The 57,671-nt window shown below is 36.1% G+C and carries 54 protein-coding genes, 1 tRNA gene, 1 rRNA gene and 2 pseudogenes (1 of these 58 only partly in view); 33 read left to right on the top strand and 25 right to left on the bottom strand.

Going from position 1 to position 57,671, the window contains the following annotated elements; translation table 11 throughout:
- Nucleotides 1–446 carry the 5' portion of a DMT family transporter gene (locus AACK98_RS00545; RefSeq protein ID WP_339042464.1) on the bottom strand. 430 nt of this gene lie to the left of the window's left edge, so the window shows 446 of its 876 coding nt (coding positions 1–446); the start codon lies at nt 444–446; the stop codon falls past the left edge of the window.
- Nucleotides 447–516: 70 nt separating this feature from the next.
- Nucleotides 517–792 carry an exodeoxyribonuclease VII small subunit gene (xseB, locus tag AACK98_RS00540; protein ID WP_339041474.1) on the bottom strand — a complete coding sequence of 92 codons (276 nt, stop codon included), beginning with the start codon at nt 790–792 and terminating at the stop codon, nt 517–519.
- A 127-nt stretch (nt 793–919) separates the two neighbouring features.
- Between xseB and AACK98_RS00535 the strand changes: the two genes are divergently transcribed.
- Together AACK98_RS00535 and AACK98_RS00530 are read left to right on the top strand one after the other, a co-directional pair.
- Nucleotides 920–1,207 (top strand): NADH dehydrogenase ubiquinone Fe-S protein 4, encoded by a 288-nt coding sequence (locus tag AACK98_RS00535; protein ID WP_339041471.1) that lies wholly within the window; start codon nt 920–922, stop codon nt 1,205–1,207.
- 370 nt (nt 1,208–1,577) lie between these two features.
- Entirely contained in the window at nt 1,578–2,393 is an 816-nt protein-coding gene (locus AACK98_RS00530; RefSeq protein ID WP_339041469.1) for a methyltransferase domain-containing protein, read from the top strand.
- Nucleotides 2,394–2,791: 398 nt separating this feature from the next.
- On the opposite strand, the gene AACK98_RS00525 is transcribed toward AACK98_RS00530, so the two are convergent.
- Entirely contained in the window at nt 2,792–3,409 is a 618-nt protein-coding gene (locus tag AACK98_RS00525; protein ID WP_339041467.1) for a hypothetical protein, read from the bottom strand.
- 449 nt (nt 3,410–3,858) lie between these two features.
- Between AACK98_RS00525 and ubiG the strand changes: the two genes are divergently transcribed.
- Complete coding sequence (gene ubiG, locus AACK98_RS00520; protein ID WP_339041464.1) at nt 3,859–4,764, top strand: bifunctional 2-polyprenyl-6-hydroxyphenol methylase/3-demethylubiquinol 3-O-methyltransferase UbiG; 906 nt, start codon at nt 3,859–3,861, stop codon at nt 4,762–4,764.
- 883 nt (nt 4,765–5,647) lie between these two features.
- Nucleotides 5,648–6,979 (top strand): hypothetical protein, encoded by a 1,332-nt coding sequence (locus AACK98_RS00515; RefSeq protein ID WP_339041462.1) that lies wholly within the window; start codon nt 5,648–5,650, stop codon nt 6,977–6,979.
- Between the two features lie 400 nt (nt 6,980–7,379).
- Here the strand turns inward: AACK98_RS00515 and AACK98_RS00510 are convergent, their stop codons facing one another.
- A complete protein-coding gene (locus tag AACK98_RS00510) occupies nt 7,380–8,330 on the bottom strand; it encodes a polyprenyl synthetase family protein (RefSeq protein ID WP_339041460.1) in 951 nt (316 codons plus the stop codon).
- A gap of 35 nt (nt 8,331–8,365) precedes the next feature.
- Entirely contained in the window at nt 8,366–9,259 is an 894-nt protein-coding gene (gene motA, locus AACK98_RS00505) for a flagellar motor stator protein MotA (protein ID WP_339041459.1), read from the bottom strand.
- Between the two features lie 871 nt (nt 9,260–10,130).
- Here motA and AACK98_RS00500 point away from each other — a divergent pair.
- The 3 genes from AACK98_RS00500 to AACK98_RS00490 are packed head-to-tail and all read left to right on the top strand — an operon-like array spanning nt 10,131 to nt 10,787.
- Entirely contained in the window at nt 10,131–10,424 is a 294-nt protein-coding gene (locus AACK98_RS00500) for a hypothetical protein (protein ID WP_339041092.1), read from the top strand.
- The gene (locus AACK98_RS00495; RefSeq protein ID WP_339040402.1) at nt 10,382–10,546 is read left to right on the top strand and encodes a hypothetical protein; all 165 of its coding nucleotides are present in this window, start codon (nt 10,382–10,384) and stop codon (nt 10,544–10,546) included. Before AACK98_RS00500 ends, AACK98_RS00495 begins: the two co-directional genes overlap by 43 nt.
- Nucleotides 10,509–10,787 carry an IS1 family transposase gene (locus AACK98_RS00490; protein ID WP_339041457.1) on the top strand — a complete coding sequence of 93 codons (279 nt, stop codon included), beginning with the start codon at nt 10,509–10,511 and terminating at the stop codon, nt 10,785–10,787. The genes AACK98_RS00495 and AACK98_RS00490 overlap by 38 nt, the downstream gene beginning before the upstream one ends.
- A gap of 429 nt (nt 10,788–11,216) precedes the next feature.
- On the opposite strand, the gene AACK98_RS00485 is transcribed toward AACK98_RS00490, so the two are convergent.
- A complete protein-coding gene (locus AACK98_RS00485; protein ID WP_339041455.1) occupies nt 11,217–12,068 on the bottom strand; it encodes a glycine--tRNA ligase subunit alpha in 852 nt (283 codons plus the stop codon).
- A 777-nt stretch (nt 12,069–12,845) separates the two neighbouring features.
- On the opposite strand from AACK98_RS00485, the gene AACK98_RS00480 reads away from it, so the two are divergent.
- The 5 genes from AACK98_RS00480 to AACK98_RS00460 all read left to right on the top strand — a co-directional run bounded on the left by AACK98_RS00480 (nt 12,846) and on the right by AACK98_RS00460 (nt 14,951).
- Nucleotides 12,846–13,139, top strand: a complete 294-nt coding sequence (locus AACK98_RS00480; protein WP_339041453.1) for a hypothetical protein — start codon at nt 12,846–12,848, stop codon at nt 13,137–13,139.
- Nucleotides 13,108–13,377, top strand: a complete 270-nt coding sequence (locus tag AACK98_RS00475; protein ID WP_339041451.1) for an IS1 family transposase — start codon at nt 13,108–13,110, stop codon at nt 13,375–13,377. Before AACK98_RS00480 ends, AACK98_RS00475 begins: the two co-directional genes overlap by 32 nt.
- A 238-nt stretch (nt 13,378–13,615) precedes the next feature.
- On the top strand, nt 13,616–13,756 hold the full coding sequence (locus tag AACK98_RS00470; protein ID WP_339041449.1) for a hypothetical protein: 141 nt from the start codon (nt 13,616–13,618) through the stop codon (nt 13,754–13,756).
- A gap of 71 nt (nt 13,757–13,827) precedes the next feature.
- Nucleotides 13,828–14,698, top strand: a protein-coding gene (locus AACK98_RS00465; protein ID WP_339040258.1) for an IS630 family transposase whose coding sequence is annotated in 2 segments (ribosomal slippage) — nt 13,828–14,151 and nt 14,153–14,698 — 870 coding nt in all. Because the reading frame shifts where the segments join, the coding sequence is not laid out codon by codon here.
- Nucleotides 14,661–14,951 (top strand): IS1 family transposase, encoded by a 291-nt coding sequence (locus AACK98_RS00460; RefSeq protein WP_339041447.1) that lies wholly within the window; start codon nt 14,661–14,663, stop codon nt 14,949–14,951. Before AACK98_RS00465 ends, AACK98_RS00460 begins: the two co-directional genes overlap by 38 nt.
- A 253-nt stretch (nt 14,952–15,204) precedes the next feature.
- Here AACK98_RS00460 and AACK98_RS00455 read toward each other — a convergent pair.
- The 3 genes from AACK98_RS00455 to AACK98_RS00445 form a co-directional block, all read right to left on the bottom strand.
- A 16S ribosomal RNA gene (locus tag AACK98_RS00455) occupies nt 15,205–16,703 on the bottom strand.
- A 940-nt stretch (nt 16,704–17,643) separates the two neighbouring features.
- Nucleotides 17,644–18,159, bottom strand: coding sequence for a CarD family transcriptional regulator (locus tag AACK98_RS00450; RefSeq protein ID WP_339042721.1), 516 nt, complete (start codon nt 18,157–18,159; stop codon nt 17,644–17,646).
- A gap of 257 nt (nt 18,160–18,416) precedes the next feature.
- Nucleotides 18,417–19,712 (bottom strand): penicillin-binding protein activator, encoded by a 1,296-nt coding sequence (locus AACK98_RS00445; protein WP_339041445.1) that lies wholly within the window; start codon nt 19,710–19,712, stop codon nt 18,417–18,419.
- Between the two features lie 99 nt (nt 19,713–19,811).
- On the opposite strand from AACK98_RS00445, the gene rsmI reads away from it, so the two are divergent.
- Nucleotides 19,812–20,735, top strand: a complete 924-nt coding sequence (gene rsmI, locus AACK98_RS00440) for a 16S rRNA (cytidine(1402)-2'-O)-methyltransferase (RefSeq protein ID WP_339041443.1) — start codon at nt 19,812–19,814, stop codon at nt 20,733–20,735.
- Nucleotides 20,736–20,932: 197 nt separating this feature from the next.
- Nucleotides 20,933–22,195 (top strand): lipid-A-disaccharide synthase, encoded by a 1,263-nt coding sequence (gene lpxB / locus AACK98_RS00435; protein ID WP_339041441.1) that lies wholly within the window; start codon nt 20,933–20,935, stop codon nt 22,193–22,195.
- 441 nt (nt 22,196–22,636) lie between these two features.
- Here lpxB and AACK98_RS00430 read toward each other — a convergent pair whose 3' ends face one another.
- The 3 genes from AACK98_RS00430 to AACK98_RS00420 form a co-directional block, all read right to left on the bottom strand.
- Entirely contained in the window at nt 22,637–22,966 is a 330-nt protein-coding gene (locus tag AACK98_RS00430; protein WP_339042720.1) for an iron-sulfur cluster assembly accessory protein, read from the bottom strand.
- A gap of 634 nt (nt 22,967–23,600) precedes the next feature.
- Complete coding sequence (gene rpmB, locus AACK98_RS00425; protein WP_339041439.1) at nt 23,601–23,909, bottom strand: 50S ribosomal protein L28; 309 nt, start codon at nt 23,907–23,909, stop codon at nt 23,601–23,603.
- A 34-nt stretch (nt 23,910–23,943) separates the two neighbouring features.
- A tRNA-Gln gene (locus AACK98_RS00420) sits at nt 23,944–24,018 on the bottom strand.
- Between the two features lie 747 nt (nt 24,019–24,765).
- Here AACK98_RS00420 and ffh point away from each other — a divergent pair.
- From ffh to AACK98_RS00370, 10 genes are all read left to right on the top strand, one after another.
- Nucleotides 24,766–26,139, top strand: coding sequence for a signal recognition particle protein (gene ffh / locus AACK98_RS00415; protein WP_339041437.1), 1,374 nt, complete (start codon nt 24,766–24,768; stop codon nt 26,137–26,139).
- 15 nt (nt 26,140–26,154) lie between these two features.
- Nucleotides 26,155–26,343 carry a hypothetical protein gene (locus AACK98_RS00410; RefSeq protein WP_339041435.1) on the top strand — a complete coding sequence of 63 codons (189 nt, stop codon included), beginning with the start codon at nt 26,155–26,157 and terminating at the stop codon, nt 26,341–26,343.
- 413 nt (nt 26,344–26,756) lie between these two features.
- A complete protein-coding gene (locus AACK98_RS00405; RefSeq protein WP_339041433.1) occupies nt 26,757–27,200 on the top strand; it encodes an outer membrane protein assembly factor BamE in 444 nt (147 codons plus the stop codon).
- A gap of 234 nt (nt 27,201–27,434) precedes the next feature.
- Nucleotides 27,435–28,625 (top strand): DNA recombination protein RmuC, encoded by a 1,191-nt coding sequence (locus AACK98_RS00400; RefSeq protein WP_339041430.1) that lies wholly within the window; start codon nt 27,435–27,437, stop codon nt 28,623–28,625.
- A 137-nt stretch (nt 28,626–28,762) separates the two neighbouring features.
- Nucleotides 28,763–31,120 carry a PBP1A family penicillin-binding protein gene (locus AACK98_RS00395; protein ID WP_339041428.1) on the top strand — a complete coding sequence of 786 codons (2,358 nt, stop codon included), beginning with the start codon at nt 28,763–28,765 and terminating at the stop codon, nt 31,118–31,120.
- A 5-nt stretch (nt 31,121–31,125) separates the two neighbouring features.
- The gene (trmB, locus tag AACK98_RS00390; protein ID WP_339041426.1) at nt 31,126–31,833 is read left to right on the top strand and encodes a tRNA (guanosine(46)-N7)-methyltransferase TrmB; all 708 of its coding nucleotides are present in this window, start codon (nt 31,126–31,128) and stop codon (nt 31,831–31,833) included.
- A gap of 413 nt (nt 31,834–32,246) precedes the next feature.
- Nucleotides 32,247–33,332, top strand: coding sequence for a phospho-N-acetylmuramoyl-pentapeptide-transferase (gene mraY, locus AACK98_RS00385; RefSeq protein WP_339041424.1), 1,086 nt, complete (start codon nt 32,247–32,249; stop codon nt 33,330–33,332).
- Nucleotides 33,333–34,730 carry a UDP-N-acetylmuramoyl-L-alanine--D-glutamate ligase gene (murD, locus tag AACK98_RS00380; protein WP_339041422.1) on the top strand — a complete coding sequence of 466 codons (1,398 nt, stop codon included), beginning with the start codon at nt 33,333–33,335 and terminating at the stop codon, nt 34,728–34,730.
- Between the two features lie 38 nt (nt 34,731–34,768).
- On the top strand, nt 34,769–35,155 hold the full coding sequence (locus AACK98_RS00375; protein ID WP_339041420.1) for a dihydroneopterin aldolase: 387 nt from the start codon (nt 34,769–34,771) through the stop codon (nt 35,153–35,155).
- Between the two features lie 415 nt (nt 35,156–35,570).
- Nucleotides 35,571–36,896, top strand: a complete 1,326-nt coding sequence (locus AACK98_RS00370) for a hypothetical protein (protein ID WP_339041418.1) — start codon at nt 35,571–35,573, stop codon at nt 36,894–36,896.
- A 229-nt stretch (nt 36,897–37,125) separates the two neighbouring features.
- Here the strand turns inward: AACK98_RS00370 and AACK98_RS00365 are convergent.
- From AACK98_RS00365 to AACK98_RS00355, 3 genes and pseudogenes are all read right to left on the bottom strand, one after another.
- A pseudogene (locus AACK98_RS00365) lies at nt 37,126–38,121 on the bottom strand (IS481 family transposase).
- Between the two features lie 179 nt (nt 38,122–38,300).
- Entirely contained in the window at nt 38,301–39,533 is a 1,233-nt protein-coding gene (ftsA, locus tag AACK98_RS00360; RefSeq protein ID WP_339041416.1) for a cell division protein FtsA, read from the bottom strand.
- A gap of 638 nt (nt 39,534–40,171) precedes the next feature.
- Entirely contained in the window at nt 40,172–41,257 is a 1,086-nt protein-coding gene (locus tag AACK98_RS00355; RefSeq protein WP_339041414.1) for a D-alanyl-D-alanine carboxypeptidase family protein, read from the bottom strand.
- A 539-nt stretch (nt 41,258–41,796) separates the two neighbouring features.
- Here AACK98_RS00355 and AACK98_RS00350 point away from each other — a divergent pair.
- The 4 genes from AACK98_RS00350 to AACK98_RS00335 all read left to right on the top strand — a co-directional run bounded on the left by AACK98_RS00350 (nt 41,797) and on the right by AACK98_RS00335 (nt 45,310).
- Nucleotides 41,797–42,345: a hypothetical protein gene (locus AACK98_RS00350; RefSeq protein WP_339041412.1), complete on the top strand. Its 549-nt coding sequence runs from the start codon at nt 41,797–41,799 to the stop codon at nt 42,343–42,345.
- Between the two features lie 92 nt (nt 42,346–42,437).
- Nucleotides 42,438–43,580, top strand: coding sequence for a methionine adenosyltransferase (gene metK / locus AACK98_RS00345; RefSeq protein WP_339041410.1), 1,143 nt, complete (start codon nt 42,438–42,440; stop codon nt 43,578–43,580).
- A gap of 476 nt (nt 43,581–44,056) precedes the next feature.
- Nucleotides 44,057–44,704: an O-methyltransferase gene (locus AACK98_RS00340; protein ID WP_339041408.1), complete on the top strand. Its 648-nt coding sequence runs from the start codon at nt 44,057–44,059 to the stop codon at nt 44,702–44,704.
- Nucleotides 44,705–44,923: 219 nt separating this feature from the next.
- Entirely contained in the window at nt 44,924–45,310 is a 387-nt protein-coding gene (locus AACK98_RS00335) for a cytochrome c-type biogenesis protein CcmH (RefSeq protein ID WP_339041406.1), read from the top strand.
- Between the two features lie 377 nt (nt 45,311–45,687).
- Here the strand turns inward: AACK98_RS00335 and AACK98_RS00330 are convergent, their stop codons facing one another.
- From AACK98_RS00330 to dksA, 7 genes and pseudogenes are all read right to left on the bottom strand, one after another.
- Complete coding sequence (locus tag AACK98_RS00330; protein WP_339040346.1) at nt 45,688–45,966, bottom strand: IS1 family transposase; 279 nt, start codon at nt 45,964–45,966, stop codon at nt 45,688–45,690.
- A complete protein-coding gene (locus tag AACK98_RS00325) occupies nt 45,929–46,345 on the bottom strand; it encodes a hypothetical protein (protein WP_339040768.1) in 417 nt (138 codons plus the stop codon). Before AACK98_RS00325 ends, AACK98_RS00330 begins: the two co-directional genes overlap by 38 nt.
- 131 nt (nt 46,346–46,476) lie before the next feature.
- Nucleotides 46,477–47,470: pseudogene (locus tag AACK98_RS00320) on the bottom strand (IS481 family transposase).
- Between the two features lie 251 nt (nt 47,471–47,721).
- Nucleotides 47,722–48,450, bottom strand: a complete 729-nt coding sequence (gene lptB, locus AACK98_RS00315; protein ID WP_339041404.1) for an LPS export ABC transporter ATP-binding protein — start codon at nt 48,448–48,450, stop codon at nt 47,722–47,724.
- Nucleotides 48,451–48,482: 32 nt separating this feature from the next.
- Complete coding sequence (locus AACK98_RS00310; RefSeq protein ID WP_339041402.1) at nt 48,483–49,091, bottom strand: SspB family protein; 609 nt, start codon at nt 49,089–49,091, stop codon at nt 48,483–48,485.
- Nucleotides 49,084–50,520 carry an NADP-dependent isocitrate dehydrogenase gene (locus tag AACK98_RS00305; protein WP_339041400.1) on the bottom strand — a complete coding sequence of 479 codons (1,437 nt, stop codon included), beginning with the start codon at nt 50,518–50,520 and terminating at the stop codon, nt 49,084–49,086. The genes AACK98_RS00310 and AACK98_RS00305 overlap by 8 nt, the downstream gene beginning before the upstream one ends.
- Before the next feature lie 238 nt (nt 50,521–50,758).
- Nucleotides 50,759–51,181, bottom strand: coding sequence for an RNA polymerase-binding protein DksA (dksA, locus tag AACK98_RS00300; protein ID WP_339042718.1), 423 nt, complete (start codon nt 51,179–51,181; stop codon nt 50,759–50,761).
- A gap of 446 nt (nt 51,182–51,627) precedes the next feature.
- On the opposite strand from dksA, the gene queF reads away from it, so the two are divergent.
- Nucleotides 51,628–52,443 carry an NADPH-dependent 7-cyano-7-deazaguanine reductase QueF gene (queF, locus tag AACK98_RS00295; protein ID WP_339042716.1) on the top strand — a complete coding sequence of 272 codons (816 nt, stop codon included), beginning with the start codon at nt 51,628–51,630 and terminating at the stop codon, nt 52,441–52,443.
- 230 nt (nt 52,444–52,673) lie between these two features.
- Here the strand turns inward: queF and AACK98_RS00290 are convergent, their stop codons facing one another.
- Complete coding sequence (locus tag AACK98_RS00290; RefSeq protein ID WP_339041398.1) at nt 52,674–53,819, bottom strand: putative peptidoglycan glycosyltransferase FtsW; 1,146 nt, start codon at nt 53,817–53,819, stop codon at nt 52,674–52,676.
- A 474-nt stretch (nt 53,820–54,293) separates the two neighbouring features.
- Nucleotides 54,294–55,520 (bottom strand): MFS transporter, encoded by a 1,227-nt coding sequence (locus AACK98_RS00285; protein WP_339041396.1) that lies wholly within the window; start codon nt 55,518–55,520, stop codon nt 54,294–54,296.
- A 256-nt stretch (nt 55,521–55,776) separates the two neighbouring features.
- Here AACK98_RS00285 and AACK98_RS00280 point away from each other — a divergent pair, with 256 nt between their 5' ends.
- The 3 genes from AACK98_RS00280 to infA all read left to right on the top strand — a co-directional run bounded on the left by AACK98_RS00280 (nt 55,777) and on the right by infA (nt 56,893).
- Nucleotides 55,777–56,190, top strand: a complete 414-nt coding sequence (locus AACK98_RS00280) for a hypothetical protein (protein ID WP_339040857.1) — start codon at nt 55,777–55,779, stop codon at nt 56,188–56,190.
- Nucleotides 56,112–56,486, top strand: a complete 375-nt coding sequence (locus tag AACK98_RS00275; protein ID WP_339040222.1) for an IS1 family transposase — start codon at nt 56,112–56,114, stop codon at nt 56,484–56,486. The genes AACK98_RS00280 and AACK98_RS00275 overlap by 79 nt, the downstream gene beginning before the upstream one ends.
- Before the next feature lie 116 nt (nt 56,487–56,602).
- The gene (gene infA / locus AACK98_RS00270; protein ID WP_339042714.1) at nt 56,603–56,893 is read left to right on the top strand and encodes a translation initiation factor IF-1; all 291 of its coding nucleotides are present in this window, start codon (nt 56,603–56,605) and stop codon (nt 56,891–56,893) included.
- Here the strand turns inward: infA and AACK98_RS00265 are convergent.
- Nucleotides 56,855–56,998: a hypothetical protein gene (locus AACK98_RS00265; RefSeq protein ID WP_339042725.1), complete on the bottom strand. Its 144-nt coding sequence runs from the start codon at nt 56,996–56,998 to the stop codon at nt 56,855–56,857. The genes infA and AACK98_RS00265 overlap by 39 nt on opposite strands.
- 118 nt (nt 56,999–57,116) lie before the next feature.
- Between AACK98_RS00265 and AACK98_RS00260 the strand changes: the two genes are divergently transcribed.
- Complete coding sequence (locus AACK98_RS00260; protein WP_339041394.1) at nt 57,117–57,431, top strand: multidrug efflux SMR transporter; 315 nt, start codon at nt 57,117–57,119, stop codon at nt 57,429–57,431.
- Nucleotides 57,432–57,671 lie beyond the last annotated feature (240 nt).

Below are 57,671 nucleotides of genomic sequence, written 5' to 3'. Positions count from 1 at the left end.
ATACCAAAAGCTGCTCCATATGAGATTATATGACTTAAAGTTGGCTGTACAATTATATACATGCCAAGAAACCCAACTAATATAGCTCCAACTATTTCAAAAGTTGGAATTTCATTACAGAAGATATATGCAAGAATCAATGTGAATATCGGCGTCATATAACCGATTGCAGTGGCATCATTCCCTCCCAAACATCTCAGTGCTTCAAGCCAATAAAGCATTCCTATGACGTTAAATAAAGATCTAATCACACTTAATTTTACATCATGTAACTTGAAAATTTCTTTATTGCCATACAATAAAAACATATATAGCAAGAATAGTAGCATAAAAAAACAAGCTATGCATGCAACTATGAAAAAAGCTTGTATTAGTGAGATACTAGACGATAAATGCAGAGAAAATATAGACATGCAGGTAAACAAGCATAAATTCAATAGTTTCATTACTATGCCTGCTGTATATCCTTTTAACTTTAACATAATAGAAAATAACAATTAATCTGTTTGCAAAATCTTATACACTTTTCTTATCAAAATTTACCTTGGATATTTTTAACTCCGCAGCAGAAAGCTGCTCTTCACAATATTTGTATAGAATAGATGCTCTTTCAAAAATATACAGAGCTTTATCTAGCGGAATATCTCCTGATTCCAACATCTCCACAATAGTCTCAAGCTCCTGCATTGCACTTTCAAATGACATATTTGACACTTCTTGGTCTAAAGAATCTGATAAGACATTACTCTTATTGCCCTTTGATCTTACTTTTTCTTTTATACTAGATTGCACCATGATATTATTTAGGAACTATTGGACAAAAAGTAGTTACATATTCTACGCTTACATACTATATAAGTCAAATTACCATATCGTTCCCTTTATACAACTGATTGATTAATTCTTGTATTACGGCATCATGACAAAAGCAATAATATATAAGCCCACAAAAGTTGCCACACAATCTGGCTTATGCGGGGAACGTTTTTGGATACTAGAGTTTTTACCTAAAAATACTAGATTTAAAGACCCATTGATGGGGTGGGATGCTAATTCTGATATGGAACAATCTCAAGTCAGATTGAAATTTTCAAGTAAAGATGAAGCCGTAACATATGCAAAAGCCATAGAAGGCTTAGAGTATGACGTGCTGAAACATAATGATAGAAAACAAATAATAAAGCCTTATGTGAATAACTTCCGCTAACACTAGACTTTTCACACCATCTTTTAACTTAAACTAGCTATGCCTTAGTTTCTGATCTAACATTATATAATGCTCAAAGCTGCTTATCTAGCACGTGCGCCAAAAGTCTCAGAAGAGACATGAAATGGTGCCCCGAGTGTCAAAATAGCGCTTTAAATCTGTAAGAAAATGTTATAATAAACGCAAAAAACTTACGGATTTTGTGAAAGCAGTGTTTTGCTTAGGCACATGAGTAATAATATATACAGAAATTAGCGCAGTGCTGAATCCTGTGCTAATTTTTGCACATTTAACTTCTCCACAAAAATTTATTTGCATAGCAAATAAATTTTTAGCGGATGAACTATCTATAAATAAAATAGTGTAAAAAGTGAATTCTAGTCTAACAAAGTTGCCTGCCATTTTTGATAGAGCCTTGCATAAAAAGTTTATTTCAAAAAATATAAAGCACTTTCAAAATCATTCCTTCCTTTTCGATCAAATTTCAGCAAATACGCTAGACTTTCTTAACGACATAAGAGCAGATTTTTCTGACTGCCTTATCTATGGTTTTTTCACGAACACTTCACTTATAAATGCGAAAAATATAACATTATACAACCTCATTGAATGTCAAGCAAAATCAACTAAGCGCAATATAGTGGAGTCTATTATATGCGATGAAGAAGATATAAATCTTAATGGCAAAAAATTTGATCTTATAATATCCCACCTCTCACTGCATTTTATTAATGATGTTCCTGGAGTTTTAACATGTTATCTTGACGCTTTAAAACCTGGCGGTCTTTTTATAGCAAATTTGTTTGGTGACTTTACACTACAAGAACTTAGAAATGCACTTGGGCTTGCTGATTTAGAATACTATGGGGGCGTTTTTCCTAGAGTCTCACCTATGATAAGCTCGAAGTCTGCTGCTGAATTAATGCAAAGATCTGGTTTTGCGAATTCCATTATACAAAATAACCGCATCACTGTATATTACAGCAGCATCAAAGAACTTCTGAACGACATTAGATTTAGCGGACAAAGTAACTGTATGTACAACCGCACAAATGATATTCTACCCAAGACTTTTTTCAAGACCGCTGAAAAATTTTATAAAGAGCAATATCAAACGCATGATGGAAAAATACCAGCAACATTCGACATAATTTCTCTCCATGGCTTCAGAGATAGAGCAATGTAGTCTATCCATGAAAAATTAGCTTAAAGAAGCGGCCATGCGCTAATTTTCGGATATATAGTATGGCGCCAAAAGTCTCGAAACAAGCATGAAATAGCGCCCCTGAGTGTCAGAATAGCGCTTTAAATCCGTAAGAAAATGTTATAATAAACGCAAAAACCTTACGGATTTTGTGCAAGTAGTGTTTTTGCGCGCGGCGCAGGACCAATTAATGTATCCAAAAATTAGCGCAGCGCCGAATCCTAGGCTAATTTTTGCACATCTCACTTCTCCACAAAAATTGATTTGTTTGCGTATATAAATTTTTGGGGGACGGACTATATAATTTACTAGTATCAGACACAAATTCTATAAAATCATTGGCAACTCGCAATAGCAATATCGAGAAATTGCATTAACAATCAATTTTTTATAGATTGAATAGTTTTCTTCCAAGCTTTTCCAGCAACATGTATAGACCCTACCTTTTGTTCAGACCACCTATGCTCTACATCATCAATCGATTTGATATAACACCTCGACGCCCATTCAATTGCAGCATCTACCTTGCTTGATATAAGCTCATATATATTTTCTTCAAGCCATTTTTGTGTATCACATAACGCTTCTAAAACATCTTTGACTCTATATCCAGTCACAGAAGAGAACCCTGATATATCTTTCGACATTGCGATGACTTGAAAATACCTAGCAAATAACTCAGATTGAACATGAGATTTATGATAATGTGACACTTCCTCAAATAAGACTTTTTTTATAGTAGCTTTCAGTGTGATATTACTCACCTTTGCTCTTTTTAAGTTATTCAATAAAACACTTGAAAAATCATGCAGCGGCAGCTCAACTTCTCTTTCCAACATATGTGCAATCTCATGAATAATCACATCATACCCAAGTTTTTTGATGGTAATTACATATCTCTTTTTTTGCTTAAATTTATTTAGCAAATTATTTATTGAGACTGACTCAATAGTCATACAATTACCTTCATCAAGATCAAAAAACTGTCTATCTTGCACTTTGAATCTCAGCAACTCTTGCTGGCATTTAGTCGCACTCAGATCCATCAATGGCTTTAAACAATTATACTGATACAGATGCCGCAGCATCTGCATAAACACCATATTCAAAGACTCTTTTTGAAAATCGGACATTTTTTCTAGAATCATGATTGGATCTGGTTTCGTTAGCATAAAGGTTCCTATTTTAAAATCAGGCTAAGTAGTGAAAATTTCAAATTTAACAAATACAGCTCAATAAGAAATAATTTGCAATAAATAGCACGCCACACATAAAAAACTCAAAATCTCTAACGACAAACTGATATACACTTACATGCTTTTAACCACAGCTCTAACACTAAATATATAGAGTGCACACATCTATTACATAATCCATAAAAATTATCTATACTTTGCTTTATATTTTAGCTAATGTTACAATCCATTTCTATATATAATATGTCTTTTTGATATATAATTCACTAGTAGCAAAAACTGCCACAATATTCAAAACCAACTTCCTGGAAGAAATAATGATGATTAAAACGACTATTGACACGGAAGAGATTGAAAAGTTTAACAAATCCTCAGAAAAATGGTGGGATGAAACCGGAGAATATAGCTTACTACATAAAATGAATCCCGTGAGAATTGAGTATATCAAGGAATGTGCAGCTTTATACCTTCAGTGCATAAACCACACTTTGTATTACAACAAATACAAAACACCTGATAACACTTATATTGGTATAATCAACTCTTACCAAATTATAGAAGCTGAAGCAAGATCTTGCGCTTATCTTCCGCTTAATGGATATAAAATCCTAGATATTGGGTGTGGAGGCGGCATACTCAGCATTCCACTCAAGAGACTTGGCGGAGAAATAGTTGGTATTGATGCTGGAATTGACAATATAAAAGCTGCACGTTTGCATGCACAAAATATGAAAATTGCAATAGATTATATAAATACTACATCGGAAGAGCTTGCAAAATCTCAAAAACATATAGGATCTTACGATATAGTGCTTTGTATGGAAGTCATTGAACACGTTGCTGATTTCAAACTAATTTTAGATTCAGTAGCTAAGCTATTGAAAGATGGGGGCATATTTATATTATCTACTATCAGCAGAACATTGAATTCCTTTGTTAAGGCAATATTTTTTGCTGAATATGCGCTAAACATTGTTCCACGCGGCACGCACTCCTGGAAAAAGTTCCTAAAACCCTCCGAAATTGTACAACATTTAGAAACTATAGGCTTTTCACTCAGAGATATAAAAGGATTGGAATTTAGTATACTTACTCAAAGCTGGCGCAGCACAAACGGTGTTAACACTAATTATATTTTATGTATGCAGAAGACATAAATCTAGCTTTATTTCATTATTTAATGCTTATATACCGCATATAAAATCCCAAAAACGTTAGAAAATTTTGAAACATAATACCTGCCATTTGAACGAATTTTCTAGCAAAATAGAATCTAATTACATTGATAATATATAAAACATTATATCTGTGATTTTAATATATCCTCGCTTTAAATAGTCATTGCATCATAACTCTAAAGAACATAGGATTTATCTTGACCTGCAAGCAATTATGGCGCACATAACTCCAGCAGAAGAAGTAGCAAACTTGCCAAAACCCTTATGGATTTTGTTAAGTAGCGTTTGCTAGGGACAGGACAAATTATATATCCGAAAACTAGCGCAGAGCAGAGGCTTCAGGCTAACCTTTGTACATTTAATTTTCCGCAAAAATTTATTTGCGCAGCAAATCTATTTTTCGGATACCAAATAACATTTAGAAAAACAGTGAAAATTACAGAAATTTTGCGTCAAAACACACTAACAATGACATGACCTAAAAGTTTTAAATTTTATCTATATTATATAGCATTTAATACTCAACTAAATTCTATTTGACTACAGCACTGTTAATAAAATAATTTATTTAAGAAAAGAATGCCATTCTCGTTATATTATATAAAGATATTTATTTGCTCAAAATTACTTCACTTTAACACCAGATAATTTTTTATCAGCTATATACTCACTATACCTCAAAAAGAGTTAGTAAGCATTAGTCTGTGATGCGCTAATTTCAAAAGCATTATGAGCATTGATAAGTTTGACTCTATCTTCCTAAAGCTTTATTATTTTTCTCGCAAATAGCGTTATAGCACGACTTAAACTCCTTGAAATGATTACTATATACACACTTTGCATTAATTAAATTTATTGTTCAATGACACCGGCATATACTAGAAAAATCGCACAAAAGCTGCCAATTAAACAGCTTGCAAAAATTTTTGATGCGATATCTTCTTATGGAGAAGTCCGCCTGGTTGGAGGATGTGTAAGAGATATAATATTTGAAAGCATAAACAAAGCAGCTCAATACGAATCAAGCGATTTGAGAGATGGCAAATCACTGCTCAATCATTCCGATGAAGCAGTAAAAAATCAGCAAAATCCTCCAGCAGATCAGACATCAAACATGGATTATGATATGAGCACCACAATCAAACCATGTGATTTAATTAAGATATTGCACTCTTCTAATATCTCAGCACGCATGATAAGTGCGAAACACGGGACTGTACTAGCAACGCTAGATAATATCAGATGTGAAATCACCACATTACGAAAAGATGTAAAATGTGATGGAAGACATGCGGACGTAGAGTTCATAGATAACTGGGAAGAAGATGCCGCGCGCAGAGATTTCACAATAAATGCGATGTCTATGGATTTGTCGTGGAATATTTATGACTATTTTAATGGACTTGCAGACTTAAAAAATCGCATCGTTAGATTTGTTGGAGATCCTATAAATAGGATCAAAGAAGACCACTTAAGAATTCTTAGATATTTTAGATTCTGCGCATATATTGGAACATCAAATATAGATCAAGCCAGCCTTGCTGCTGCAACCACTCTTTCTTTTGAACTTTCTTCTATATCAGGAAAAAGAATCCGATCTGAATTTTTTAGAATACTTTCTGCGAAATATGCAAAAGATGTAGTGAAGTTAATTTTTAGTCACAAAGTAAATCGTGCTATTGGTATTGCTGATATCAACATAGACCTACTAAGCAGAGTACACTTTAGTGGTGATAGACTGGTCGACATTACAGCCCTTATTATACTTTCTGACTCACACAAAATAGATATACTGAAAATTGCAGATAGATGGAAACTATCTGAAAATGAGAAAAGGACTATGATATCTTTATATGAGCAATATATGACATATGGCAACGCACTTTGCAGCTCTGACATTATGCTACATAAAAAATGCCTATATATCTTCGGGGAACAATTATATAAGAAAATGCTATCTTTAACTTTAGTGCTGAATCATCAACTCAAATTAGATACATTGATAAACCTAATGAAAGATCAAATTATCCCAACCTTTCCAGTTGATGGTTATGACATAAAAAATTTAGGGCTGACAGGAAAAGAGATAGGAGATGCAATGCGACACTTAAAGAAATTATGGATAGACAGCAACTTTAGCATTTCTAAAGAAAAATTGCTCGAAAAAGCTATAAATCATAAAGAGAACCTTTGATCCATCAATTATCTCGTCTACTATACGCTCGTCATACTTTTCAAAATTGATGTCGTCAAAATGCTTCTTATGAAACGCAAGTTACTAGTACGTGCGCCAAAAATCTCAGAAGAGGCATGAAATGCTGTCCCGAGTGTCAAAATAGCGTTTCAAATTGCAAAAACCTTACGGATTTTGTGAAAATAGATTTGCAACATAGGGCTATTAATATATCCAAAAATTAGCATGGGGCTAAGTCCTGGGCTAATTCTTGCGCATTTCACTTTTCCACAAAAATTTATTTGCGCAAGCAAATAAATTGTTAGCGGATGGAACTTGCTAATTACGTTATTATTAATACCAAATCCCATTGTTAACAAGTCATATAATTTACGGTGCAAATATGTACTTCATAACAACATTAAACTCTCCTGCGCAGCGTGTATAAAACTATATCCTGCAGCAAAGAGACATGCTCCAGTTCTCTAATATTGTTCAACGCACTAAGCGCTGACTGCGCATAGAATGCTGCAACCTCTTGAATCTTCTCAAAAATATTTTGACGTACTAAAACTTCTATAATAGCTGCAAAACTCGTCATATCTCTCACGCTTCCACTAAATGACCTGTGCAGCAACTCTTTTTCATCATCACATGCTTCACTAAACGCCAGTATTATAGGCAGAGTCACCTTTCCCTCAAGAAAGTCATTTCCTATTTCTTTACCAAATTCATTTGAGTTTCCAAAATAGTCCAACAAGTCATCTATAATCTGAAACGCAATACCAAAGTTTAGGCCAAATTCATAAAATGCAGATACTATATCCTGCTCTGCATTTGCCGCTATTCCTCCCACTTTACAGGCAGCAGCAAAAAGGGCTGCAGTCTTAGATTTCACAAGATTCATGTAGTCCTGCTGAGTAATACCAACTTGCTCTATTAATTGAAGTTGCCACACTTCGCTTTCTGCTATCGTAGCAGCCGCATTAGAAAGTGTTTCCAAAGCTTCAAGAGAACTTGTCTTTACCATTAATTTGAAAGCTTGACTAAGCAGATAATCACCAACCAATATACTTGCCTTATCACCCCAGATATTATTTGCAGTCTTTCTATTTCTGCGGAGCTTGCTTTGATCTATGACATCATCATGCAATAGAGTTGCAGTATGTATAAACTCAACTGCTGCCGCAAGCAACACATGATCTTCTGTACTGCAACGACAAATCTTTGCACATGCAAGTGTCAGAATGGGCCTGAGCCTCTTTCCACCAGAATTTGCTATGTATGATATAATATCAGGTATCAAGTCAGTGACATGGCTTTTTGCTAAATTTATCATGTACTCATCAACCCCTCTTATGTCTTTAGACACAAAAGCCTTCAGCCTATTTATGGGATTTCCTTCTATCACTCTTTTTCTTTTTCAACGAGGTTTTGCACTGTACTAACCACAGATTCAAGCTCTACAAATGTAGGCTGATAACAGGTAGGAACGTTAGCCCTACCTATCTCTACAGAGATCTGCGGCGGATTGTCACGCAAGTGTGAAAGTATCACATCACGAATCACAAGGTAGAAATGATAATCTTCATCTACGATAGATTCAAGCTTTTTCCCTATGGGCCCAACAACACAGTATGCTAAAAATACTCCAAGGAAAGTACCAACAAGCGCTCCTGCTATCATACCACCTAAAATCTTTGGCGGCTTATCAACACTTGACATAGTTTTAATTACACCAAGCACAGCAGCAACAATACCAAGAGCTGGAAGTCCATCTGCAACTGTGATAAGCGCTTCAGCAACTGCTAACTTTTCATGATGCATTTTTGTCAGTTTTTGCTCTATCGCATCTTCGATTTGGTTTACATCCTCAAGATGCATTCCTATAAGACGCAATGTATCACAAATAAACGTAACTGCAATATTATCTTCTAAGATCCTCGGATATTGCCCAAATAATGGGCTTTCTTCAGGATTTTCTATATGATTTTCAAGCACAAGAATACCTCGAGTTCTTATAGTCTTTGTAATTGCATAAAGAAGGCATAAAAGATCTGTATAATCCTGCTTTTTCCACTTGGACCCTTTAAAGCTGCTACGTACTTGACTCATAGTCTTCTTGATTGTCGTCAACTTATTACTAACCAAAAACGCGCCTAGCGCAGCACCTCCAATCAACATTGTCTCATGCGGCAGTGATCCTAAAACAACTCCTATACTTCCACCACTTATCGTATAAACACCAAAAACACACAGAAAAGTAAAAATCATTCCTAGAAAGCCTAACACAGTAATCACCCATTAATAGTTAAAACTTATCACAGCTATAAGGAGAGTTTAGTAATTATAACGCGTGGAGTAAATAACAAACTAACTATTAGAAATATATATTTATGTATTTTACAGAAATCTTAATGGCTATATATTACAATATATAAATATCGTTGAACTGAATCTATACGCGCGATATATAACATCATGACAATGATGTGCAATATTTTGCCAATGTCGCCCATTTTTTCTTTATATCGCCTTATATATCATAAAAAAATCAAAGAGTGGCAAATTACTGGCTAATTTTAAACAAGCAAAACTGATAGCAATTTATAATATCGAATAGTACTGCGTATTAGACTTTTGCTTTCACACTTGTTCCAGTGAGACAAACACAATGGAGCATACAGTGCACAAAGAAGCGCATAAGCATCCTGAAGGCTAAGGATGCGACAAAGCAATTAGCCGCTGTGGGGAACAAATATTTAAAAGAAGCAGTCTATTGCAAAATGCGATAATATGGTTGTGATTGCGGTTTTCATTGTATTAACCGGCTACTTAAACAAACTCAAGTTGCTGATTAATAACACGAGTGTACAGCAGATTTTCCTGCAATACAAAGAGAAGAATATATTGGCGCTACCTTCATCAGTAGGCGCACGCGGATTTTGATGGCATGATTTTTTAGAGTACTAGTTAATTTCTGAATCAAATATCATATATATTTGCAAAGAAATTAACTAAGTAGCGCGAGTTGCCAATTAAAAATTGGAGAGTTTTCACAATTAGATAGAAGTATGATATGATCACTTTTTTAAAAACTAAAGAGTGGTTTTATGGTTTGTTGTAAGGGATGTTGCTCTGATATCTTTGTAAAGAATGGCATTGTGAGGGGGTGTACAGCGTTATAAGTGCAGATCATGTTCTAAATTTTGTTGAGGGCGATCTGGGCAAGAAGCCTCAAACAGCTGTTAAGAAAGCATTATGCGTTATGCTATATAGTCTTGGTAATGGCTCTTTTTCTATGTTAGGCAAGATATTATGGCATTCGCCGTCCATAATTTATCGCTGGGTAGTAGAGGTGATGGGCAAGACTCAGGAGCCAGTTGTCTCTTCGGATATTATGGAGATGGAATTCGACGAGATGTGGCATTTTATTGGTTCAAAAAAACAAGCTTTGGATCATTAAGGCAGTTGATCGTAGTACAAGGAGAACAGTTGCCTGGGTTACAGGCAATCGTGATACTGCAACATTCCAAAAGCTCTACAAAAAGTGAGTCATCTGAAAGAATGTCATTTTTATACGGATGATTGGGAGGCTTTTTCTAAAATTTTACCCAAAGAGCGTCATACAATTGGAAAGTCTGGCACAGTATGTATCGAGAGAGATAATAGCAACACGCGACATCATTTATGCCGAATGACACGGCGCACTAAAATCGTTTCTAAAAAAGAGTCAATGGTATACGGATCCATCAAGCTTTGGTGCGCTCTTACTATTACACAAATATTCAAACAATATCAAGAACAGCTATTATCTATCTTTATGTGAAAACTCTCAAAAATTAAGCATCTAAGCTATTAATTGCGGGTAATACAGATAAATAGATCTTTCATAAAATCATCAAAAAACAGCACATTGATGCAAAAACCTTTTCCACATGTTATTTTTGTTCATTTGCAAAACACTAAAGCAACATATAGCTCCCTACAAATCTATTATACAGCAATCAATTAATTGGCAACTCACGCTAAGTAATACTTGAAAATCAGGCCAGAAAAACTTACACAATGACTTATCTAATAACGCATACTATTTTATCACTTTAGTGAGCGCTGCAACGTATCTATACTGCAGGCGCAGAGTTGATTTTAACTTTTGCACATATACGAAGTTAGACCGCAAAAAGAGCTAGGAAGAATTGTGGGCGCGTGTATACAAAATACATAAGGAGCATTTTAAAGGCGTAAAATATATATCCTAAGAAGCTGTTGAATTTCGAACCCAATTTTGACAACAAGCTTTAGCTACATTTCTTATCTTTGCCATAAAAGACTCTCTCTCAACTATGCTAAGAGCGCCTCTTGCTTCAAGGATATTAAAAAGATGAGAGGCCTTTAGACAAATATCGTACGCAGGCTGCGCAAGATCCAATCCAGCTAACCTTTCAGCTTCAGATATGTAATCATGAAAATGTGACGAAAGCATTTTTATATTTGCATCTTTAAAGTTATATTGACAGTATTCCTTCTCTGATTGCAAAAAGATATCTGAATACTTCACACCGCGATTATTCCAGGCAAGATCCCAAACGCTATTTATACCTTGGATATACATAGCAATACGTTCAAGTCCATAAGTTAACTCGGCTGGAATTGATTTACACTCTATGGCGCCTATCTGCTGCATATAGGTAAACTGCAGAACCTCCATACCATTACACCAAAGTTCCCAGCCTAGCCCCCAAGCCCCAATTGTAGGATTCTTCCAGTCATCTTCTACAAACCTCATATCATTCTTATGCTTAGAAAGACCTATGCTCTCTAAGCTCTCTATACAGAGCTCTTGTATATTTTCTGGTGATGGCTTCAATATAACCTGAAGTTGATAGTAATGCTGCATTCTATTAGGATTTTCACCATACCTTCCATCAGCTGGTCTGCGACATGGCTGTGCATACACGACATTCCAAGGTTTATCTTCTAAACAACGCAATGTCGTTGCAGGATGCGACGTTCCAGCTCCAACTTCCATATCATATGGCTGCAGGATTACGCAACCATTATTAGCCCAAAAACGCTGCAAAGTGAGTATTATATCTTGAAAGTACATTTTTCTCTATCAAACTTATTCATTCGCAATGATTAGAAGCGCAGCACTGCAACATGTTTAAAGCGACATATTACATAAATTTTCTGAGAAGCTAACTAACTTTAAATACCTATATATGCGTTAGCGAGAAAAATATGCAAAAACTGCAGAGTCAGCATAGAACGCATGATTTTCAGGTGCTAATTATCTGCTTTACTCATATAAAAGTCAATTACTTGTTTTGCTTTGCAAATGATATCATTTAGTTTATCAGCCAAATAAAATTTATGTTTATGATGCTGCGCGCATATTGCCTTGTTAACAGCACAATAACAAATTACAAAAATTTAGCGCTTGTTTTTCTGAAGATTATTCGTATTGTTAATATTTATGTAACAAAATGGTGATTTTATACTGCTTCCTCTGTATTCTTCATATTCTATCATTTGAATATTAATGCATTTAGTATTATAATTCGCTCTACAACTTCGCATTGGGATCGCGATTTTTGCTTATTAAAAAGATTTCTCCACAAACTTAAAGCTAAAGCTCTCAGTATTTATCAGATAAATCGATAAAGAGAGCAGATGACGATGCCCGGCAAAGAAGCCGGTAGCGAATTTTAATTTAATTGGCGATTTTTGCAGCAAAATATAGAATGAGCTTCGTTTAATTGAGAGTTTTCACAATTAGATAGAAGTATGATATGATCACTTTTTTAAAAACTAAAGAGTGGTTTTATGGTTTGTTGTAAGGGATGTTGCTCTGATATCTTTGTAAAGAATGGCATTGTGAGGGATGTACAGCGTTATAAGTGCAGATCATGTTCTAAATTTTGTTGAGGGCGATCTGGGCAAGAAGCCTCAAACAGCTGTTAAGAAAGCATTATGCGTTATGCTATATAGTCTTGGTAATGGCTCTTTTTCTATGTTAGGCAAGATATTAGGGCATTCGCCGTCCATAATTTATCGCTGGGTAGTAGAGGCGATGGGCAAGACTCAGGAGCCAGTTGTCTCTTCGGATATTATGGAGATGGAATTCGACGAGATGTGGCATTTTATTGGTTCAAAAAAACAAGCTTTGGATCATTAAGGCAGTTGATCGTAGTACAAGGAGAACAGTTGCCTGGGTTACAGGCAATCGTGATACTGCAACATTCCAAAAGCTCTACAACAAAGTGAGTCATCTGAAAGAATGTCATTTTTATACGGATGATTGGGAGGCTTTTTCTAAAATTTTACCCAAAGAGCGTCATACAATTGGAAAGTCTGGCACAGTTCTTAACAGCTGTTTGAGGCTTCTTGCCCAGATCGCCCTCAACAAAATTTAGAACATGATCTGCACTTATAACGCTGTACACCCCCTTACAATGCCATTCTTTACAAAGATATCAGAGCAACATCCCTTACAACAAACCATAAAACCACTCTTTAGTTTTTAAAAAAGTGATCATATCATACTTCTATCTAATTGTGAAAACTCTCTCTAAAACAAAGGCTGAATGATGTTACGATACCTGAAGATGCCAAGCAAATCTCAATTATTGAGCTGGATGAGCTTTTTAGTTATTGCCAAAAAAAACTAACAAAGTCTACATTTGGCTTGCTGTTGATAGGGACAGAAATAAAGTTGTTGATTTTGAAGTGAGCATTGTCAGGGATTTTGCATCCTATCTTCCGATTGCCATGCGATTACAAAGTATAGCATAAGTGACTAAGATACTGACAAAAGTTAGGAATTAAGATATAAAAAGTGAGTATGAAATAAAAAGCATAAAATTATGGCAAGAGCATATCCAATAGAACTTAGGGTAAGAGTAATAGAAGCATTAGAAAATGGTGCAAGAATCACTAAAGTGAGTAAACTATTTAGAGTGAGTCGTGATACTATCTATAAGTGGAAAATTCTGCAAGATAAGCACGGTTCTTTGAAAGCAGCAAGTGGTTATCAAAAAGGTCACAGTCATAAGATCAAAAATCTAGAAGATTTTAAAGAATTTTTTGAATTAAATATTGCTATGACATCAAAAGAACTAGCAAAGAAGTGGTGTAATATATCACCTACAACGATCTTACAGGCGATAAAAAAACTTGGTTATAGCTATAAAAAAAACTCATCTTCATCCGAAAAGAGATATTCCGTTAAGACATGAATTTATTGAAAAGATAAAAACCATCACAAGAGATAAAATAGTATATCTTGATGAATCTGGAATAGAAGATAATGCTTGTAAAGGATATGGTTGTAGTATTTTAGGAGAAAGGTGCTATGGGGAAAAGGTGTATCAACATAAAACTAGAATAAGTATGATAGCTGGTCTTTGTAATTGTAATCTTATTGCTCCCGTAATATTTGAGGGTAATTGCAATAAAGAGGTCTTTGAAGCTTATATTAGGGAGATGTTAATTAAAGAATTAAAACCTGGACAAACTGTTGTTATGGATAACATTAACTTCCATAAGAATCCTAAAGTGAAAGAGTTAATTGAATCTGTGGGTTGTTACATATTATTTTTACCAACTTACTCTCCTGATTTAAATCCTATAGAGCATTACTGGTTTAAGATAAAAAATGAAATTAGAAAAACTATAGATTTATTTGATACTCTTTATGATGCTGTTTTTAATACAATTAAATTGTCAGCACCTTAGTCACTTATGCTATAGCTACGAGATAGAGATATCATGCAGTGACCATTACGACGTTTATGAAAAATTTAGGATTGCTAAAAAACACTATTCTACTAAGGCAGAAACGTCTTTAGTGGAATCATTCAACTCATTAATACGGCACTATTTAGCCAGGTTTCATCGTAAAACCAAACGTTACAGTAAGGCCATAGATATGATCTATAACTCTATCCTAATGCTTTTTAATAAAGACTTGCTGACATATATCTTTTAGTTAGCAATGCCTTTTTATTGCTCAGCTGATGGTATCTGTGTCAATTTATCGCGATTTTTTATGGCAGAATGGGAAAAATGCCTGTAAGGCGCGCAAAATGCTGCGTTTCAAACATGCACCCTCTGTTGCCACTTTGTGGCATTAGCCATAAGAAGACTGAGTAGCAAGAAGCAAGTAATAATAGAACAAGAGTAATAATAGAACAATAAAAGCTTAAGACGATGGCGATTTAGATTGTTTAACCAATTGTCTTTAAGGAGGTAATCCAGCCGCAGGTTCCCCTACGGCTACCTTGTTACGACTTCACCCCAGTCATCAATCTTACCGTGATAAGCTGCCTCCTTGCGGTTAGCCCACCTATTTCAGGTAAAATCAACTCCCATGGCGTGACGGGCAGTGTGTACAAGACCCGGGAACGTATTCACCGCAGCGTGCTGATCTGCGATTACTAGCGATTCCAACTTCATGCACCCGAGTTGCAGGGTACAATCCGAACTGGGATGGCTTTTATAGGTTTGCTCCGAGTCACCTCTTTGCATCTCATTGTAGCCACCATTGTAACACGTGTGTAGCCCAGACCATAAGGGCCATGCTGACTTGACATCATCCCCACCTTCCTCCGGTTTCTCACCGGCAGTTCCCTTAAAGTTCCCAGCTTTACCTGATGGCAACTAAGGGTAAGGGTTGCGCTCGTTGCGGGACTTAACCCAACATCTCACGACACGAGCTGACGACAGCCATGCAACACCTGTGATAGTCCGGCCGAACCGACCAGCTAGTTTCCTAGCCGTACGACTATCATGTCAAGATCTGGTAAGGTTTTTCGCGTAGCATCGAATTAAACCACATGTTCCACCGCTTGTGCGGGTCCCCGTCAATTCCTTTGAGTTTTAATCTTGCGACCGTACTCCCCAGGCGGAGTGCTTAACGCGTTAGCTGCGACACTGAGGAAAACCCCCAACATCTAGCACTCATCGTTTACTGCGTGGACTACCAGGGTATCTAATCCTGTTTGCTCCCCACGCTTTCGTACAACAGCGTCAGTAATCAGCCAGATGGCCGCTTTCGCCACCGGTGTTCCTCCTAATATCTACGAATTTCACCTCTACACTAGGAATTCCGCCATCCCCTCTGATACTCTAGCTTAGTAGTTTTGAAAGCAATTCTTGGGTTAAGCCCAAGGATTTCACTCCCAACTTACTAAGCCGCCTACGTACGCTTTACGCCCAATAATTCCGAGTAACGCTAGCTCCCTTCGTATTACCGCGGCTGCTGGCACGAAGTTAGCCGGAGCTTCTTTTGTAGGTACCGTCATTATCTTCCCTACTGAAAGAGCTTTACAACCCGAAGGCCTTCTTCACTCACGCGGCGTCGCTGGATCAGGCTTTCGCCCATTGTCCAATATTCCCCACTGCTGCCTCCCGTAGGAGTCTGGACCGTGTCTCAGTTCCAGTGTGGCTGATCATCCTCTCAGACCAGCTAAAGATCGTAGCCTTGGTAAGCATTTACCTCACCAACTAGCTAATCTTGCATGGGCTCATCTTGTAGCGATAAATCTTTCACCTCTCGGCAATATACGGTATTAGCTCTTGTTTCCAATAGTTATTCCGTACTGCAAGGTAGATTCCCATGTATTACTCACCCGTTTGCCACTAAAATAATCAGTGCAAGCACCAATTATTTCCGTTCAACTTGCATGTGTTAAGCACGCCGCCAGCGTTCACTCTGAGCCAGGATCAAACTCTCATGTTAAGTATTAGCTTAACGCTAAAATACTCTTACCACCGTCTTATTGCTTGTATTGTCTATTTACACTTTCAAAGAAAAAGCGAGTTAGCTTTAAGCTAGTTATCTTTCAAGCTCGCCATAGGGGTGAATATATGCTATTTACCCGGCACTGTCAAACACTTTTCTTAAGAAACTATATTATTTTTTCATTGGAATAGAATGTAATATAATACTCCATACTAAAACAACGATATGTATTAGCTAAAAATAAGTCATCAAAAGAATTATACCAAGCATTATAAAGCCAAGAAACATAGCCTGTTGAAATCAAATTATAATGCTCAACATAGCAGTAATAACCAGCATTATTTGTATACAGAAAATAGATAATTAGATCGATCAATAAAAACTAAAAATCTTCAGCAAAAAATTGCAAGAACAAACCAACGCTATTCAGCCATGCATTATTTCAAAAATAGCAACACTATCCTAATTGTGACTTTAGAAGATTTATACCGCAGGTAAATGAAGAAGTTGGTCTTGCGGATTTTTATACAAAGCTATGACACTACTGGCGAAGCCACTTTCACAGATATTTTTGGCATGATTTTTAAGTATTACTTAGTTAATTTCTTCGCAAATATATATGATATTTGATTCAGAAATTAAACTGGTACTATAAAAAATCATGCCATTAAAATCCGCGCGGGCGCACTGATGAAGGCAGCGCCATATTTCAAAAAGAGCTAGAAAGAATTAAGGAAGTATGTGTATAACCAATATATCGCTAGCGGTCTTTAAGACGCCAATTTTGAAAAGTATGACGAACAAATAAGTTTGAGGGTATAGCGCAGTACAGGCCATAGATGCGCAAGCAACTGCTTGCTACTAAACGTACGCAAACAAAAGTAGTAGCTTAAAATATGAAGTGACAGATAGAATATAAGGAGAATAGCGCATCTACCTATTCCGCTATTCTGTAGTCTTGCAAGATTGAAATTATCTTTTCTTTAGCAACATCTAATTCCATCCCACTTGCAACCGCATATTCACGAGCAAGACGATCTAACGCAGCATCGTATATTAATTTCTCACTATACGATCTCTCTTGGTCACTGATTTGCCTATACAGATCCCTAACCACCTCAGCAATAAGCTTGATATCTCCAGAATTTATTTTCTGCTCATACTCCTGCGCACGCTTACTCCACATATTCTTGTTCATTTTAGCTGCACTTCTCAGAACAGATATCACATTTGCAAAATCCTTCTCCGAACTTAAATGACGCAACCCAGTCTTAAGAGCTCTGGATTTTGGAACTCTAAGCACCATTTTGTCCTTTGCAAATGAAATCACATAAAGTTTGGTCTCTATTCCACCAATCAACTCTACTTCCTCACCTGTAATCTGACCAACACCATGCGTTGGATAAATCACAGGATCACCAATTCGAAATACTTTAGTCTCAGATGTTTTCATTATCACCACACTCTGCTAATTTCTTGCTGTTTATAAAATAACCTGAGTCATTATAACACAAGTACAGCAATAATACAAACTCGACTAAACAATTGAAAACATATGTGCAGAATAATGTAATATTTTAAAGTTTTCACCGCAAACTGACTCAATCCTGCAGATGTGCACCTAGAGCACAACTACAAGACAAACAACAAAAACACAAGCAGTATAGTACCGAACAAAATGATCTACAACTTGCACCATATATGCCACAGTTAATCAGAAAAATTTTCTGGCGCTTTATCTATTTCAACAAAACGACCAGCTCTTACTTCATATATTGAAAATAATCTAGAAGTGAAGCCATCTTCGGTAAATTTAAACACACCAGTTGCACCTTCAAAACCATTGCTATTCATTAAACTTCCAGAATTTAATTGTATATCAGCATCAGATTGTGTACTAACACCAGTTATTAAAGCAACAGCATCGTATGCAATAGACGCATTTCTTGGCGGTACATAACCAAACCTACTTTTAAACCTTTGTTCAAAGGCAATCTTCATATTCTGTGGCGAATCTGTTATCCATGCCCCTTCTAGATCTGGAAGACTTTTTGTAGGATAATTCATCCAAAGAGAAGTACCAAGCTTCTTCAACTGCAGCAGATTCTGCCCACCAACCAATTTGACATTTTCTGCGACATAGTCCAGCCTTGGGCCACCCTCAGGGATTAACAATGCAACATTCATAAATTTATCTTCAGAACGCTTAGCAGCTTGTTGTTTGTAAAGATCCGCCACTACATTTTTCACCTCTAAGACTGCTTGATTAAAACTAGCATCTTTATCATTTCCATCAACATCATATGTACGAACACCAAGCAGATTTACTCTTGTTTTATTGTCATATAAATCCTTATATATACCTTGCCCGTAGTGTGTATTAGGTAAAAGCGCATAAATATCAGTATATCCCTGAGACTTCGCATACTGCATTAGTCTATCTACCTGCTGCTTTGGAACAAAATCTAAAAAGTATAGACCAGGATATTGTGAAATCTCATCTTGCCCTCCAAGCGCCATGATCAAAACGTTACGATCTTTAGCATATTCTTGATAAACAAGCTCAGCTCTTTCTCTATTGAGAGGGCCAATTATCACATCGATTTCCTGACTCTTTAATTTAGCAATCGCTTTCTTCATGCTTTGCTCATCAGAACCTGTGTCGATTGATACCAGATTAACCTTCTTTACATTTAAATCCTCAAGCGCTAAATAAGCAGCATCCTGCATACCACGGCCATCAGACTTATCAACTGAAATTGGCGCCATTATAGCAACATTTAGATTTGTTTTTTTTATAACAAAATCTTTTCTTGGTTTAAATTGATTAGCTGCTGTAGAAAGCGGAGTTGGCGCTGCAGATGATGTACTCTCTTTACCTACCGCATTAGTTTTCCCAGATGAAGTACTACTATTTGTAGTGACGCTCGGCTTACCCTTACTTTTGCTTTTAGAAGGTTGATGCACACTCTCTTTAGTGTTAACATCCTTTTTGCCAAAAGGCATATGATCACAGGCGCTAAGTGCTAGACAAATAAACACAGCACATAGCACGCCTTTGTAAACGTTAAGATTTCGCATGACTGATAAGATTTTAGGTTATTTATGGTTGAGTATAGCCGCATCAAAGTTGTAACACAAGGTGATAAATTGGTGGATAATAGACCATTAGAAAGTGGAATGTATATAGTAGCAACACCGATAGGGAATATGAGAGACATTACGCTGAGAGCTCTTGACACGCTGAATGCCGTAGATCTCATAGCTTGCGAAGATACAAGAGTGACAAATAAATTACTATGTTATCATAATATTAAAAAATCACTTTTGGTATATAATGATCATTCCTCTCAGTATGAAAGAGATAAAATTGTTAATTTAATACAAAGCGGGAAAAGCATTGCGCTTGTCTCAGATGCTGGATCACCACTCATAGCAGATCCTGGCTTCAAGCTTATTCGGCTACTCAAACTATCCAATATAAATATTGAGGTGATACCTGGTCCCTGCTCTTTAATTGCCGCACTTTCAATATCTGGACTTGCAACTGATAGATTTTTATTTTGTGGCTTCGTAAGCAAAAAAAAATCTGAAATCAGAAAAGAATTTGAAACAGCCAAGGAAGCTTGTGCAACATTAATATTTTTTGTTACAGCAAACGATCTAACAAGTATTCTAGCAGAAGCTATAGATATTTTTGGTGACAGAGAGTGCACCGTTGTGCGAGAATTAACTAAAGTGTATGAGGAAAGTAAGCTTGGCACACTCTCTGAAGTTTTCACCTTTTACCAGATCAATGCACCACGCGGGGAACTGATACTTTTAATTTCTGGGAAAAAGAAAGCAACAGAAGATACTCAAGAATTCGCTAAGCAACTTTTAATATGTTTATCAAACGAAATGACTCTTAAGGATGCTGTAACAGAAGTAGCTAAACAGTGTAATATACAAAAGAGAGAAGTTTATAAAATGGCTCTTGCATTAGGGATATTTGAAAGACCACAAACTGACCAGCAAAAAGTTATCTAGCATTATTTCTGGAATGTAGTTAATGATCACTAAACAGAATTTCTTGAAGATGTTTAATTCTCACATATTTATGCAAGAAGAACCTTATAATGTGATCTATATACTAATTAACACTAAATATCTACTTGGCAATAATTGCCCTACAGTCGCCTTAAAAATTATAAAACAATCTTTTAATCATATAAAACGAAATCAAGATGTTAAAAAAAACTAAGAAAGTTTTTATATCTGTTGGAGAGGCATCAGGCGATTTGCTTGGCTCTAAACTGATGATGGCTGTGCGCGGTAAATCCGCTCATATTACAGCAGAAGACCATACTGGCACCAACAAGCCTAGTTATAGCTCTGGCATGTCAGCTTGCCAAGCAACAGAAAACTATGACATACCAATAGAGTTCTCTGGTATAGGCGGATATAAAATGGAAGAATTGGGCATTAAAAGCTCGTTCTCTATGCATGAGCTTTCAGTTATTGGGTTTTTAGAAGTAATCCCAAGAATTTACAATATACTCAAGAGACTGCAACAAACCGTAGACTTCATATTAGAATCAAAGCCAGATATGATCATCACAATAGATTCTCCCGGCTTTCATTTTAGACTTGTGAAGCAATTACGCAAACTTGATGTAAAGATACCGATTATTCACTATATTGCTCCAACAGTTTGGGCCTATGCACCAAAAAGAGCTCAAATAGTAAGCAATCTATACGACCACATTATTTTAATCTTACCATTTGAAAAACAGTATTTTGATGCAGTAGATATTTCATCAACTTTTATAGGACATCCGTCACTTGAAAACGCAAAGCAAGATAAAGAATCTGCAATACATAGAGGAACAAAACAATCTGACGTGCAGATATCCATCATGCTAGGCAGCAGAGATGGAGAAATACAGCGCCACCTACCAGAAATCACAAAAGCAGTCATTGAACTGAGCAAAAAATATGAAAAAAAGTTGACCGTAGTATTTCCAACATTACAGCGCTTTAATTATCTTATACAAAATCACTTCAATGACATTACCGATCAGTTACATGGAGCAACCATTCTGGTCACATCATCAGAAAATACCAAAAATGCACTGATAGCTCATAGCGACGTTGCAATAGTAAAATCTGGAACTTCAGTAATAGAACTACTTAAGTTTGATATACCAATGGTGGTTATATACAAACTATCTTGGCTTACAGCGTTCATTTTAAAGCATAGATTAACAATACCGCACGTAGCACTTTGTAATATAGTAGCAGGAGAAAAAATAGTACCAGAGCTATTGCAGTCGGATATGAATTATAAGAATATAGTAGCAGAAATAGAAATATTATTAAATGACGAGAATGCTAGAGCAAAACAACTAGCAGGATATGACAAAGTGAAGCGTCTTTTACGCGCAGATCACAGCCCTCAAGCAAGTGAAATCGCTGCAGAACTTGTTCTCTCGATGCTACAGATCTAATCTAGCGCTAGCTTCTGATTAATCACACGCACAAATCGTTGCGTCATAATGCTTGTAATGCAAGATTTATGTGAGTCGCAAGTATACTATAAAGTCCATCCGCCAAAAATTTATTTGCGTAACAAATCAACTTTTGTATATATACGCCTAAAAACACCGCTTTCACAAAATCCGTAAGGTTTTTGCGTTTTATTATAACATTTTTTTTGCGGTTTCATGCTTGTTTCGAGGCTTTTTGCGTGCGTGCTAGTTTAACAGTGGCACTATGCTAATTTTTTGATGTATAATTTATCAGGTACTTACCAAAATACTACTTAACAAAATCTACAAGGTTTTTTGCAATTTTGCCATATTTTCTACTGGATTTTATGTGCCTCATAATTTCTTACAACCAACATGAATACTCTATTTCTTAGAGTGATGACGTAGGAGACGAGATCGTTAGATATCCATAGAAAAGGAATTACCACAGCCGCATTTAGCTTTTGCTTTTGGATTTATTACAACAAAGCTTGCGCTTCCCAAATCTTCAACATAGTCAATACTGCAGCCGGAAAGTAGATCAAGTGAAACACTATCTATAACTACTGTAGCTCCACTGTGTTCAAAAATCACATCATCTTCAGATTTAGTAGCGCCCGCATCAAATATATATTGAAATCCGGAACAGCCTCCACCATCAACAGCGACTCTTAGTACTGGTGGTGTGGAATCAGATTTAGCTATTTCTAAAATTCTTGATGCCGCCGCATCTGTTATAGTGAAAACCATCACTTTCTATTAATAAAATAATTAGAAATGTCTTGTTTACTGTTATACGCAAATATTTCAAGCTTGCTTGTTGCGCCGCTGATTAGCGCATTTATAGATAATGCAAGCTTGCTATTATCTAATCATTAGTGTGCAGCAGACTTTTCGGCAATACAAAGAGTGGTATGCCATTTTACTAGGCACTTTGCTAACAGTGCCTACTTTAGTAGTAGCGCTTACAACATATCTAGTTGTTGCGTCATTTTGAAGACACACGGGACTACCTACTTTGCAAATTGTGTGATACTTCTTCTGGCTCGATTTTCGCACATATGTAGATGAATTGCCAATGATATTTTATGATTGGCAACTTACACGATCTAGAGGTTTGATAAAATATATAGACAAAGTACTCCTGCGAAGAAGAGTTTTAAACTGTATGGTTTATATAACAATTTGACCTTTTATCACTGTTAGCTTATATGAGTTGCTTAGACAAAAATATCACTCCCTGCAATCGTATTTGCTACTTTGTTTATGTATTATAGAGTATACTCATAATACTTTTCAAAATTGGCCTTAAGGTAAAAGCTTGAATTTATGAGGGCTATTAATAAGACAACTGATATGAAACAAAAGAAAGAGAAGCTATCAACTACGCAGCAGTAGTAGCTTCCTTTTTCGCTATAGCTTTGATGATCCTTTTTTTTAGAACCCTTGCCTCTGGAGCTAATTTAGAGTTAGGTTTTGATAGAAGATATGCGTCAATTCCATGATTATGTTCAACGCTCCTAACGCTGTTTGTAGTCATGCGTAGTGTAACAAACCCTCCAAGGGCTTCACTTATAAGAGAAAAATTTTGCATGTTAGGCAAAAATCTTCTCCTAGTCTTGCGATTTGAATGAGAAACATTATTTCCGCTCAATACACCCTTTTTGGGGTTAATGCTGTCAATTTTTGCCATAACAAAAGTAATTAATAAAAACTTAAATTGAAACTGGCTGGGGCGGGTGGATTCGAACCACCGCATGCTGGTATCAAAGACCAGTGCCTTGCCGCTTGGCTACGCCCCAAGATTCTATTGGCGATCGCTCACTGCCCAAAACCGACTAGGTGAAACAAAAGTCGGGCACGAAAAGCTCATGCCCGCAGAGCTTAACCAAATGTAACAAAAGATCGCAACTTTAAAAAACAAAAATGCAATGTGATGAGTAACAACTTTAGAGACGGTCACTCAAAAAACACAAGCTAAAAGCGTGGCGCACAAAAAGAGAATAGGCCTAAACGCAACGTATATTGACTACCAATATCTAGCTAAACTGTCAACTCATTTTTCTACTTAACGGAATAAAATGTTAATTGGGGAAACAGTGATTTTGCACTCAGAATCGTTCAGTATTACGCTTGACTAACGCAAATTACTAATTCCCTTTATAATCAGCAATGCATCTAAATATTTTGAAAATAGAGTCATGAGTTGTTTTCTTAAAGTTTTCGAAAGATAAAATTTAATGATTTTTGCAAAGGTCGATATGTTGTCACTTGTTACTAAAGTGGCAAAATTGTATTGCGCTGCCGGCAGTGCAATAATAAAAGCTGTAACTAAAATAGGTGCGGCTTTTGTTGTAACAAGTTTTCGAAAAATATGTTAAGTAGGCCAAATAACCAGCAAATACGATTGCAAAATATTAAAAATGAGCTATTATACTACCCTTGAATTGGTGCAAATCCAAATCTGGTATGGTTCTTGCATACTTGCGAAATTATCAAAAACAGCATAATACTCATATACTAATCAATAGCAAAATCTAAATTAAACCATGTTCTCAAGTCTTGGCGATAGTCTAACAAAAATTTTCGATAGGCTGAAAGGTAATTTAGTACTTTCTGAGAGCAATATTGCTGAAGCTATTAGAGAAATAAGAATAGCATTACTTGAATCTGATGTTGCTTTTTTAGTTGTGAAAGGGGTAATAGAAAAAATTCAACAGAAGGCTATTGGACAGAAAGTTTTAGATAGCGTCTCTCCTGCTCAGATGTTCGTGAAAATAGTACATGATGAACTGATTGCCATAATATCAAGCGAAGATAATAGATTAGACTTCTCTTCAAAAGATGACCCTGTTGGATTTTTGATGGTTGGGCTTCAGGGTGCGGGTAAAACAACTACTACTGCAAAACTAGCGCTTAGGTTGCGTCAGAAGTATAAGAAGAGCGTACTTCTTGTCTCATTAGACACGTCAAGGCCTGCTGCACAAAAACAGCTTGAGTTGCTTGCAAAGCAGCTTAGCATTTCATCGCTGCCAATAATACAGGGCCAAGGTCCTATGGAGATTGCAAAAAGAGCACAAAGCGTTGCAAGAGAGATGAATGCAGATATAATACTGTTTGATACAGCTGGTCGTATGCATACTGATGATGCACTTATGAATGAGTTGATAAGTTTACAAAAATTCATAGAGCCGAAGGAAGTATTACTTGTAGTAGATTCTATGCTTGGTCAAGATGCAGCAAAAATTGCAAAAACCTTTGTCGAGCAAATTGCATTGACTGGCATTATCCTAACAAAAGCAGACGGTGATGCAAAAGGTGGCGCGGCCTTGAGTATGAGAGTGATCACAGGAATGCCAATAAAATTTATGGGTGTTGGCGAAAAACCTGGAGATCTTGAAGAATTTGATCCTGAACGTACAATCAGTAGAATACTTGGCATGGGCGATATAGTAGCTCTTGTTGAGAAAGCTTCGGAAAACATATCTGAGAAAGAAGCAGAAAAGATAACATCTAGATTCCAAAAAGGCCTTTTCGATATGAATGACCTTGCTGCACAATTAAAAACTTTGCGTAAAATGGGAGGACTTGGTTCATTACTCAGGATGATACCAGGCCTTGGGAAAATCAAACAATCTATGCAAAATGCTAAAATTGATGAACGTGTTTTGTTACATCAGCAGGCTATAATACAATCAATGACTCCATGGGAGAGAAAAAATCCAAAGATGATAAATGCTTCACGCAAACGGCGTATATCTAAGGGTTCTGGGACTAGTGTTCAAGAAATAAATAAGCTAATAAAGCAATGCATTGAAATGCAAGGCATGGTCAAAAAGTTTAGCAAAATGGATCAAGGACAAATGCAAAAAATGCAAAAAATGCAAAACATGATGAACATGATGAACATTAAATTTCAATGAAGAGATTATTGTGGTATGAGTAACAAACTAAGTGCTGGTAATAAAAATAATACTACAGTGCAAAAAGAAGAAAATAATGATCATCATGAGACATTAAATGATACGGTTAAGAATGTGAAATTTGAAGTAGGATCTAAATTGTATAAAGCGCTAAGAGCAAATATAAGGCGCAGAAAGCAACTGCGAAACACAGATCAGAAGTAAGATGCGTTGTCTGATTATTTACTAGGTATTTTTAAAAGTTTTGTTTGTAACTTAATGCTGATTTTTGTCTTTTTACGTAACTTATGACTTGTTGAAGATATCTAAAAACATTGCTAATTTCGTTTTTATCTGTTAGTCAAATTCCTAACCTCGTATGTTCTAAGTTGATTATAGTGCTTTTTGTTTGTACTTCTTGTGTTATAAGCAGAATTAGCTGATAATCCCACGGGTGGATTAGACTTCTTCTTAAAACTCGATTACAGATGAGGCAAGTGCAGTGTACACGTAGTGCATGAGTATCCACTTAAAGGCTAAGGATGCGATAAAGCAATTGGCAACTGGAACAAGCGTTTGAAGAAGAAGTCTATTGTAGGATTATTAAAAAATAAAAATATGATTAAATACTGTTAATTATGCATTTTCATAAATTAGCGCTTTGTGCTCTTATAGTTTTGTTCGTAGTCGGATGCTCAGTGCGGAGAATTAATTCGGGATATCAATATGAAAATGCTGATCTTCAGAGCATTGTGAAATCACAATCTACATCAGACGATGTGAACAGGATACTAGGTACTCCTACCGTTACTTCAGATTTCGGTCCTAAGACTTTCTTTTATATGGGGGCGAAATACGATAAGATCGCGTTCTTTGATCCTAGGCTAATAGATCAAAAGATAATCGCAATCTCTTTCAATAACAATGATGTTGTTAATGATATACGCTTTTATGGAACAGAAGATAGTAGAATGGTCGTCTTTAGCAAGGATAGCATCGTAATTAAAGGGAATGAAGTAAGCTTGTTCAGGCAGCTCTTTAGAAATCTAGGAAGGTTTAATAGGTCTCCTAGCAATTTATGAAGAGTGTTAAATTAATTGCTTTGCTAGGCATTTTACCTAACACATTAAAAACACAAAGTTAAACATTCTGTTTGCTTTTTAAGAAGAGCGAGGTTACGAGTATCATCCGCTTTTTACACGTTTTGTGAATTTGTATCTTAATGCGTATAGCGAAAAACTTGATGTTTGTAACTTATGGAAACAATAATTATAGCTTTAGCTTCACTGTTTTTTGTTCTCCTGTCGCAGTTCTTTGTGTATAGGAAAGTATCTATATTTGCAGGGAGAAGTGGCGCTCTTGAGGAGCTAACAAAGCAAATAACAGAACTAACATACCTTAGTGTATCGAATAAAACACAAATTGAGAGCTTGCAATCTCATATATCAGAACAGCTGAAAGTAAGTAGAGATATTCAACAGGAACAGCTAAAATTCATTAGTGATGCTCTTGAAAAACTTAAAACAGCAAATGATCTACATGCAGATAGAATGAGACAGACAGTAGATTCTAAACTTCTTGATATACAGCATAGCAATGATAAAAAACTTGAAGAGATGAGAAAGACTGTGGATGAAAAGTTGCATAGCACTTTGGAGCAACGCCTTAATCAGTCATTCAAACTTGTTAGTGATAAGCTTGAAATGTTGCATAAAGGGCTTGGACAGATGCAGAGTATTTCATCACAGGTTGTAGATCTAAAAAATATTCTTTCAAACGTGAAAACTAGAGGTATTTGGGGCGAGGTACAGCTAAAATCTATTATAGAGCAGATAATGACCCCTGAGCAATACCTGGAAAACATAAATGTAGTCCCAGGGAGTCAAGAGAGAGTCGAATATGCAGTCAGACTCCCTGGTAGAGATAATTCTGGAGATATTTTGCTCCCTATTGATGCCAAATTTCCTCTTGAAGATTATCAGCGTTTAATAGAAGCCCAAAAAACTGGAGATGTTAATCGAATCAAAGAGTATGCTAGTAATTTAAAAAAGGTTGTAAAGAAACAAGCAAAAACTATTAGTGAGAAATATATAAAGGATCCATATACTACGGATTTTGCTATTATGTTCATGGCAACTGAAGGGCTTTATGCAGAAGTGCTGCAAGAGCCTGGAATAGTTGAGGAGCTGCAAAGTAGTTATAGAGTTATTATTGCAGGGCCCGCGACTATCAGTGCTATGCTAAGCAGTTTAAAAATGGGCTTTAAGACTTTAGCAATTGAGAGAAAGTCAAAAGAGCTTTGGGCGCTTCTTGCTCCGCTTAAATCCCAGTTTAATAATTTTGGTACTCTTCTTGGCAAAACAAGACTGAAGCTAGAACAGGCGACCGAAACAATTGTAAAAGTTGAAAATGAAACGAGGAAAATACAGAATAATTTTCAAAATATAGAGAGCTCCTCTGCAGCAAACGTTGTAGAATTGGATGTAGAACATCTTCCAAGTATTTAAATTGAAGTGTCTTAAGAGCAAATTTTCAGATTATTGACATGCTAAATTCTATAGTTAAATGGGCTGCTTTTTTGTTTGGTGCCTGTTTATTGTTTGTCATTTTTTCATTACAGCTAATTATATTTTTCAGTCATGACTTGCCGGATTATCAGCAACTTGCAGATTATGATCCACCAGGTATAACGAGACTTTATTCACACAGCGGTGAAGTTTTGTCTGAATATGCCATGGAAAAACGTACATTTGTACCGATATCAGAAGTGCCAACGATTGTAATTAATGCGTTTTTGGCTGCTGAAGATAAGAATTTCTTTCAACATCCTGGTGTGGATTTATACAGCACTATTAGAGCTGCGATACAAAGCGTGCTTAACTTAGCGGCTAGCAAAAGAGTTGTGGGCGGTTCTACAATTACACAGCAGGTTGTGAAGGATTTTTTGCTTACAAACGAACGCAGTATATCTAGAAAAATCAAAGAAGCTATCCTTGCTTATAGAATTAGTAAGATATATTCAAAGCATAGGATACTTGAACTATACTTAAACCAGATTTTCTTAGGTAATAACTCATATGGTATTGTAACTGCAGCTCAAAATTATTTTGATAAAGATCTAAAAGATCTGAATATCGCAGAAGCTGCAATGCTTGCTGCGTTGCCTAAAGCTCCTTCTACTCTTAATCCATTTACTAATTACTCGAAAGCAAAAATAAGACGTGATTGGGTAATTGAACGAATGGCAGAGGAGGAAATGATTACCGATAGAGAGGCTGCAAAATATATTAAGCAAAAAATATTGCTGCGTACGAAGCGTATGTTGCAAGAACATGGTGAAAGTTTTTATACAGAGTCTGTCAAACAAGAGCTTGTTAAAATGTTTGGAGAGCATGATGTTGTATCTAAGGGATTTGTTGTAAACACAAATTTGGATATTGAGCTGCAAAGATTTGCTGATGAGTCTTTCAAAAAAGGATTGATTGGATACGATAAGAAACATGGGTGGCGTGGTCCTATAGATAAAATCTCAAGTAGTGAAATAGCAAATTGGCAAAATGTTATATCAAGATATTCAGCAGTGGCTATAGAAAATAACCTAGATGTCGCAATAGTGCTGAAGATAGCGAATAATAGAGCTATTATAGGTCTTCCGAATTCATCACAAGGATTTATTGCATTCGATGATGTAAAGTGGGCTAGAAAAAATCTAAAGAATCAAACATTAGGGCCGCAATTAAATAGTATCTCTGAAGTATTAAATGCTGGACATGTGATTTTTGTTAAAAATATTGAAGGCGATAAATACACACTTGAACAAGTTCCAGATGTGGAAGGTGGTATGGTAGTTATGGAGCCATATACAGGTAAAGTTCTAGCAATGGTTGGTGGCTTTAATGGAAATAAAACATATTTTAATCGCGCAATCCAAGCAGAGCGTCAGCCAGGTTCCGCGTTTAAACCATTGGTATATCTTGCGGCGTTGGAGCAAAATATACAGCCAAACACAATAATACTAGATGAGCCAATTTCTGTTAGCCAAGGAAAGGGAATGCCAAATTGGTCGCCAAAGAATTATAATGCAAATTTCTTGGGGCCCATTACTTTGCGAACGGCGCTTGAAAAATCTAGGAATACTCCGACTGTAAGGATTATGTTAACAGTTGGATTGCCATCAATTATAGAACTTGCTAATCGTTTTGGAGTATATAAAAAAAGCAAAGCTGCTTATTCAATTGCACTTGGAGCATTTGAAACAACTCTTATGGAAATAACTAATGCATATAATACAGTTGCAAGTGGTGGTCTTGCAGTCACTCCGAAACTTATAGAGAGCATATATGATAGGCGTGGGAATATGATCTATAGGTCGGAAGATATAATTTGTAAGTCTTGCACATCAGATCTGATAAGTAGCATAGCAGATGGTAGTATATATGAAGATGCAGAATTACCTGATATAGAATACCCTACATATAGATTGGTGGATACTGACACGAACTACCAATTTGTTTCTTTGTTAGAAGGCGCTATGCGAAGGGGAACAGGCGCAAAGGCGAATGTGCTTGGAATTCCAGTTGCAGGAAAGACAGGCACAACAAATGATAGTTTTGACGCATGGTTTGTAGGATTTACGCCATATATAATTGTTGGTGTTTATGTTGGATTTGATAAACCAAGAACTCTTGGGGCGAGAGAGACTGGTTCTACAGTTGCATTACCTATTTTTATAGATTTTATGCAAAAAGCTTGTGCTAAAATGCCAGCATTAGAATTTGCAATTCCAGATGGTATTGCGCTTAAAGCTGTAAATAAAAGAACTGGTAGAGTATTGGAGGAAGAAGACTATGAGGTAGCAAAATCTGATATCATAATTGAGGCATTCAAAAAGAATCATTCTTGGTCTCATGCATTTAGAGATAGATCTGAGGAAAATTTGGAAGAGTCGATTCCTCATTATAACCTAGGAGAAATATTATCCACTTTAGATGAAGAAGAGTAGATTTCATGGAAGATTTTAATAAGCATAAGAAATATCTTCAATCTTTTGCTGTAAGAGGGAGGTCTTTAAGTCCTGATCAAAATTATTTAATGCTAGATGTTCTCAAAAAATTTTCTGCTTCTGTAAATTGTGAAAGGATTTTTGAAAATATAGAGCAATGTGAGAGAAAAATAAATTTTGAGATAGGGTTTGGTGATGGAAAAAATTTGATAGAACGTGCTACTAAATTTCCAGAACAAATATTCATAGGCTGTGAGATATATAAAAAAGGGTTATTTAGAGTTGCTTCATATATCAAAGATAATGATGCTGCAAATATATACTTTTATGAAGGTGATGGGCGTGAGTTTATTGCAAAAATCCCAGATAATTCTTTATTTAGGATCTATATTTTATTTCCAGATCCTTGGCCAAAGGTAAGACATAATAAACGTAGAATAATAAATTCAGGTTCTTTAAAGCTATTTGCAAGCAAAATGCGGTCTGATGGTTTATTGTATACTGCAACAGATGATAGAGGCTATGCAGAGCATATGTTGTGCTGCTTTGAGAATAATGATTTTACAATAAAAAATTTACCTAGATATTGTAAGTCAGTAGAAGATAAGTTAAATGCGCTAGAGAAACCTTCAGACTGGAGAGAGACTAAGTATGAGGCTAAAGCTATAGAATTATCTAAAAAAATCTTCTATATAGTCGCAATGAAGATTTAATGTTACATTTACAAGGTTCACGTTCTATAGCTATTTGCACAATATGTGTGATGTTTAGCTGCTAGAGTTGTGTTATCTATTTGTTTATGAACTTATTATCTTACAATTTTATGTTGTTCCAACATCTGATATAGTTCATCCCTGATTATTAGGTAACTTGAGTTAGATGTAGTGCCTGCATCAAAAATATATTCTGCAAGTAATACTCATATATTTGCAAAGTGTATAGTTGCATGATAAATAACTGTTGTTATCTCGAAATGCATTCTAAGTGTTAGAGCAGGTTGGCTGGTTTAACGAGCGAGTCAATTGCTATGGTAGGTTGAAAAGCGCTGTAGAGTTGATTAAAATAAACGCTTATATAAGTTGCACAAGATTATTGTGCTAGTATACATAAATAAATGATTTAGAGTATGATATATTATTTTATTGCTGATTTAATACATCATTTTAGCATATTTAATGTTTGTAGATATATCACGTTTCGAAGTATTTGTGCGGTATTCACAGCACTTTTAGTGAGCTTTATATTTGGCAAAAAATTCATAAGCTTTTTAAAGTCTGTACAAACTGCAGGGCAGCCAATTAGAGAAGATGGACCTGATTCTCATATTATGACTAAAGCAGGGACTCCTACTATGGGAGGTGCCTTGATACTTTTTAGTACAATAGTATCAACTTTCATTTGGGCAGATCTGCAAAATAAGTACGTATGGATTTGTTTATCTGCTATGTTAGCTTATGGTATGATTGGCTTCATTGATGACTATAGAAAGCTCAAGTATAAAAATTCAAAAGGTCTTTCTGCAAAAGCGAAGTTCTCCATGCAGCTTTTATTTGGATTACTTGTAAGCATATTAATAGGTTCTGTGGCAGAAAGCTCTGCGACAACTTTGTTCTTCCCATTTTTTAAAAATGTTGGTGTTGATTTGGGTTTATTTTATTTTGTTTTTTCAAGCATTGTGATTACAGGTTCTTCGAATGCAGTGAATTTAACAGATGGGCTTGATGGACTTGCAATTATGCCAATCATTATAGCTGCCGCGTGTTTCGCATTGATTAGTTACTTGACTGGAAATATTGTGTTTGCAAATTACCTGCAGCTTAATTATGTGCAAAGTGCAGGAGAAATTGCTGTACTTTGTGCATCATTAATTGGAGCAGGGCTTGGGTTTCTTTGGTATAATGCGCCACCAGCTAAAGTTTTCATGGGAGATATCGGTAGTCTCTCACTTGGAGCACTTCTTGGTTCTATCAGTGTGATCACTAAGCATGAAATTGTGCTTGGCATTATATGTGGTCTTTTTGTGATAGAAGCTATGTCTGTAATATTACAAGTCGCATCTTTCAAATTATATGGGAGAAGAATATTTAAGATGGCACCAATACACCATCATTTTGAAAAACTTGGTTGGAGTGAGTCAACTATTGTGATGAGATTCTGGATAGTTGCAATTATATTTGCTCTAATCGGGCTTTCCACATTAAAACTTAGATAAATGATTAGCTTAAATTATTATAAGAAAAAGCTTGTTGGGGTATATGGGCTTGGCATAACTGGGGTTGCTGCAATAGAAGCACTGGTGTTTGGAGGCGCTTCTGTTATTGCCTGGGATGATAATGATTCTGTAATGGAGTCTATGAAAGATCTGCTGTATGAGAAGGGAGAGCTATCTATTGCGTTTCATAAATCTCACCTTCGATTTCAAAGGCCTTCTGAAGAAGAATTGCAGAAGATGTATTCGATCGTTGTAAGTCCAGGCATTCCAATTTGTTATCCTTATGTTAGCAAATATATTCTCTTTGCAAGAGAGCATAATATTGCTTTGGTATCAGATATAGAGTTGCTGCAGATAGCTCAGCCAGCTGCGTCTTATATAGGGATTAGTGGGACGAATGGTAAGTCGACTACTACAGCACTAGTAGGGCATATTCTGAAGTTTGCTGGTATTAAGACAGAAGTTGGAGGTAATATTGGCAATCCTGCTTTAGCTCTTTCAGAGCTGCAGTTAGGTGATGTCTATACAATGGAGGTTTCTTCATTTCAGTTAGATCTTTTTTCTAATATGCGTTTTGATATAGCAATTGCACTAAGTATAAAGCCAGATCATATAGATAGGCACGGTTCATTTGAGAATTACTTTGAAAGTAAAAAGAAGATATTTGCACATCAAGATATGTTAGATCATGCTGTAGTTAGTGTAAATTCAGGTTATGCGATGCTAGATTGGCTCTCTGAGCAAAAAAGGCAAAATATTATTGCAGTATCAAGTAATAAATTGCTCAATAATGGCGTTTCTTTTATATCAAGTAAGATTATAGACAAATATTTTACTGGGTGTGAATATGATTTTGAAGCACCTGAAAGTCTTTTAGGCGAGCATAATGCAGAAAATATAGCTGCTGCATTTTCGGCAGCTTCATTGATAGGTGTTGCGCCAGAGCTCATAATGGAAGCAATTAGGCATTTTAAGGCTCTACCACATAGGATGGAAGTTTTTCATCGTACTTGCGATTTAAGATTTATAAATGATAGCAAGGCCACAAATTCTGACGCAGCTTATTGGGCTTTAAAGACGTTTGATAATATATACTGGGTTTTAGGTGGTATATGTAAAGATGATGGGATAGCCGCACTTTCTGAGTTTTTCTCGAAGGTGAAACATGCATTCTTAATTGGCAGGGCAGCAGATGATTTTGCTAAAACTCTTGAAGATTATGGTGTGCAATATACCATTTCAGGAGACATTCAGAATGCTATAAAACAGATAAAAAGTGTGAATCTTAAAAGTGGTAATATATTACTATCGCCTGCATGTGCATCACAAGATCAATGGAAAAATTATGAAGAGAGAGGTGCTAAGTTTAAAGAATTAATTTTGGAAATATATAGTTAGAGACTTCGTGTATAACCTGAACTTGGGATATTAACAGAATGCCAAATCTTAAAGATTATATTTCATCTATAGAAATTTCTGATTTTTCGGTTGCCATTAATATAGGAGTCTCTGATAGTGAGAGACTCGTGCCACAAGAAGTGCTGGTGGATTATACGGTTCATTTTCAAGGTGTGCCGCATGATTGTATTTCAGATAATATGTCTGATTCTATTTGCTATGCAGAGATATTAAATTGCATTAAAAATTTTTCGGAAAACCGTAGTTTTATGTTGATAGAGCATTATAGCTTTGCTTTATTTGAGTGCTTAAGACAGGACTGTTCTATAAAAGAGGCAACTTTAGTAGTAAAAAAGAAGCCGCAAGTCCCAGGACTTAAGGGATATGCGTCTTTTAGGATTTCGAATTTCAGTATGTCAATATGAAATTTTATTCTTTTTTAATATAAATAGTTGTACATGTCCAGATACATTTGTTACAATTGTGTTACGCGATGGTAACTCAAGATACACAATTTGTGGTTTATAGATATATTTAGCGTTAAAAGCGCTTTCTTATGTATTTTTGCCTAATCTCCTTAGGTTTCTGGGCTTTTTACAAGTCTGTTTTTGTTTTCTCTTTTACATTCAAATGATATTTTTCCTACAGATTTTGTAGGAGTTGTTTTTATAATGGTGAGCTGCGCTGACACTTATGTAATTTTGTAGTGTATGGCTTGTTTTTTTTAAAAGCAATAAAAGTGTGTACTTTATATCACAAGTTGAGCTTTATACTCAGTTATCTGTGAACTTGCGTTTAAGTTGCTTTTCACACATTTTAGATTGATCGGAGGTAATTATTATGGGTTGGCGTATTGATACATCTTGGAAATTCGATGTGCTAGTAAAAGAATTTGGTTATGAAGAAGGGGCAGGTGGGAATGCGTCTTTTGAATTAACTATGAGCGAAAACATCTTTAATAGGGCTATACGTAGTATTCACCTGATGAATGCTACAAGAGAACAGGGCGCTTCTGTAATACAGACACTACTTATGGAATCGATATTCCGCAGATATGTAGAAAGGTTTGGTGGTGCAAATCAAGAAGAGACATTTAATAGTTGGGAAATCCAAGGAGTGAGCTTCGCAGAAATTATGAGTGCGCCTAATATTGGGCGCATAGGTGATGATAATAGTGATGTGATCACTGTCCATCCTCTTATTATGGCTTTGATGTGCAGGTCTATCTCTTCTGATGTGGTCGGAGAGTTGCGAGCAGAAGAATATATAATGAGAACATTGAGCTCTAATAATGATTTGAGTGAAGGCGAAAGAGTATTATTAGCTTCAGCTATTCTAACTAGAGATGAGGCGTTGTATAGTATCTCGGTAGATTATAGAAATATGTTTATTCAAGAGATCAGTGAGAATACGATTGCGCAGGCGGTTAATGTAATGCTCGCATCTCCTTGGGCAATAGATTATATTGCTACTCATCCTGCGCTATTTGCTGAACATCGTGACAGTATTTTAGGAGGTGTTGCTAGTGCCATGAGTATAGGTGGTGGCGATGATGCAAGCTTGAGTATGGTTGCAACAGCTTTGCAAAGATATTCGGAAGATGTGCAACATACAGAAGTTGCAGAAGCTCTTGATCAAGATGAGGAGGCAGCAGAAACTAGCAGTCAAACAACTGATGCTGAGATGGATGCTTGTACAAGTGCAATGTATGAGCAAATAAAATGTTGGAAAGAAACGGGAATAGACAATGAGTATATTATTAAGATCCTCATGGGTAATCAGTCTGGTTCAGAGAAAGCTCAATTGATGCAAACAGTAGAAGATCCTGAGGTTACTACTATTGTTTCTGCTGATGTTCCTACTACTTCTGCTATTGACAATGATGTTTCTGATGATATTACTACTGTTGTTTCAGAAGATGCTGTAGCGCAGCAATCGGTAGCGAGTAGAGGCAGTATTTTCAGCAGAATTGTAGACTTTTTTACATCACCACGTGCTAGAGGTAGTGACAACTCAGCTGCAGTAGAGTTGACCGAAGAGCTCTTTGTTCAAACAGCTAACGCTACTATTAGTGAAGAAGACACTATGGACGTACAGTTAGAATTCACAAATGATATGCCAACAACTGAATTAGAAATAACAATATCTCCGACGCTTAGTTGTTAGTATAGCTCAATTAAAACTATTGCACGCGCTGAAAATCGCGCGTGTATGGTTGCCGCCAGCACAGTGCTTGTGTTTAGGATTTAAAGAGTCCATCCGCCAAAAATTTATATACGCAAACAAAGCAATTTTTGTGGAGAAGTGAAATGTGCAAAAATTAGCCCTTAGATCGGCCGGCATTGTTGCATAATGTGTAGAAGTCAAGATTTGATCTTACAGACAGTTATAAATTTTATATCTGCTTGTCAGTTAAGTTTTGACTGTCAGATATGTAACTGAGATACAAGATTTCATTATTCTTTTCCACAGCTAACTTTTTACTATCCAAAAAAGTTTGCATAGGTGTTTTTCCATAACAATATTTACCAGAATGAGGTCTTTCATTGTTGAAATATTCTAACCAAATATCAAGATCTAATTGCAAGTCATCCAATGATGTATAAATCTTTTTACGCATAGCTGTATCAAAGAATTCTTGTTTTATAGTTTTATTAAAACGTTCACACATACCATTAGTTTGAGGTGAATATGCTTTAGTTGTTGTATGCTCTATACCTTCTATACTGAGAAATAACTCAAAAGCATGATGTTCTATATTTCCCTTATATTCTCCTCCACGATCTGTAAGAATACGAAGCATCGGTATCCCTTGACTCTCATACCATGGTAACACTCGATCATTTAGCATATCAGCAGCAGTAATCGCAGTTTTGTCAGTATACAGTTTAGCATCAGCAAATCTACTGTAGCTATCAATAAATACCTGAGCATAAACCTTTCCTATCCCTTTGAAATTGCCTACATAATATGTGTCTTGGCAACCTAAATAACCTGGATGTTGTGTCTCAATTTCTCCATGTGCTTCTTTTTCATTACGGCGTTTCTCTAGTACTTGCAGCTGTGCTTCGGTCAATATAATACCATCTTGGGCCATCTTAGCTTCTAAGGCTTTCAATCTTTTATTGATATTATTCAAATCATTACGTAACCAAATCGATCTTACTCCTCCAGGAGAAACAAGTATACCACTCTTCTTCAGCTCATTTGATATACTCTAAGTTGTCCATATGCTGTACTCTATCGCCATATCAACTACTGCTTTTTCTACTGCAGGATCTACTCTATTAGCGATTATTGGCTTCTTGCGACTTATCTCGTATAGCGCTTCTTCTCCTCCTGTTTCATATAGTTCTTTAAATCTGTAATAGCTATCTCTACTATAACACATTGCCTTACATGCAGATTATATACTACCAAGGCTTTTTGCCAATTCAAGTAAACCTAGTTTCGGTTTGATGATTTTTTGATTTAAGTTCATTGCTTATCTCCATTTAATAACTAATTTAATTTACTAAATGTAAGATAAAATGTCGACTAATACAGAATATACAGAGTTAGCAACGGTGGTTAAGCGTTCTGTCCCCAAAGCTCTTTTAGCCACCGAAGCAGACCAAAGCTGGACTCACTTTTATTAAATGTATTCTTGCTATTTGCCCATTGCTGGGCACCATAGAGCGCCATTCCTATTGCAGTTGAAAATTCTGTCCCTGTGTTTTGTTCAGGAAGCCCTTCTATAAACTGCGGTTGTCCTAGCCTCACCTTTGTAACGAACATATAGCTAAGCAGTTCTTTTATTCCATTGAGTTTTGCTCCTCCACCAGTTATTACTATCTTATTATTATGTACATCAAACTTATTTTCTTCTAGCTTTGCTTTTAGTAACTCAACTATTTCTTCAACTCTGGAGCGGATAATTTCAACCAGTAGAGCTTTATTAATTAGTATGCTTTCTGTCTCGCCGTCCTCTTCGTCAGTGATTTCCATGATGTCTTTATTGTTATCTGTAGTAAGTATAACTGTTCCATACAGATTTTTCACTCTTTCTGCTGTTGTCATGTTTATACAGAGTCCTTTGGCGATGTCGTTTGTTATATGACTACCACCTATCGGAACGCCATCGGTAAAAACCATTTGTGAATTATAGAATATCGATATAGAGGTGCATCCAGCTCCAAATTCTATTAAAGTAACTCCAAGCCTCATTTCATCTTGAGTTAAGCAAGCGATTCCAGAAGCATATGAAGAAGATACATATCCTTGAGGTTCTAACTGACATTTAGCAAGACAGTTCGTTACATTCATTATTGTAACAGATGGTGCTGCTACAATGTGAAGCTCGGCCCCAAGTTTATTGCCGTACATGCCAAGAGGAGTTGTAATACCACGATTCCCGTCTAGTATGTAATCATATACGAAAGAATGTAAAATCTCTAAATCCTGATTTGAGTAACGTTCTACTGCGTTAATTAGTAATTTATGAATGTCTTTAGAGTTAATTTCATGTCCCATCACTGACAAATCTGAGCTGTTTCTACGGGAAATTAGATTGCTTGGAGATATAGCAACATATACTCTAGTTATACGTTCACCAGCTGCATATTCAGCAGTTTCAATTGCTTGCACTATTCCACTTATTGCAGTCTTAAGGTCTGTGATAACGCCTGCCTTAATTCCACTAGATTTGTTATGCCCAATTCCTATGACTTGCAAATCGTCTTTCAGAACTTTGCATACTAAACATACGATTTTTGAACTCCCTATTTCGAGAACTACTAATGTATTGCTACGTTGTTTTAGCATTATCTATAATTTAATTTATCAATTTAAGTGCTTACTTTTTATTTACAATAATATTGCAGGAAAACAAGAGTTTAGAGTTGTTACCGAAATTAAAATTTTGTAAGAACATAATTTATAAGTATTGGTATGTGTATATTCGTCATACTTTTCAAAATTAGCTTAATCACAATGCTCCTTATGTATTTTTTAACACTTGCGTACCATTCTTTCTAACTCTTTGTGCTGCCCCACTTCGTATCTAGGCACTGCTGGCAAAGCCACTTGCACAGGCCTTTTTTGCCTAATTTTCCATATCATATCAAAGCCCACAAATCTGAGCTTCGTCTTTTTAGAAAATTCAAGCACGCGCATGGTAGTATATGCTGTTATTTGGAGGATTTGGTATTACTTTGTGAATTTCTTTGTAAATATATATTAGACGTAGAAATTCGCTTGCGCTCCAAAAAATCATGCCATCAAAATCTGCGCGCGTGCTTATGAAGGCATTGCATACTAGTTGAACGCTAACTATTCATTTATTAGTGGTATATCGGCAGCTAATTTGCATAATCTTCTGCAAAGTGATGAATCTGATGCATCGCGGAAGCAAAATGTAAGGCTATACTTATATTGATGCGTAATAATAGATTACCAGGAGCTTATAGACTACGCCATAATGCGCCAATATTCTGAATAATTATTGTAAAGATTCCTCCAGGTTTCACATCACTTGTAACAACCAGCGGCACTTCACGATCAAGCTTATCATTTAAATAAACCTTAATGACACCAACTTTCTGGCCACTATGCAATGGAGCCATGAGTGGAGCATTATACTGGGCGACTGCTCTGATTTCATCTTTGCTTAACATCTTCGGTATAACAATCTCTAAATCTTTTTCAATAGTAAGAGAAACTTCAGAAAGAGTTCCATGCCATACTGGAGCAGATACAACAGAACTTCCAGCTTTAAATAAGATCAAATTTTCAAAGCTATTAAGTGCGCATAATATCACTTTTGTCGCTTCAGTAGCTCTTTCTTTTTCAGAAGCTAGACCATTGATCACTCCTATAATTCTTCTTTGCCCCTGCTTAGCGCTGAATATTAATCCATAGCCTGCAGCATCTGCATGCCCAGTTTTGAGACCATCAACCCCATGTTTCCCTAATAATAAATTGCGATTCTTTTGTGTTATTTTGTTATGCGTAAACTCAGTTTCTGAGAAGTAATGATAGTATTCAGGAAAATCTTCTATGATTTTAGAAGCGAGGTGTACAACGTCTGCGGAAGTCATAAAATGCCCATCTGTAGGTAATCCAGTTGCATTTTTGAAATGCGAATTTTTCAGTCCTATCTTTTTAGCCATTTCATTTATCTGATTTGTGAACATAGATTCGCTTCCAGCAATCCACTCGGCAAGTGCTACGCTGGCGTCATTTCCAGACTGCACTATTATTCCACGCAACAAATCCTCAACCGAAACAGAAGAGCCTAGGTTCAAAAACATTTTTGAGCCCTGCATACGCCAAGCTTTTTCACTCACAAGCACTTTATCATCTAGCTTTATCTTTCCATTTTTTAAAAAATGGAAAGCCATGTATAATGTCATCAACTTGCTCATTGAAGAAGGAGCCATACGTTTATAAGCATTGCGCTGCATTAAGACAGACGATGTATTATAATCAACAAGTAAGACATATGGTGCATGCGTTAAGTTTGTGACAGTATCTCTAGCTAAGGACATAGCGCAAGGTGTATATGCGCATATAATAAGCCATGCTGTTATGGTAATTGAAAGTATATTCTTCATCTATCTACTTATCTAATGGTCTATTTTTTTTGTTATAGTAATAAAAGACTTGGCTCCAGAATTTATCAATGAGCAACAGTTTACCATATATTAAATAATATTTACAGCAAACCTATAAGGAAAACGCGTGTAAATTCGATATGCTCATAAATGGCGTGCATATACAGAGATTTTATGCTAGCATAATGTATCAGTTAGGCTATTTTGACTATCAAAATGCTTAGAGTATTGGCATTCGTTATACAGCGTGATGCGGTAGTGATTAGGTTCAAAATTATAAGTGCAGTATCCCTCCTGTAAATGAAGAGCTGGTATATACATGATAATATGTTTATCTGCCAAGTAATTCAAATACTGAAGGTGAGGTTGCAAACCGCTCTTCTACTTAAGTCTGATGTGACTTGCAGAGGATAATGCACAATTTTGTATTTGATAGCTAATTTTTCGAGTTAAAATCGCCATAGCGAGGTTTTATGCAAAAAGCTGCAGGCGTGATTATATTGATTTTATTAACGATTGCAAGCAGTATCAGTTACGCGCTGCGTGTCGAAAAAGTCAGGACTTTTAGTGATTGGGATGTTGTTATTGCAAATAGAAAAGAGAGTTGTCTAAACAACTTATACTTTGCATATGCTGTCTCTGCTCCAAAAAGAAGTGTCAGCTTTAAGGATGGTATTGCGACTCATGGAGTGGCTTATGCAGTGGTGTCTTATGTTATGAGAGGTGCATGGACATTTAGTATTAGAACAAATTTGTCGCAATCACGGGAAATGCGCTTTGCTCTCACTGCAGGCGGAAGAGCTTATACTCTTTCTGACGCGCGTGGAATGCTGGCATTGACCACAAGTAGTAGTCAAGATGTCTCTATTATCAACAATCTTATAGATCACTCAGATTATTTTGAAGTGCATGCACGTTTTAATGATGAACATGTTGCTGTTGATACATACTCCTTGGATGGCCTCATAAATGCTCTGCAGTATATAGAGCAAAATTTTGCAAATATTTCTTGTGCAAATTAAAATTAACTCTCCCATTTTCGTCAATAATCGATTATAATCCACAACCATATATATTGAAAATTGACCAGGATTTATAATCGGATAAGTAAGTAATGATGATCAAAAATGGACTATTTACCTCAGAATCAGTATCTGATGGACATCCAGATAAGATATGCGACCAAATTTCAGATGCAATATTAGATACGTGTCTCGCACAAGATCAAAATAGTCGCGTAGCAGTGGAAGTAGGTATAAAAGGGCATAAGCTATGCATATTTGGTGAGATAACTACAGAAGCTGTGTTTGAATATAAAGACATAGCACTAAGTACACTTGCTTCTATAGGGCATAGCAGTACAAAGTGGGGGCTGAATCTTGATCAATTTGAGATTATAACTGAGGTTAGTAGGCAATCTCCTGAGATTTCCTCGGGAGTCGATTCAGGTCTCAAAATGGGGGCAGGAGATCAGGGTATGATGTTTGGCTTTGCTTGTAGTGAAACAGGGCAGGATATGCCGCTTAGCATTATACTTGCAAATCAACTCATGCAGAAGCATAAGAATATCAGAAGCACAAATGACTTTGCATTTCTTGGTCCAGATGCAAAAGCGCAAATTACTATTAAGTATAGGGATTGGGAACCAATTGGGATAGATTCTGTTGTATTTTCAACTCAGCATACGCAATATGTATCGCATTCTTTATTACAAGAAGCTGTGATAGAGCAAATAGTGCGTCCTGTCGTTGCTGATTATATGTCTGTTGATACAACTATACATGTAAATCCAGCAGGTCCTTTCACTATTGGCGGGCCACTTGCTGATGCAGGAGTCACTGGAAGGAAAATTATAGTTGATACTTATGGTGGGCATGCAAGGCATGGAGGCGGCGCATTTTCTGGCAAAGATCCGACAAAAGTTGATAGATCAGGTGCGTACGCTGCAAGACAACTTGCAAAACAAATAGTAGCTCTTGAGCTTGCCTCTATTTGCGAAGTACGTGTAGCATACGCTATCGGAATTGCAAGGCCCATGGCAATTTCTATAGACACGCTTGGAACAGGCATTGTAGATGATGATCAATTATTGAAAATGTTCTCATGTAATGTTTATGATCTATTTCAGCCATATGTGATAATAGAGAGATTAGATTTGCAAAAGCCGATTTATAAAGATTCCGCAACGTTCGGTCACTTCGGCAGGAAGTGTTTTCCTTGGGAACAACCTATGGATTCATTAATCCAAGATGATTAGGTTATATAGGCGCTGGTGTTATAATTTTGTTAATTCACTATGATAGAACTTCTTCTTCAAATTCTCCTCCAATGAGACAAGTGCAAGGAGCCCAAGTATACCAAAGAAGTGCATGAGCATATTGAAAGCCACTGAGTGACAAAGCAATTGGTTGCTTGGAACAAGTGTTTGAAGAAGTCTAATAAAAATTGGCTATATGTCTTATGACGTTGCCTTCATAAGTGTACGTGCGAAGATTTTAAGGGTATGATTTTTTAGAGTGCCAGTTGAATTTCTGCCTCAAATACTTTTATATATTTTTGCGAGGAAATTAACGAATTAATACTTGAAAATCAGGCCAAAAAGGTCTGCGCAAGTGGCTTTGGTGAGCAGTATCACTTGTGCAGCGTCTATGGAATAACTATTTTTGCAATACTCTTCAACTCAATATAAATAAGCATATCTCTGGTTTATCTTTATTTTTGATCATTTTTTCTATGCAAGCAGATTATCAAAAATTACAGTATATAAACACTCTGTTTGGAACAGAAGACGAGTTGTTAGAAAAAGTTAGACAAAGTGCGCCCAAGCACTTGAGACATATGCAGCTTAGCAAGTCAGAGTTGCAATTGCTTTCTGTGATAATAAAGATTTCTGGAGCAGAGCAAATACTTGAAATAGGTACTTTTGTTGGGGCTTCTACAATAGGGATTGCACAGATATTACCAAGAGGTGGTGTAGTACACACAATAGAGAAGTCAGAGAATTTTTTTGCTATAGCAAAGCAAAATTTTGAAAATACTCAGATGCTTGGGAATAAAATAGTGCCGCAGCGAGCAGATGCACTCGACGCATTGAGAGATATGGATTTGAGAAATATAGACGCTATATTTATAGATGCAGCAAAGGCAGAATATCCAGCTTATCTAAACGCAGTATATCAAAAGCTCAGATCAAGAGCGCTAATAATAGCAGATAATACGCTGCTTTTCGATGCAGTATGGAATGATAAGCAGAATGACAAAAAGTGCAAAAAAATGAGAGCCGCTATGAGAGAGTTTAATACTATGTTGAGTGATAGAAGTTTATTTGAGCCTGCGTTTATTCCAACAGATAGCGGCATGACGATTGGAATTAAAAAATAATTTGTATATGGCACTGTCAGTAGTGTTTACAATGGACTTCTTCTTCAAACACTTGTTCCAGCAGCCAATTGCTTTATAGTTCCGTATGCTCCTTGCGATTATTTCACTGGAATCGAGTTTGAAGAAGAAGTTTAATTTATATGAACTTCATGTGAATTTATGATAGCAAAAATCGTATTATCATTGGCTTTATTATATTCCACTACTCCATATTCAGATGTGGAACATAGTAAAATCGCTATATATACATCAAAGGAACAGGAATCAAGTAATACAAACTTAGAAGATACATTCAAAAAGCGTGAAGAAAGGCTGTTTTCGCTAGTCAAATGTATGGTATGTGCTGGAGAATCTATAAAAGAATCTAGAACAGAATTTGCAAGTACTGTGCGCACTTTTATAAAAGCAAAGATAAGGTCTGGTAAAGGTGATGATGAAATAATCGAGTTCTTAAGGAAAAAGTATGGCGAAGAGATAGTTTTTCAGCCATCTTTTTCGATGGCAAATATGATACTTTGGATTGCGCCATATTTGGCATTATCTATTTTAATTTTGTTATTTGCTATCAAGCAAAAACAAAAAGTAAACAAGCTTATTTCATGTTAGCTAAGGTTAAATAATGAGTTATGATTTAGTCGCCTGTAACTCTAATGAACATGGGATTTATCTTGATCTGCGAGCAATTATGCTGCACCGAAAGTCCAGCAGAAAAAAATGGCAAAATTGCCAAAAATCTTATGGATTTTGTTAAGTAGTATTTGCTAGGCACAGGACAAATTATATATCCGAAAATTAGCCATGGCGTGGTCTAAAGCTAATTTTTGTACATTTAATTTGCCGCAAAAATTTATTTGCGCAGCAAAGCAATTTTTGACATATAGGCTGTTTAACTTACGCACATATGAAGTGAAACTTCGAGGGGCTGGAAAAAACTTGTAGAAGTCAAGATTTGATCTTACAGACAGTTATAAATTTGAGAGTTTTCACATAAAGATAGATAAGAGCTGTTCTTGATATTGTTTGAATATTTGTGTAATAGTAAGAGCGCACCAAAGCTTGATGGATCCGTATACCATTGACTCTTTTTTAGAAACGATTTTAGTGCGCCGTGTCATTCGGCATAAATGATGTCGCGTGTTGCTATTATCTCTCTCGATACATACTGTGCCAGACTTTCCAATTGTATGACGCTCTTTGGGTAAAATTTTAGAAAAAGCATCCCAATCATCCGTATAAAAATGACATTCTTTCAGATGACTCACTTTTTGTAGAGCTTTTGGAATGTTGCAGTATCACGATTGCCTGTAACCCAGGCAACTGTTCTCCTTGTACTACGATCAACTGCCTTAATGATCCAAAGCTTGTTTTTTTTGAACCAATAAAATGCCACATCTCGTCGAATTCCATCTCCATAATATCCGAAGAGACAACTGGCTCCTGAGTCTTGCCCATCGCCTCTACTACCCAGCGATAAATTATGGACGGCGAATGCCCTAATATCTTGCCTAACATAGAAAAAGAGCCATTACCAAGACTATATAGCATAACGCATAATGCTTTCTTAACAGCTGTTTGAGGCTTCTTGCCCAGATCGCCCTCAACAAAATTTAGAACATGATCTGCACTTATAACGCTGTACACCCCCTCACAATGCCATTCTTTACAAAGATATCAGAGCAACATCCCTTACAACAAACCATAAAACCACTCTTTAGTTTTTAAAAAAGTGATCATATCATACTTCTATCTAATTGTGAAAACTCTCATAAATTTTATATCTGCTTGTCAGTTAAGTTTTGACTGTCAGATATGTAACTGAGATACAAGATTTCATTATTCTTTTCCACAGCTAACTTTTTACTATCCAAAAAAGTTTGCATAGGTGTTTTTCCATAACAATATTTACCAGAATGAGGTCTTTCATTGTTGAAATACTCTAACCAAATATCAAGATCTAATTGCAAGTCATCCAATGATGTATAAATCTTTTTACGCATAGCTGTATCAAAGAATTCTTGTTTCATAGTTTTATTAAAACGTTCACACATACCATTAGTTTGAGGTGAATATGCTTTAGTTGTTGTATGCTCTATACCTTCTATACTGAGAAATAACTCAAAAGCATGATGTTCTATATTTCCCTTATATTCTCCTCCACGATCTGTAAGAATACGAAGCATCGGTATCCCTTGACTCTCATACCATGGTAACACTCGATCATTTAGCATATCAGCAGCAGTAATCGCAGTTTTGTCAGTATACAGTTTAGCATCAGCAAATCTACTGTAGCTATCAATAAATACCTGAGCATAAACCTTTCCTATCCCTTTGAAATTGCCTACATAATATGTGTCTTGGCAACCTAAATAACCTGGATGTTGTGTCTCAATTTCTCCATGTGCTTCTTTTTCATTACGGCGTTTCTCTAGTACTTGCAGCTGTGCTTCGGTCAATATAATACCATCTTGGGCCATCTTAGCTTCTAAGGCTTTCAATCTTTTATTGATATTATTCAAATCATTACGTAACCAAATCGATCTTACTCCTCCAGGAGAAACAAGTATACCACTCTTCTTCAGCTCATTTGATACTCTAAGTTGTCCATATGCTGTACTCCATCGCCATATCAACTACTGCTTTTTCTACTGCAGGATCTACTCTATTAGCGATTATTGGCTTCTTGCGACTTATCTCGTATAGCGCTTCTTCTCCTCCTGTTTCATATAGTTCTTTAAATCTGTAATAGCTATCTCTACTATAACACATTGCCTTACATGCAGATTATATACTACCAAGGCTTTTTGCCAATTCAAGTAAACCTAGTTTCGGTTTGATGATTTTTTGATTTAAGTTCATTGCTTATCTCCATTTAATAACTAATTTAATTTACTAAATGTAAGATAAAATGTCGACTAATACAGATAATAGCAAGTCTCTGCGTCAAAATTTGATTTGTTATAAATTTTTGGCAGATGGACTAGTTATGACGCAGGCGACTAGCAACGCGCTCGGACAGATTACATCATTCCGCTGCGAGCTGCAGATTGTCCAAGATATAGCTTTTGCACACGAATATCACTTATTATTTCTTTTGGCGTGCCATGTGCTAGCACAGAGCCGTCATATATAACATAGCATCGCCCCACTAATTGCAGCATTTCGTGTACATTGTGATCTGTAATAAGTATGCCGATGCCTTTGTCTTTCAGCTTTGCAATTATTTGTTTAATTTCCTCGACAGCCAATGGATCAACACCAGCTAGCGGCTCATCCAACAGTATATATTTTGGATTGGAAGCAAGACAACGTGCAATTTCGACTCTTCTACGTTCTCCACCTGAGAGTACAGCGCCTCTAACGTTTCTTATATGTTCGAGTGAAAATTCAGTAAGCAATGACTCTAAAATCTTCTCTCTCTGAACTATGCTGGGCTCAGCAAATTCCAAAATTGCCATGATGTTTTCTGCGACTGTAAGGCCTACAAACACTGACGATTCTTGTGGAAGGTAACCAAGACCAAGCTGTGCCCTACGATAAATAGGGGCTTGTGTAACATTTTGCCCATCTATGAATACATCCCCTGAATCTGGGAGTATAAAGCCTGCTATAGTTAAGAAAGAAGTGGTCTTGCCAGCTCCATTTGGTCCCAGCAACCCAACTACCTCCGACTTACCAACATTGATATTTACATTCCTTACTATTTTCTTTCCATCATAACTTTTGGATATATGCTGAGCTGATAACATTTAATGTTGATACGGATATATACTTAATTTTTTTATTTTTTATTTCTTTTGCGTCTAAACTCATCCAGCGATACAACATTATCCATATTCCCACCATTATTATTCACGCTCAAATTTGAGTGAGGCACCTTATTGTCATCAGGGTAATGTAGATGTTGAACTGCAAGTGCGACATTTATATCATCTTCATTTTCCACTCCATTGTTTGCTTTAAACGTTGGATATAATGTTTGGTCAAACCCAGTTTGTGCAGAAAATTCTAAACAAAACTGTACGCTTGGATCAGCAAAAGTTGTCACAGCCGCAAATGGAACAACTATCTTTTCTGGTACTCCTCCAAAACTAAGGATTACCTCAAAATATCCTCTATGAACAGCTAAACCACGAAATTGATATTGAAGCACTATCATCATTTCATTAGGGTATTGATTGCGCAACCCTTCTGAAATCATAACACCGGGATGTTTCGTTAAGAAAGATATCATAAAATGATGATCTCCTATTAAGCCATGCTGCTCCACTATTTTCAGCGCTTTGTAAACTATGAAGTACATTGCTTCGTCAACCAGCTGGCTGTAATCTATTACTTTATCATTTATAGACATATCCCCCTCCTCTTGATAGCTATTTAAATTACTCACCTTGAGATTTTGTAAAGCCAGGAGCTCCAGAATACTCATATAAAGTGTGCGTCATAGCAATTCTAATTTTGCTTTCTAATAAATATCTTTGCAATTCTATTAAATCAAGTTCTGTTAGCTGAACGTTATCACTTGCAAAGAATCTTAACCTCATCATATAGCTGCCAGTATCTTCAACTTCTGCTTCGGGCCAAACTATCAGACCTCTTTGTGAGATTGTCTGAAGGCTAAGCACACTACTTGCAGCTTTTGCTATATCCGCCATCTTATTTACTCCAAGATCTGTATCTTGAATATATACGTCAATTCCAATTAGTTCCTGTGTTTCATTATGTGGCATTTGAGTCACAATGTTCACCTTAGCACTGTTGCTGGAAACTGCTGCACTTAGCTGCTTTGGTTCCCTGCCAAGACAGCGTACTACAGCTGCTGCAAACTTGCTAGTAGATACTTTCTCAGCACTAGTCTCTGAATCATATATATCGGCGGTGTGTATACCACTTTCTATCACATTTAGCCAGGCATTTCGTATTTTTGTTCCAACATCCATCTGCCCTAAGTACTCTAGCATTAAAATAGACGCATTCAAAAGACCAGAAGGGTTCGCGACATTACGCCCCGCTATATCAGGTGCAGAGCCATGTACAGCCTCAAACATCGCATAGTTTGTTCCTATATTTGCACTTCCTGCCATGCCAACAGAACCAGAAACCTCAGATGCAATATCTGATATAATATCACCATAAAGATTTAATGTTACTATTACATCAAAAATCTCAGGCTTAGCAGCAATTCTCGCCGAACCTATATCTATTATGTAATGGTCTGCTTCGATCTCTGGATATTCCTGAGCTATAGATTTGAAGAGAAGATGAAACGTCCCATCTGTCATCTTCATTATATTATCCTTACTCATGCATGTTACTTTCTTTCTTCCTGCACTTCTAGCATATTCGAATGCATATCGAATAATCTTCTGGCAACCTTGTATTGAAATCAGCTTCAAGCTTAGTAAGCTACTTTGTGTTGATCTATATTCTATGCCAGCATATAAATCTTCTTCATTTTCTCTAACAATCACAATATCCATCTTAGGATGTAAACTACGTACGAATGGATGATAAGAAACTACGGGTCTTACATTTGCAAACAACCCCAAGGATTTACGAAAAGTTACGTTCAAACTTTTGTAACCTTTTCCTTGAGGAGTTGTGATTGGAGCTTTCAATAATATTTTGTTTTTCTTGATCTTATTCCAAGCATCTTTTGAAATACCAGAAGAGATGCCACTATTATAAACATTCTCTCCGATTTCTACATATTCAAAATCTAGAGGTGCTCCTGCTGCCTCCAAAATTTGCAACACCGCTTCTGTAATTTCAGGGCCGACTCCATCACCCCTTGCGACAGTAATAGTAAGATTAGACATAATAGACTAAAGACCTCACAGACTTTTGCACCAGTAGTAAAATGCGTACTTCAAACTACGGCTGTCGTGGTATATAAGTAAGACACAAGCCCACAAAAGAAGCACAAGACTATCACGATGGTAGCTGATCTCAACATCACAATCAATGCATATTTAAAGAATGAACAGCAAATTAGCAAAGCATCCTGCTTAAAATATGCTCTAGAATGAGAAATCAAGCGATAAATTGAGAAACAAATTATTCCTCACTATGCGTACGCTCAAATTTCTCGTGTTTTTCTTGCGCTTCTATCGAAAGTGTTGCGACTGGTCTTGCTTCAAGACGTTTTAGTCCTATTGGCTTATCTGTTTCTTCGCAGTACCCATATTCCATGTTTTCTATTCTGAGAAGTGCATCATCTATCTTTGCTATAAGCTTCCTATATCTGTCTTTAGTACGGAGCTCAAGACCAGCGTCAGCCTCAACAGCGGCTCGATCATTAAAATCTGGATTGTTCCAATTCTCTTCCTTGAGATATGAAGCCGCATTCATCAACTCTTTCTGTAGAGCATCCTTCCATCCTAAAAGCTTCTGCCTGAAATATTCTAGCTGAAAGGGATTCATATACTCTTCGTCCTCGGACGGTTTGTAATTTTGTGGTAATTCCACGATTTGCTTCAACATTTTTCTTCACATTAAGGATATAATAAGAAATTAGCCATAAACAAGAAAGTTAGTGACAATATTTACCATAAAAGTTCTGCTAGATATAGTAATACCAGACACGAAACTATAGGTAACAGTCTAATTCACACAACATAGGCAATGGCAAAACTCTGTCCGAACAGAAATCTACCACATCTAATCTATAACAAGCCTTACTATTTTTGCAAGAGGTTAAGATGCAAACTAAGCAGCAAATGGTATTAACAGTATTAGGCAGTGCCGGCAAAGTGCCCAACTATTTGCATTCGCAATGCGAAATGGCTGAAGGCTGTGAGTGCATATTCTAATTTCCTGTTTTACTTTGCAATACAAAACTATTTTGATATAATGGATGCGCGTCTTATTTTAGATCACTAAAACAGCACATAATATGTGCATATACTAATTTGAGTTCCTTGGTGATGTTTTTAAAAAATCCACTCATAGAAAAACCTGTATACCTATCTTCATATAATAGGGATTTGCTCTATAGAATACCAAGAGCCCCGAGACGTGTGGCGCTTGGTATAGAAAGCACTGTTCTTCCATTTAATGGGATAGATATTTGGAACGCATATGAACTTTCATGGTTGAATATGAAAGGAAAACCTGAGGTCAGGATACTTGAATTTAGATATCCTGCTTCTTCTGAATTTATGCTAGAGTCAAAGTCTTTGAAGTTATACCTAAATTCTTTTCATTGTACGAATTTTAAAGATCAAGATGAAGTAATTTCGATAATAAAAAATGATTTAAGTTTAGCACTTTGTGTGGATATAGTAGTCTCTCTTTCTAAACTTAATACCAATATTGCTTTTTCAAATTTTTGTGGAACTTGCTTGGATGATATTGATGTTGCTTGCAATGCAAAATGTGTTACTCCAGACTATCTAAGCATTTCCGAAGAAGAGCAATGTATGGAGACTATATACTCTAATTTACTGAAGTCTAACTGTTATATAACAAATCAACCAGATTTTGGATCTATTCAAATTGCTTATAATGGAAAAAAAATAAATCATAAAGGATTGCTGCAGTATTTAATTTCTTACAGGAATCACAGTGAATTTCATGAGCAGTGCATAGAGCGAATATTTATGGATATAATGAAGTATTGCAAACCAAAATCTCTGACAATATATGCACGTTATACGCGACGAGGCGGAATAGATATTAACCCATTTAGAAGCACAGAATCTAATAATAACATTGGCAATTTAAGGCTAATCAGACAGTAGGCTATATTGTCTTTGTCTCATAACTCTAGATTCATATTGGGCGCAAGCAATTATGATGTAGCAGAAAAAGTTGTAAAATGCCAAAAACCTTATGGATTTTGTGAAAGTAGTATTTGCAAGTGTCGAACGAATTATATATCTGAAAATTAGCGTAGGGCAGTTTAAAAGCCAGTCCGCCAAAAATTTATTTGTATTCGTGCAGCAAATCGATCTTTTGACGGACAGATTTATTAAAGTGGTAATGCATGTTGAGTTCTAGTTGTTATAGAGTGATAAAGCTTGTTATGATGCTTTGTGATTCCAAGATATATCCCTATCGCAAATGCGAATGACAGCATAGAAGAACCACCATAACTAATAAATGGCAGCGTCATGCCTTTCGTTGGAAATAAATGTAGTGTCACGCCTATATTAAAAATAGACTGAATTGCAAAGTACATTAATATTCCAGTAGCAGAGTATATACGAAATAGATTATTGCTAAGTGTAAGACGCATAATGCCATGCAAAACTAAAATTGCGAATAACGCTAAGACTAAAAAACAAGAGAAAGAACCGAATTCTTCTCCCACAACTGCAAAAATGAAGTCTGTATGGGCATCCGGCAATACTAGCTTAACAGTTCCTTCACCTGGACCTTTGCCTAAAAATCCTCCTTGTATATAAGACTCAAGTGATTTTCCAATCTGATAATTTGTTCCAATGTCATCAGATAAAAAGCTTTCAATTCTCTTGCGCACATGCGGCAAAAACAAATATGCACCTGTTGCCATTAAACATAGGAGTATTGCACTTGAAATCAGTAGCGCAAGTGAAAGCCCAGCGACAAAAAACTGGCCCGCAGTTACAAGCGATATTGTCATTGCCATACCAAAATCAGGTTGCATTAATATAAGGCTTGCTATTATAAGGTGAATCGCGATGCAGAGCAGGAATTTCTTTTTCTGTGAAACATTGCACATTTCTGAAAGTAATATGGCAATAAATATACTATAGAACGGTTTCAATAACTCTGACGGTTGTGTAGATACACCAAATAGACTAATCCACCGTCTTGCTCCCTTTGCTTCATCACCAAGAAATAACACGGCAAATAGCAAAATCAAGGAAGCAAAAAAACCAAGTAGACACAGACGCTTTATTACGACTTCGTCCAACGTTGAAATAATAAGCATCACAATGCTTGAGATTATAACATAGCATATATGTCTATATACAAAGTAAAACGGAGGAAGACCAACTCTTTCTGCAACTGAAGGGCTTGCAGTTATTACTAGCACCAAGCCAACACTGATAATAACAAAAGTGATTATTAGGGATAGGCCATCTATCTGACGCCACCATTTACCTACTTGAGCTTCTCTTCTACTATACATCCTCTATATTCCTTATAACCACTTCAACTAAATGATTAATATCTAGCATAGATCAAGATTAATTCCAAAAACTCGAAAGAAATAGAAAATTAGATCTAATTTTCTGCTCTAATCAATACAAACCGCATTAACAGTTTACAACTCATTAATCGTTGTTCTAAGCCTTACGAAGGCAGTGAGGTTTTCTAAGGATAGCTACATGAACCTAAGAGAAAAACAGCGTTTTTATCAATAGAAAATGCACAATAAATAAGTGCATGAATTCAATACCTTAACTGCAACATCACTATACATAAGATTGTATAATTATTTTCGTGCATTTCAAGAAACTTTAGCATTTCTTGCTTGTGATAAAATATTACTATCTTTCCTTATAGCCTTGACTAATTATGAAATGATGCGCATATAAACAGCATTCTTGAGAAAGACTTTGATACAATATTTGAAATTTGTTTGGAAATAAAAGTTGTACATTTAGTATCCCCACTGTTTTTTACGCAGCAACAATATCAACATGCCAAGTATCGATATCATAAGAGCCATAGGTATGGTAGATAGTCCGTATAGCATGATGGTTACTTCTTCCATTCCACTGCCGCTTAGCTTATGTATTATGATTCCTATTGCACTATGAAAAACATAACCAAAAATCATTATAATCATATTCGCTACTGCAGAAGTTACGGTACCAAGGTTTTGTAAGGTAAAGTTTCGCACTTTGCCGACTATTAGAATTTGATATGCTGAGAAAAACCCTGCCACAAATAGCAGTATATGCATGAATGCCACATTTCCAACTCCCATGAATATCAGAATAAAACATACAAGCATAACACAGGCAGAAATTAGTATTATTCCATAGAAAGCATCTAACTTTTCAGCTATGTAAGTAAGCATAGGGCAGCCAAAACACATGCCTAAGAACATAAATGAAACAGCGGTACCAGCATCCTCTTTAGATAATCCACACAGCTCTTGTAAAAATTTTGGCCCCCAAGCATCAGCAAATCCTTCCATAGGACCTATCATCAAACCACCAAGGAAGCTTAAGTATAGAACTCTAGGATTTAAGAGCACTGATTTAAGCTCTGACAATACATTTGAATGAACTCTGGAGTTTATATCAACATTCTTAGGGATGCTAAAATATGTAAAAATCGCAAGTACCGCTCCAAATATGCAGAGTGCATTGATTACATTTTCAAATCCAAATTTTTGTAAAAGATATGAAATTGGCGTGCCTCCATTGATTGCTCCTATCAACCCTATAGTGACTGACATCCCTATCATTCTGCTGAACTTTTTTTCACCAAATCCTATATTTACGACTTTAAACAGCCCAAGCACGGAAGCAGATGATGCAATGCCAGTTATCAATCTGCCGATTACTGAATAAGTCCAATTATCAACATACACCAAAGGTAATAAGCCTGCGAAAGTAAGAATTATAAATACAGGAAGGACTTTTTTTGGTCCCATTCTATCAATTACGACACCAATTGGGAGATGTGCAAGTGTATACCCTATGTAGTAGATCCCGGAAAAATTACCTATTTCAAACGCGCCAATATTAAACTTTGCCGTTAAATCATCTAGAACAGTACCAGTAAAAACTCGTAGTACATATTGATAAGCGTAGAATGCAGTTAAAAAGAACCACATCATCCATGCTATAAGTGGAGTGCACATATTTTTTATCAATTACATAATGCTAAAATGTTTATCAGATGAGCTAACCAGAAAAAATAAACTCTTCTCAAAAATTACTATTCCTTGAAGAATGTTACTTATAAACTCATCATGAAAATAGGAGGTCAATCATATTACTTTATTTTTCAAACATCAAGCAAATTTAGTTTGCACAATGCTTGGCATTGCTAACCAAGAATAGATTTTGCTTTTAAATTCGCGTATATGTATACTGCCTTGATAGTAAGTTATATTGGAAGCATTGTATATGTTAAGTTGTAAGCATTGTGGCAGCATAGGAAGCACAAAGAATGGCTATATTAAAGGTCGTCAGAGGTATAAGTGCCTAGAGTGTAAAAAGAGCTATAAGTCTGGAGATATGAGAGTAAAGTACAGCCTTAATAAAAAGATGAAGGTTGTTAGTATGTATCTGGAGGGAGTTGGAATTAGATCAATCGAGAGATTAGAAAAGGTCTCGAGTTCACTTATAATAAAGTGGATTAGAAAATTCTCAAAGCTTCTAAAACAAAGGCTGAATGATGTTACGATACCTGAGGATGCCAAGCAAATCTCAATTATTGAGCTGGATGAGCTTTTTAGTTATTGCCAAAAAAAACTAACAAAGTCTACATTTGGCTTGCTGTTGATAGGGACAGAAATAAAGTTGTTGATTTTGAAGTGAGCATTGTCAGGGATTTTGCATCCTATCTTCCGATTGCCATGCGATTACAAAGTAGCTACGAGATAGAGATATCATGCAGTGACCATTACGACGTTTATGAAAAATTTAGGATTGCTAAAAAACACTATTCTACTAAGGCAGAAACGTCTTTAGTGGAATCATTCAACTCATTAATACGGCACTATTTAGCCAGGTTTCATCGTAAAACCAAACGTTACAGTAAGGCCATAGATATGATCTATAACTCTATCCTAATGCTTTTTAATAAAGACTTGCTGATATCTATCTTTAGTTAGCAATGCCCAATGCTTATCTTGACAAAATAGAGAAAATAATTCACAATCTGATATTTACTAAACTACATGACTTCACTTTTGAAGCGTAGTGGTATTTTATTTAATCAATGTTTAATATGTCCAAGGAATCACTTATAGAACTAAAGGGAAGAGTTATGCAGATGCTTCCAAACGCAACATTTCGCGTTGAGTTGGAAAATGGGCACCAAATAGTCGCTTATACTTCTGGTAAGATGAGAAAAAATCGAATAAAAGTTCTTGTTGGTGATGAAGTAACAGTTGAAATGAACCTTTATGACCTGACTAAGGGGCGGATAATGCATAGAAAAACAGAACACAGTTTCACAAGTCCTGACAGCAGCAATCATTCAACCAACTATGCAAGCAGTAACAACACTAGCAGCTAAGTGATTATAGCAATAATTTAAATTATATTTAAGCAATGCTTGTTTTTTACTAACAACTTGGGCTATACCTAATACAACAAGCTCGTGTACAAGAACCTTATTCATAATGTTAGTGATCGATATAGATGCAGGCAGTGCCTAGTATAAGGAATCAACAAATGCTCTTTTAATCGCATGCACTTGTGCTAAAGAATCAAAGAGAATATAAGACGGAGTATAATAAATGTCTTGGGTATATTTGATAATCGCTGGAATGTTAGAGATTGTCTTTGCTGTCTCGTTAAAGTTGATGGATGGACATAAAAATCTTTTATGGTCTGCTCTTTTTTATATCTCAATGGTTCTGAGCTTTGTCTTCCTTTCTTTTGCTATGCGCAGCATTCCTGCAGGCACAGCGTATGCTATATGGACAGGTATAGGGACGGCTGGCGTTGCAACTGTTGGCATCTGTTTTTTAGGGGAGCCATTTGCTATAGCAAGAGTCGCTTGTTTGGTTCTATTGGTTGTTTCAATAATAGGATTAAAACTTGCGTCTTAAATTAGCGCATCTTTTATTGTTATAGCACTTGCGCTCAAGTAATTAGCCGCGCAAGGGATTTGAAGTGCATGATTTTTTAGAGTGCCAGTTAATTTCTGAGTCAAATACTTATATATTATTTGCGAAGAAATTAACGAGGTAATACTTGAAAATTAGGCCAAAGGAGTATGCGAAAGTGACTTTGCCGGCAGTGGCATAGTTGTATGTGATTTTTGAGAAAGCAGAGGAAACTTTTGTTGT

It is taken from the genome of Candidatus Lariskella endosymbiont of Hedychridium roseum, from assembly GCF_964020185.1.
Taxonomy (GTDB): Bacteria; Pseudomonadota; Alphaproteobacteria; order Rickettsiales; family Midichloriaceae; genus Lariskella.
The sequence above is the reverse complement of the archived record's forward strand: the minus strand, read 5'-3'. Positions and strand labels throughout refer to the sequence as shown.

Excerpts from the sequence above, each read along its gene's own strand:
- AACK98_RS00535 (WP_339041471.1), top strand. The coding sequence starts at position 920 with ATGACAAAAGCAATAATATATAAGCCCACAAAAGTTGCCACACAATCT.
- AACK98_RS00515 (WP_339041462.1), top strand. The coding sequence starts at position 5,648 with ATGACACCGGCATATACTAGAAAAATCGCACAAAAGCTGCCAATTAAA.
- AACK98_RS00485 (WP_339041455.1), bottom strand. The coding sequence starts at position 12,068 with ATGTACTTTCAAGATATAATACTCACTTTGCAGCGTTTTTGGGCTAAT.
- AACK98_RS00480 (WP_339041453.1), top strand. The coding sequence starts at position 12,846 with ATGTACAGCGTTATAAGTGCAGATCATGTTCTAAATTTTGTTGAGGGC.
- AACK98_RS00460 (WP_339041447.1), top strand. The coding sequence starts at position 14,661 with ATGCTGTTTTTAATACAATTAAATTGTCAGCACCTTAGTCACTTATGC.
- AACK98_RS00450 (WP_339042721.1), bottom strand. The coding sequence starts at position 18,159 with ATGAAAACATCTGAGACTAAAGTATTTCGAATTGGTGATCCTGTGATT.
- AACK98_RS00445 (WP_339041445.1), bottom strand. The coding sequence starts at position 19,712 with ATGCCTTTTGGCAAAAAGGATGTTAACACTAAAGAGAGTGTGCATCAA.
- rsmI (WP_339041443.1), top strand. The coding sequence starts at position 19,812 with ATGGTTGAGTATAGCCGCATCAAAGTTGTAACACAAGGTGATAAATTG.
- lpxB (WP_339041441.1), top strand. The coding sequence starts at position 20,933 with ATGTTAAAAAAAACTAAGAAAGTTTTTATATCTGTTGGAGAGGCATCA.
- AACK98_RS00430 (WP_339042720.1), bottom strand. The coding sequence starts at position 22,966 with ATGGTTTTCACTATAACAGATGCGGCGGCATCAAGAATTTTAGAAATA.
- rpmB (WP_339041439.1), bottom strand. The coding sequence starts at position 23,909 with ATGGCAAAAATTGACAGCATTAACCCCAAAAAGGGTGTATTGAGCGGA.
- ffh (WP_339041437.1), top strand. The coding sequence starts at position 24,766 with ATGTTCTCAAGTCTTGGCGATAGTCTAACAAAAATTTTCGATAGGCTG.
- AACK98_RS00410 (WP_339041435.1), top strand. The coding sequence starts at position 26,155 with ATGAGTAACAAACTAAGTGCTGGTAATAAAAATAATACTACAGTGCAA.
- AACK98_RS00405 (WP_339041433.1), top strand. The coding sequence starts at position 26,757 with ATGCATTTTCATAAATTAGCGCTTTGTGCTCTTATAGTTTTGTTCGTA.
- trmB (WP_339041426.1), top strand. The coding sequence starts at position 31,126 with ATGGAAGATTTTAATAAGCATAAGAAATATCTTCAATCTTTTGCTGTA.
- mraY (WP_339041424.1), top strand. The coding sequence starts at position 32,247 with ATGATATATTATTTTATTGCTGATTTAATACATCATTTTAGCATATTT.
- murD (WP_339041422.1), top strand. The coding sequence starts at position 33,333 with ATGATTAGCTTAAATTATTATAAGAAAAAGCTTGTTGGGGTATATGGG.
- AACK98_RS00375 (WP_339041420.1), top strand. The coding sequence starts at position 34,769 with ATGCCAAATCTTAAAGATTATATTTCATCTATAGAAATTTCTGATTTT.
- AACK98_RS00370 (WP_339041418.1), top strand. The coding sequence starts at position 35,571 with ATGGGTTGGCGTATTGATACATCTTGGAAATTCGATGTGCTAGTAAAA.
- ftsA (WP_339041416.1), bottom strand. The coding sequence starts at position 39,533 with ATGCTAAAACAACGTAGCAATACATTAGTAGTTCTCGAAATAGGGAGT.
- AACK98_RS00355 (WP_339041414.1), bottom strand. The coding sequence starts at position 41,257 with ATGTCCTTAGCTAGAGATACTGTCACAAACTTAACGCATGCACCATAT.
- AACK98_RS00350 (WP_339041412.1), top strand. The coding sequence starts at position 41,797 with ATGCAAAAAGCTGCAGGCGTGATTATATTGATTTTATTAACGATTGCA.
- metK (WP_339041410.1), top strand. The coding sequence starts at position 42,438 with ATGATGATCAAAAATGGACTATTTACCTCAGAATCAGTATCTGATGGA.
- AACK98_RS00340 (WP_339041408.1), top strand. The coding sequence starts at position 44,057 with ATGCAAGCAGATTATCAAAAATTACAGTATATAAACACTCTGTTTGGA.
- lptB (WP_339041404.1), bottom strand. The coding sequence starts at position 48,450 with ATGTTATCAGCTCAGCATATATCCAAAAGTTATGATGGAAAGAAAATA.
- AACK98_RS00305 (WP_339041400.1), bottom strand. The coding sequence starts at position 50,520 with ATGTCTAATCTTACTATTACTGTCGCAAGGGGTGATGGAGTCGGCCCT.
- queF (WP_339042716.1), top strand. The coding sequence starts at position 51,628 with ATGTTTTTAAAAAATCCACTCATAGAAAAACCTGTATACCTATCTTCA.
- AACK98_RS00290 (WP_339041398.1), bottom strand. The coding sequence starts at position 53,819 with ATGTATAGTAGAAGAGAAGCTCAAGTAGGTAAATGGTGGCGTCAGATA.
- AACK98_RS00280 (WP_339040857.1), top strand. The coding sequence starts at position 55,777 with ATGTTAAGTTGTAAGCATTGTGGCAGCATAGGAAGCACAAAGAATGGC.
- infA (WP_339042714.1), top strand. The coding sequence starts at position 56,603 with ATGTCCAAGGAATCACTTATAGAACTAAAGGGAAGAGTTATGCAGATG.
- AACK98_RS00265 (WP_339042725.1), bottom strand. The coding sequence starts at position 56,998 with ATGAATAAGGTTCTTGTACACGAGCTTGTTGTATTAGGTATAGCCCAA.
- AACK98_RS00260 (WP_339041394.1), top strand. The coding sequence starts at position 57,117 with ATGTCTTGGGTATATTTGATAATCGCTGGAATGTTAGAGATTGTCTTT.